Origin of the sequence: Pseudomonas sp. BNK-45 (genome assembly GCF_047456255.1) — a bacterium.
In the GTDB taxonomy this organism is placed as follows: domain Bacteria; phylum Pseudomonadota; class Gammaproteobacteria; order Pseudomonadales; family Pseudomonadaceae; genus Aquipseudomonas.
The window spans coordinates 6,510,033-6,564,611 of sequence record NZ_CP179909.1 but is presented as its reverse complement, the minus strand read 5'-3'; the positions used below and the strand labels follow the sequence as shown (position 1 = coordinate 6,564,611).

At 64.4% G+C, this 54,579-nt stretch carries 55 protein-coding genes and 1 pseudogene (2 of these 56 running past the window's edge); 33 read left to right on the top strand and 23 right to left on the bottom strand.

Annotated elements, in window-relative coordinates; all coding sequences use genetic code 11:
- A protein-coding gene (gene trxB, locus ACMGG8_RS29840; protein ID WP_060837566.1) for a thioredoxin-disulfide reductase crosses the window boundary here: on the top strand, positions 1-540 show its 3' portion. The gene continues 423 nt to the left of window position 1, outside the view; only the last 540 of its 963 coding nucleotides appear in the window; its start codon lies beyond the left edge, outside the window; the stop codon is at positions 538-540.
- Between the two features lie 122 nt (positions 541-662).
- Here the strand turns inward: trxB and ACMGG8_RS29835 are convergent, their stop codons facing one another.
- The 6 genes from ACMGG8_RS29835 to ACMGG8_RS29810 all read right to left on the bottom strand — a co-directional run bounded on the left by ACMGG8_RS29835 (position 663) and on the right by ACMGG8_RS29810 (position 3,797).
- Positions 663-1,001, bottom strand: a complete 339-nt coding sequence (locus ACMGG8_RS29835) for a HopJ type III effector protein (RefSeq protein WP_060842502.1) — start codon at positions 999-1,001, stop codon at positions 663-665.
- Positions 994-1,290, bottom strand: coding sequence for a DUF1244 domain-containing protein (locus tag ACMGG8_RS29830; RefSeq protein ID WP_060837568.1), 297 nt, complete (start codon positions 1,288-1,290; stop codon positions 994-996). The genes ACMGG8_RS29835 and ACMGG8_RS29830 overlap by 8 nt, the downstream gene beginning before the upstream one ends.
- A 94-nt stretch (positions 1,291-1,384) precedes the next feature.
- Positions 1,385-1,756 (bottom strand): dihydroneopterin triphosphate 2'-epimerase, encoded by a 372-nt coding sequence (gene folX, locus ACMGG8_RS29825; protein ID WP_060837569.1) that lies wholly within the window; start codon positions 1,754-1,756, stop codon positions 1,385-1,387.
- 2 nt (positions 1,757-1,758) lie between these two features.
- Positions 1,759-2,319 (bottom strand): GTP cyclohydrolase I FolE, encoded by a 561-nt coding sequence (folE, locus tag ACMGG8_RS29820; protein ID WP_060837570.1) that lies wholly within the window; start codon positions 2,317-2,319, stop codon positions 1,759-1,761.
- Between the two features lie 22 nt (positions 2,320-2,341).
- Positions 2,342-3,052, bottom strand: a complete 711-nt coding sequence (gene folM, locus ACMGG8_RS29815) for a dihydromonapterin reductase (protein WP_060842503.1) — start codon at positions 3,050-3,052, stop codon at positions 2,342-2,344.
- Between the two features lie 175 nt (positions 3,053-3,227).
- Positions 3,228-3,797 carry an antibiotic biosynthesis monooxygenase gene (locus tag ACMGG8_RS29810; RefSeq protein ID WP_414158900.1) on the bottom strand — a complete coding sequence of 190 codons (570 nt, stop codon included), beginning with the start codon at positions 3,795-3,797 and terminating at the stop codon, positions 3,228-3,230.
- A 212-nt stretch (positions 3,798-4,009) separates the two neighbouring features.
- On the opposite strand from ACMGG8_RS29810, the gene ACMGG8_RS29805 reads away from it, so the two are divergent.
- Positions 4,010-4,969 (top strand): MerR family transcriptional regulator, encoded by a 960-nt coding sequence (locus ACMGG8_RS29805; RefSeq protein WP_060837572.1) that lies wholly within the window; start codon positions 4,010-4,012, stop codon positions 4,967-4,969.
- A 22-nt stretch (positions 4,970-4,991) separates the two neighbouring features.
- Here ACMGG8_RS29805 and ACMGG8_RS29800 read toward each other — a convergent pair whose 3' ends face one another.
- Both ACMGG8_RS29800 and ACMGG8_RS29795 read right to left on the bottom strand, forming a co-directional pair.
- Positions 4,992-5,597 carry a hypothetical protein gene (locus ACMGG8_RS29800; protein ID WP_060837573.1) on the bottom strand — a complete coding sequence of 202 codons (606 nt, stop codon included), beginning with the start codon at positions 5,595-5,597 and terminating at the stop codon, positions 4,992-4,994.
- A gap of 69 nt (positions 5,598-5,666) precedes the next feature.
- A complete protein-coding gene (locus tag ACMGG8_RS29795; RefSeq protein WP_060837574.1) occupies positions 5,667-6,125 on the bottom strand; it encodes a PAS domain-containing protein in 459 nt (152 codons plus the stop codon).
- A gap of 155 nt (positions 6,126-6,280) precedes the next feature.
- On the opposite strand from ACMGG8_RS29795, the gene ACMGG8_RS29790 reads away from it, so the two are divergent.
- Positions 6,281-6,736, top strand: coding sequence for a flavodoxin (locus tag ACMGG8_RS29790; protein ID WP_060837575.1), 456 nt, complete (start codon positions 6,281-6,283; stop codon positions 6,734-6,736).
- Here the strand turns inward: ACMGG8_RS29790 and ACMGG8_RS29785 are convergent.
- Positions 6,717-7,613, bottom strand: coding sequence for a LysR family transcriptional regulator (locus tag ACMGG8_RS29785; RefSeq protein ID WP_414158899.1), 897 nt, complete (start codon positions 7,611-7,613; stop codon positions 6,717-6,719). The genes ACMGG8_RS29790 and ACMGG8_RS29785 overlap by 20 nt on opposite strands.
- 97 nt (positions 7,614-7,710) lie before the next feature.
- Between ACMGG8_RS29785 and ACMGG8_RS29780 the strand changes: the two genes are divergently transcribed.
- The 9 genes from ACMGG8_RS29780 to ACMGG8_RS29740 all read left to right on the top strand — a co-directional run bounded on the left by ACMGG8_RS29780 (position 7,711) and on the right by ACMGG8_RS29740 (position 18,569).
- The gene (locus ACMGG8_RS29780; protein WP_060837577.1) at positions 7,711-8,097 is read left to right on the top strand and encodes a CidA/LrgA family protein; all 387 of its coding nucleotides are present in this window, start codon (positions 7,711-7,713) and stop codon (positions 8,095-8,097) included.
- Complete coding sequence (locus tag ACMGG8_RS29775; RefSeq protein ID WP_060837578.1) at positions 8,087-8,773, top strand: LrgB family protein; 687 nt, start codon at positions 8,087-8,089, stop codon at positions 8,771-8,773. Before ACMGG8_RS29780 ends, ACMGG8_RS29775 begins: the two co-directional genes overlap by 11 nt.
- A gap of 146 nt (positions 8,774-8,919) precedes the next feature.
- Positions 8,920-9,702 (top strand): class II aldolase/adducin family protein, encoded by a 783-nt coding sequence (locus tag ACMGG8_RS29770; protein ID WP_414158898.1) that lies wholly within the window; start codon positions 8,920-8,922, stop codon positions 9,700-9,702.
- Positions 9,702-10,604, top strand: a complete 903-nt coding sequence (locus ACMGG8_RS29765) for an alpha/beta fold hydrolase (protein ID WP_060837580.1) — start codon at positions 9,702-9,704, stop codon at positions 10,602-10,604. Before ACMGG8_RS29770 ends, ACMGG8_RS29765 begins: the two co-directional genes overlap by 1 nt.
- A gap of 167 nt (positions 10,605-10,771) precedes the next feature.
- On the top strand, positions 10,772-11,683 hold the full coding sequence (locus tag ACMGG8_RS29760; protein WP_060837581.1) for an SDR family oxidoreductase: 912 nt from the start codon (positions 10,772-10,774) through the stop codon (positions 11,681-11,683).
- A gap of 162 nt (positions 11,684-11,845) precedes the next feature.
- Entirely contained in the window at positions 11,846-12,205 is a 360-nt protein-coding gene (locus tag ACMGG8_RS29755) for a hypothetical protein (protein ID WP_060837582.1), read from the top strand.
- Positions 12,206-12,693: 488 nt separating this feature from the next.
- The gene (locus ACMGG8_RS29750) at positions 12,694-14,493 is read left to right on the top strand and encodes a DUF1302 domain-containing protein (RefSeq protein WP_060837583.1); all 1,800 of its coding nucleotides are present in this window, start codon (positions 12,694-12,696) and stop codon (positions 14,491-14,493) included.
- 24 nt (positions 14,494-14,517) lie between these two features.
- Positions 14,518-15,885 (top strand): DUF1329 domain-containing protein, encoded by a 1,368-nt coding sequence (locus ACMGG8_RS29745; protein ID WP_060837584.1) that lies wholly within the window; start codon positions 14,518-14,520, stop codon positions 15,883-15,885.
- A gap of 149 nt (positions 15,886-16,034) precedes the next feature.
- Complete coding sequence (locus ACMGG8_RS29740; protein WP_414158897.1) at positions 16,035-18,569, top strand: LuxR C-terminal-related transcriptional regulator; 2,535 nt, start codon at positions 16,035-16,037, stop codon at positions 18,567-18,569.
- Between the two features lie 11 nt (positions 18,570-18,580).
- On the opposite strand, the gene ACMGG8_RS29735 is transcribed toward ACMGG8_RS29740, so the two are convergent.
- Positions 18,581-19,381 carry an IclR family transcriptional regulator gene (locus ACMGG8_RS29735; RefSeq protein WP_060837586.1) on the bottom strand — a complete coding sequence of 267 codons (801 nt, stop codon included), beginning with the start codon at positions 19,379-19,381 and terminating at the stop codon, positions 18,581-18,583.
- 167 nt (positions 19,382-19,548) lie between these two features.
- Here ACMGG8_RS29735 and hmgA point away from each other — a divergent pair, with 167 nt between their 5' ends.
- The 4 genes from hmgA (at position 19,549) to ACMGG8_RS29715 (ending at position 24,321) form a co-directional block, all read left to right on the top strand.
- On the top strand, positions 19,549-20,853 hold the full coding sequence (gene hmgA / locus ACMGG8_RS29730) for a homogentisate 1,2-dioxygenase (RefSeq protein ID WP_060837587.1): 1,305 nt from the start codon (positions 19,549-19,551) through the stop codon (positions 20,851-20,853).
- 3 nt (positions 20,854-20,856) lie between these two features.
- Complete coding sequence (gene fahA, locus ACMGG8_RS29725; RefSeq protein WP_060837588.1) at positions 20,857-22,161, top strand: fumarylacetoacetase; 1,305 nt, start codon at positions 20,857-20,859, stop codon at positions 22,159-22,161.
- Positions 22,162-22,172: 11 nt separating this feature from the next.
- The gene (maiA, locus tag ACMGG8_RS29720; protein ID WP_060837589.1) at positions 22,173-22,811 is read left to right on the top strand and encodes a maleylacetoacetate isomerase; all 639 of its coding nucleotides are present in this window, start codon (positions 22,173-22,175) and stop codon (positions 22,809-22,811) included.
- 139 nt (positions 22,812-22,950) lie between these two features.
- A complete protein-coding gene (locus ACMGG8_RS29715) occupies positions 22,951-24,321 on the top strand; it encodes an MFS transporter (protein ID WP_414158896.1) in 1,371 nt (456 codons plus the stop codon).
- A 13-nt stretch (positions 24,322-24,334) separates the two neighbouring features.
- Here the strand turns inward: ACMGG8_RS29715 and ACMGG8_RS29710 are convergent, their stop codons facing one another.
- From ACMGG8_RS29710 to ACMGG8_RS29700, 3 genes are all read right to left on the bottom strand, one after another.
- Entirely contained in the window at positions 24,335-24,802 is a 468-nt protein-coding gene (locus tag ACMGG8_RS29710) for a GNAT family N-acetyltransferase (RefSeq protein ID WP_414158895.1), read from the bottom strand.
- A gap of 56 nt (positions 24,803-24,858) precedes the next feature.
- A complete protein-coding gene (locus tag ACMGG8_RS29705) occupies positions 24,859-25,671 on the bottom strand; it encodes a class I SAM-dependent methyltransferase (protein WP_015634199.1) in 813 nt (270 codons plus the stop codon).
- Positions 25,672-25,744: 73 nt separating this feature from the next.
- On the bottom strand, positions 25,745-26,548 hold the full coding sequence (locus ACMGG8_RS29700; RefSeq protein WP_414158894.1) for a SirB1 family protein: 804 nt from the start codon (positions 26,546-26,548) through the stop codon (positions 25,745-25,747).
- Between the two features lie 182 nt (positions 26,549-26,730).
- Here ACMGG8_RS29700 and ACMGG8_RS29695 point away from each other — a divergent pair, with 182 nt between their 5' ends.
- The 3 genes from ACMGG8_RS29695 (at position 26,731) to ACMGG8_RS29685 (ending at position 28,533) form a co-directional block, all read left to right on the top strand.
- Entirely contained in the window at positions 26,731-27,750 is a 1,020-nt protein-coding gene (locus ACMGG8_RS29695) for a Leu/Phe/Val dehydrogenase (protein ID WP_060837593.1), read from the top strand.
- A gap of 106 nt (positions 27,751-27,856) precedes the next feature.
- The gene (locus ACMGG8_RS29690; RefSeq protein WP_060842513.1) at positions 27,857-28,111 is read left to right on the top strand and encodes a hypothetical protein; all 255 of its coding nucleotides are present in this window, start codon (positions 27,857-27,859) and stop codon (positions 28,109-28,111) included.
- Positions 28,108-28,533, top strand: a complete 426-nt coding sequence (locus ACMGG8_RS29685; RefSeq protein WP_414158893.1) for a hypothetical protein — start codon at positions 28,108-28,110, stop codon at positions 28,531-28,533. Before ACMGG8_RS29690 ends, ACMGG8_RS29685 begins: the two co-directional genes overlap by 4 nt.
- Before the next feature lie 177 nt (positions 28,534-28,710).
- Here the strand turns inward: ACMGG8_RS29685 and ACMGG8_RS29680 are convergent.
- Positions 28,711-28,965, bottom strand: a pseudogene (locus ACMGG8_RS29680) (YebG family protein); the annotation flags it as partial.
- A gap of 266 nt (positions 28,966-29,231) precedes the next feature.
- Here ACMGG8_RS29680 and ACMGG8_RS29675 point away from each other — a divergent pair.
- Entirely contained in the window at positions 29,232-29,732 is a 501-nt protein-coding gene (locus ACMGG8_RS29675; RefSeq protein ID WP_016968029.1) for a phosphate-starvation-inducible protein PsiE, read from the top strand.
- On the opposite strand, the gene ACMGG8_RS29670 is transcribed toward ACMGG8_RS29675, so the two are convergent.
- The 3 genes from ACMGG8_RS29670 to ACMGG8_RS29660 all read right to left on the bottom strand — a co-directional run bounded on the left by ACMGG8_RS29670 (position 29,729) and on the right by ACMGG8_RS29660 (position 33,007).
- A complete protein-coding gene (locus ACMGG8_RS29670) occupies positions 29,729-30,046 on the bottom strand; it encodes a DUF3509 domain-containing protein (protein WP_060837597.1) in 318 nt (105 codons plus the stop codon). The two genes, ACMGG8_RS29675 and ACMGG8_RS29670, sit on opposite strands and share 4 nt — an antisense overlap.
- A 219-nt stretch (positions 30,047-30,265) precedes the next feature.
- Entirely contained in the window at positions 30,266-31,567 is a 1,302-nt protein-coding gene (locus ACMGG8_RS29665) for a serine/threonine transporter (RefSeq protein WP_414158892.1), read from the bottom strand.
- Between the two features lie 63 nt (positions 31,568-31,630).
- Positions 31,631-33,007, bottom strand: coding sequence for an L-serine ammonia-lyase (locus tag ACMGG8_RS29660; RefSeq protein ID WP_108544321.1), 1,377 nt, complete (start codon positions 33,005-33,007; stop codon positions 31,631-31,633).
- Between the two features lie 135 nt (positions 33,008-33,142).
- Here ACMGG8_RS29660 and ACMGG8_RS29655 point away from each other — a divergent pair, with 135 nt between their 5' ends.
- Together ACMGG8_RS29655 and ACMGG8_RS29650 are read left to right on the top strand one after the other, a co-directional pair.
- On the top strand, positions 33,143-34,090 hold the full coding sequence (locus ACMGG8_RS29655; protein WP_060837600.1) for a LysR substrate-binding domain-containing protein: 948 nt from the start codon (positions 33,143-33,145) through the stop codon (positions 34,088-34,090).
- A 213-nt stretch (positions 34,091-34,303) separates the two neighbouring features.
- Positions 34,304-34,711, top strand: a complete 408-nt coding sequence (locus ACMGG8_RS29650; protein WP_060837601.1) for an HPF/RaiA family ribosome-associated protein — start codon at positions 34,304-34,306, stop codon at positions 34,709-34,711.
- A 66-nt stretch (positions 34,712-34,777) separates the two neighbouring features.
- Here the strand turns inward: ACMGG8_RS29650 and fecA are convergent, their stop codons facing one another.
- From fecA to ACMGG8_RS29635, 3 genes are all read right to left on the bottom strand, one after another.
- On the bottom strand, positions 34,778-37,138 hold the full coding sequence (gene fecA, locus ACMGG8_RS29645) for a TonB-dependent Fe(3+) dicitrate receptor FecA (RefSeq protein ID WP_414158891.1): 2,361 nt from the start codon (positions 37,136-37,138) through the stop codon (positions 34,778-34,780).
- 134 nt (positions 37,139-37,272) lie between these two features.
- Positions 37,273-38,238: a FecR domain-containing protein gene (locus tag ACMGG8_RS29640; RefSeq protein ID WP_414158890.1), complete on the bottom strand. Its 966-nt coding sequence runs from the start codon at positions 38,236-38,238 to the stop codon at positions 37,273-37,275.
- Between the two features lie 8 nt (positions 38,239-38,246).
- Positions 38,247-38,735, bottom strand: coding sequence for a sigma-70 family RNA polymerase sigma factor (locus tag ACMGG8_RS29635; protein WP_414158889.1), 489 nt, complete (start codon positions 38,733-38,735; stop codon positions 38,247-38,249).
- A gap of 221 nt (positions 38,736-38,956) precedes the next feature.
- Between ACMGG8_RS29635 and ACMGG8_RS29630 the strand changes: the two genes are divergently transcribed.
- The 11 genes from ACMGG8_RS29630 (at position 38,957) to ACMGG8_RS29580 (ending at position 51,592) form a co-directional block, all read left to right on the top strand.
- Positions 38,957-39,262 carry a DUF3649 domain-containing protein gene (locus ACMGG8_RS29630; RefSeq protein WP_041116026.1) on the top strand — a complete coding sequence of 102 codons (306 nt, stop codon included), beginning with the start codon at positions 38,957-38,959 and terminating at the stop codon, positions 39,260-39,262.
- Positions 39,259-40,833 carry a PepSY-associated TM helix domain-containing protein gene (locus ACMGG8_RS29625; protein ID WP_414158888.1) on the top strand — a complete coding sequence of 525 codons (1,575 nt, stop codon included), beginning with the start codon at positions 39,259-39,261 and terminating at the stop codon, positions 40,831-40,833. Before ACMGG8_RS29630 ends, ACMGG8_RS29625 begins: the two co-directional genes overlap by 4 nt.
- Entirely contained in the window at positions 40,834-41,160 is a 327-nt protein-coding gene (locus ACMGG8_RS29620) for a DUF3325 domain-containing protein (RefSeq protein ID WP_060837606.1), read from the top strand. It abuts the gene before it with no gap.
- An 11-nt stretch (positions 41,161-41,171) separates the two neighbouring features.
- Positions 41,172-41,750: an RNA polymerase sigma factor gene (locus ACMGG8_RS29615; RefSeq protein ID WP_060842519.1), complete on the top strand. Its 579-nt coding sequence runs from the start codon at positions 41,172-41,174 to the stop codon at positions 41,748-41,750.
- On the top strand, positions 41,747-42,736 hold the full coding sequence (locus tag ACMGG8_RS29610) for a FecR family protein (protein ID WP_235758956.1): 990 nt from the start codon (positions 41,747-41,749) through the stop codon (positions 42,734-42,736). Before ACMGG8_RS29615 ends, ACMGG8_RS29610 begins: the two co-directional genes overlap by 4 nt.
- A 168-nt stretch (positions 42,737-42,904) precedes the next feature.
- On the top strand, positions 42,905-43,312 hold the full coding sequence (locus ACMGG8_RS29605) for an ExbD/TolR family protein (RefSeq protein WP_060837609.1): 408 nt from the start codon (positions 42,905-42,907) through the stop codon (positions 43,310-43,312).
- Between the two features lie 4 nt (positions 43,313-43,316).
- A complete protein-coding gene (locus ACMGG8_RS29600; protein ID WP_060842521.1) occupies positions 43,317-44,084 on the top strand; it encodes an energy transducer TonB in 768 nt (255 codons plus the stop codon).
- Positions 44,085-44,127: 43 nt separating this feature from the next.
- On the top strand, positions 44,128-46,368 hold the full coding sequence (locus ACMGG8_RS29595; RefSeq protein WP_060837611.1) for a TonB-dependent receptor family protein: 2,241 nt from the start codon (positions 44,128-44,130) through the stop codon (positions 46,366-46,368).
- 28 nt (positions 46,369-46,396) lie between these two features.
- Positions 46,397-47,041 (top strand): MotA/TolQ/ExbB proton channel family protein, encoded by a 645-nt coding sequence (locus tag ACMGG8_RS29590; RefSeq protein WP_060837612.1) that lies wholly within the window; start codon positions 46,397-46,399, stop codon positions 47,039-47,041.
- A 133-nt stretch (positions 47,042-47,174) separates the two neighbouring features.
- Positions 47,175-48,878, top strand: a complete 1,704-nt coding sequence (locus ACMGG8_RS29585) for a bifunctional metallophosphatase/5'-nucleotidase (protein WP_108544334.1) — start codon at positions 47,175-47,177, stop codon at positions 48,876-48,878.
- Positions 48,879-49,153: 275 nt separating this feature from the next.
- Entirely contained in the window at positions 49,154-51,592 is a 2,439-nt protein-coding gene (locus ACMGG8_RS29580) for a TonB-dependent siderophore receptor (protein WP_414158887.1), read from the top strand.
- Positions 51,593-51,626: 34 nt separating this feature from the next.
- Here ACMGG8_RS29580 and ACMGG8_RS29575 read toward each other — a convergent pair whose 3' ends face one another.
- The 3 genes from ACMGG8_RS29575 to ACMGG8_RS29565 all read right to left on the bottom strand — a co-directional run.
- A complete protein-coding gene (locus tag ACMGG8_RS29575; RefSeq protein ID WP_414158886.1) occupies positions 51,627-52,238 on the bottom strand; it encodes an acid phosphatase in 612 nt (203 codons plus the stop codon).
- A 268-nt stretch (positions 52,239-52,506) separates the two neighbouring features.
- Positions 52,507-53,781 (bottom strand): OprD family porin, encoded by a 1,275-nt coding sequence (locus ACMGG8_RS29570; RefSeq protein WP_414158885.1) that lies wholly within the window; start codon positions 53,779-53,781, stop codon positions 52,507-52,509.
- A gap of 418 nt (positions 53,782-54,199) precedes the next feature.
- Positions 54,200-54,579, bottom strand: partial view of a helix-turn-helix domain-containing protein gene (locus tag ACMGG8_RS29565; protein WP_414158884.1) — the 3' portion only. 514 nt of this gene lie beyond the right edge of the window; only the last 380 of its 894 coding nucleotides appear in the window; the start codon falls outside the window, past its right edge — the gene reads right to left on this strand; the stop codon is at positions 54,200-54,202.

The following is a 54,579-nucleotide window of genomic DNA, read 5'->3' as shown; positions in this document are numbered from 1 at the left end:
TTCTTCTATCGCAACAAGCCGGTGGCCGTGGTCGGCGGTGGCAACACTGCGGTTGAAGAGGCCCTGTACCTGGCCAACATCGCCAGCACCGTGACCCTGATCCACCGTCGCGAAACCTTCCGCGCCGAGAAGATCCTGATCGACAAGCTCAACGCCCGTGTGGCCGAAGGCAAGATCATCCTCAAGCTCAATGCCAACCTCGACGAAGTCCTGGGCGACAACATGGGTGTGACCGGTGCGCGCCTGAAGAACAACGACGGCAGCTTCGACGAACTGAAAGTCGACGGCGTGTTCATCGCCATCGGCCACACCCCGAACACCTCGCTGTTCGAAGGCCAACTGACCCTCAAGGACGGTTACCTGGTGGTGCAGGGCGGCCGTGACGGCAACGCTACCGCGACCAGCGTCGAAGGCATCTTTGCCGCCGGTGACGTGGCCGACCACGTGTACCGTCAGGCCATCACCTCGGCCGGCGCCGGCTGCATGGCAGCACTGGACACCGAGCGTTACCTGGACGGCCTGCAGAACGCGGCACACTGATTTCCAGGCAATAAAAAAACCGGCGCAAGCCGGTTTTTTTATGGGGGTTGCACTGTCGGAGCCGGTTTGTCGGTGGCGAGGCTGTCGCCTTCGCTGGCAAGCCGGCTGCTACAGGCTCCGGATCAGCGGCGGGTCAGCGGCTGGGCGGCGAACTTCACCCCGGCCAGGCCGTGGGCGATCAGGGCGCGGATGTTGCCGTGATCAGTGCCTTCGGGAGTGGCCAGTACCGAGCGGTAGTGTTCGCCAAAGGCCAGCAGGGCCTCGTTGTCGCTCAGGCCTTCCAGCAGGGCCAGGCCCAGGGTCTTGCACGAGCCTTCATTCTGTCCGGCAGCGTTTTCCACGCCGCCGTTGCTGAACGCCTGGGGCTGGTAGTGGTAACCGGCGGCGACAAAGGCCAGGGTGTCGGCAAAAGCATGTTCGCCGCTGTTCAGGCTGGCGCGCAGGGTGTTCAGGTCAGTCATGGGGCTTTCCTTTGGCGAACGCCGCTTGCTGCTCGGCGCTGGCTTCTTTCTGGTAGAGATTTTTCCATTCGGCGTAGGGCATGCCGTACACCACTTCACGGGCCTCATCGAGGCTGACCTCGATCTGGCGTTCATCGGCCTCGGCCTTGTACCACTTGGACAGGCAGTTGCGGCAGAACCCGGCCAGGTTCATCAGGTCGATGTTCTGCACGTCCTTGCGGTTGTCCAGGTGGGCCACCAGGCGGCGAAAGGCCGCGGCTTCCAGTTCCAGGCGTTGTTGAGGGGACATAAGACTCACTGCACGTAGAAGGATGGGAACAGCTGCAAGCTACAAGCTGCCGGCGGCCAGTCAAAGCCCAATCGCCTTGACCGGCCGCTTGGCGCTAGCGACTTGCCGCCAATGTGATCGACACCGATTCGGCAAAGCGCAGGGCGTGGGGCTTGTCGACCTCGACCTCGGCGTAGTGCACCGAGTCGTTGCTCATCACCAGGTCCAGCAGTTCCTGGGTCAGGCGCTCCAGCAGGGCGAAGCGATTGCCTTCGACGTGAGCGATGATCGCCTTGGTGATGGTGCGATAGTTCAGCGCATGATCGATATCGTTGTCACGCACCGCCTCCTGGGCGGGGTACAGGATGGTCAGGTTGATCAGCACATCCTGCTTGTTGAGGATTTCTTCCTCGTTGATTCCGATGTAGGTCCGCAGGAGCAGGTCCTTGACTCGGATACGAGCCATTCCTGGCTGAAGTTGTGGCATTGCTACTTGCTCCGTCCAATCAATTGCAGGAATTCCTGGCGAGTGGTGCTCGAATCGCGGAAGGCGCCGAGCATCACCGAGGTGTGCATGGTGGAATTCTGTTTCTCGACGCCGCGCATCATCATGCACATGTGCTTGGCCTCGATCACCACCGCGACGCCGGCGGCCTGGGTCACGCTCTGCAGCGCGTCGGCGATTTCCCGGGTGAGATTTTCCTGGATCTGCAGGCGCCTGGCGAACATATCGACGATGCGGGCGATCTTCGACAGCCCCAGCACCTTGCCGGTGGGAATATAAGCCACATGGGCCTTGCCGATGAAGGGCAGCAGGTGATGTTCGCACAGCGAATACAGTTCGATGTCGGCGACTATCACCATTTCATCGCTGTCGGAGGCGAACAGCGCGCCGTTGACGATCTCCTCCAGCGACTGGCTGTAGCCGTGACACAGGTACTGCATGGCTTTGGCTGCGCGCTTGGGGGTGTCGAGCAAACCTTCGCGCTCGGGGTCTTCGCCCAGATCCTTGAGGATCTCGCGGTAATGCTGGGGCAGGGAAAGGCTCATGCATGGTCCTCGCGGGGCCGGCTTACTTGATGTGTCGCCCGCCGTTGACGGTCAGGGTGGTGCCGGTGACATAGGGGTTGTCCAGCAGGTAGCGCAGGCTCTGGTAGATCACTTCGCTGCCGGGTTCGATGCCCAGCGCGGATTTGGCCAGGGTCTTGGCGCGGTACGCCGCGTCGTCGTCGGGATTGAACAATAGCAGGGCCGGAGCAATGCCGTTGACCTTGATTGTCGGGGCGTATTTCGCCGCGAAGGACAGGGTCAGGCTGTCCAGCCCGGCTTTGCTGGCGCAGTAGGCAATGTGCTTGCTGCTGCCTTTGCGGGTCACGTCGTCGCTGATGTGGATGATGTCCGCGGGGCTTGAGCGCTGCAGCAACTCCGCGCAGTGCAGGTTGATCAGGTAGGGCGCGAGCATGTGCACGCTGAACATCCGGGTAAAGGCGGCGCTTTCCTCGCCCGGGCTTTCTTCCAGCCACTCCGAGGCGTTGTGGACGATGGCCCGCAGGCGGTCGGTTTGGGTTTTCAGCTCGCTGATCAAGGCCAGGATTCCGGCCTCGCTGGACAGGTCGGCGAACAGCAGGGTCGCGCCTTTTTCACGCAGGGTTTCAAGGCCTGGGCGCAGGCTGCGGTAAGTGACGATCACCGGCTGTCCGTCTTCGAGCAAGCGCAGGGCGCAATGCAGGCCGACACGCTGGCTGGCGCCAGTGATCAGGATCGGGGCGGGGGAGGCGTTCATGGAGGGCTCGCGTCGCGGGTAGTGGGAAAACTATACCAGCGAGGGGCGGACCTGTGCCTGCAGGCAACAGGCTGGTCGGCGAAAGCGACCTTGCGCGGCTCTTCGCTGGCAAGCCAGCTCCTGCGCTCGGCGCGAATGCTGCGCCAGGTGCTGCAGGAGCCGGCTTGCCGGCAAATCACGGATTTTGCGTCGAGGGGGCGCTCGGCAATACGCGCGCCGGTGTGCTGTTGAGCCAGTTGGCCAGCAGGCGGGTGGACAGCGGAATGAAGAAATAGACCATCAGCGGGGTCAGCGCCAGGGTGCTGACAAACACCCGGGGCAGCAGGCTCAGATCACTGAGCAAGGGGCCGAGGACGAAGTTGAACAGCAGCGATACCGGGAAGAATGCCAGCCAGATGGCCACGGCCTGCTTCCAGCGTGGCGGCCGTTGTCCGGCGGCGCCGAACCAGCCGTCGATGCCACTGACCCGGTGCTCCGAAGGGTAGGCAAACAGATCGCTGCCCCGGGCCAGCCAGGCGGTACGCGAGGCGGAGTGCTCCCAGGTGTGCAGGGTATGTTCGTCGGCAAAGCGGAAGATGATCTGGAATTCGTCATCGTCGGGCGGTGGTGCAAGGACACCGGAACCCAGGTAGCCGGGAAAGTCGGTGGCCAGTTGTTCGCCTTCGCGCAGCCAGGCGATCAGGTCCTGGTAACGGCCGTCGGCAACGCGCCGGGCAACCATCAGGGTGACGGGTGAGGTAGACATTATGTATCTCCGTAAAACCAATGCGCTGCCTGGATAAGGCAGGCGCTTGACGTGGCACCGGGGTAGTGGGCCGCGCCTGAAACAAGCAAGGATTATTCCCGATTGCTGGCGCGGGACCAACGACGCCGGTCGGTTTTTCTCGGGCTTGAAGCATTTGCGTCGGGGAAGAGTAGAATGAGCGCCACTTTGTTTACCGGTGTGTTCTCCCCCAGATGCCCGTCATGACTGAACTTGCCCCTGTCACGCCCGCCCCCGACCCTGTCGCTCAGGACGAGTTGTTTCCGATTCGTGAGGTGGCGCGCCTGACCGGCATCAACCCGGTGACCCTGCGGGCCTGGGAGCGACGCTACGGTCTGATTCAACCCACGCGCACCGAAAGTGGGCATCGCCTGTATTCCATGCACGATGTTGAGGCGGTGCGGGAGATTCTGGGCTGGATCGAGCGTGGCGTGGCGGTGAGCAAGGTCGGCAAAATCCTGGCCAAGAACCGCGCTGTCCAGGCGCAGGGCAAGGCGCCGCTGGACGATGCCCTGCAAGGCGAGTACGGCCAGTGGCGCGATCAGTTGAAGCTGGCGGTGAGCGCCTTCGATGAGGAACTGCTGGAGCGTCTGTACGGGCAGATTTTTTCCAGTTACGCCCTGCCAGTGGTGTTCCAGGACATCTTCCTGCCGTTCTGGAAGCAGCTACTGCAGGTTCGGGACGGTTTCGGCCAGACCAGCGAGTGGTTGTTTCTGGACGGTTTCCTGCGCGCGCGGATCACTCAGCGTCTGTTGTTGCAGCGGGCCGGGCAGAGCCGGCACTTGTTGCTGACCGCGCTCAACGAACAGTGTCGCGAGCTGGAGCTGTTGGTGGCGGCGCTGATGCTCGGGCATGACCAGCTCGGTGTGCGTCTGCTGGGGCCGGGGGCGCCCCTGGAGGAACTGACCCTGGTCTGCGAGAAGCTCCAGCCCGTGGCCCTGGTGGTGTTTTCCAATCATGCGCCCACGGCGGAACTGCCCAAGCGTCTCCAGCGTCTGGCGCTGACCCTGGATTGTCCGCTGATGCTGGCCGGAGATGCGGCGGACCTGGCGCAGGAGCGTCTCAGCGGTTCGCCGGTGGCCTGCCTGGGGAATGAAGGACGCCTGATGCAGAAACGCCTGCGGCAGTTCCTCAGCGGGCGCCTGGATACCTGAGCCCGCCGTTGGCCCGCCCGCCTCAGGCGTGCAGGGCCGGATGGCTGTGGCGATGCTGCTGGAGGATGAACTGGCGCAGGCGCTCGGTTTCTTCCACATCGCGCTGATCCAGGCGATAGGCATAGAAACCGGCTTCGGTCTGGCGCTCGAAGCGCCCATGCAGGGCAATCCGCTCATACCCCGAGGGGCTGAACCACTGGGCGAACTGCTTGGGCGGCCGGGTCCGGTTGCGGATCTCCAGCAACACGCCCTTGAACGACACTTCCCGCACCCACAGGCGTCCCGGCTGGCCCTTGGCGTTTTCCAGGGCCACCGGTTCTTCCAGCGCCAGGCGCCAGGGCCGGACCATCGGGCCGTCCTCGAAGATGCTCGGCACACCCAGGCGTAGATGCAGGGCATGGAACTCGTCTTCCACCAATTGCAGGGGAAAGGTCATCTGCTGATTGTCGAAGTGCGCCTGGATGGTGACCTTTTCGTTGGCGGCCAGGCGGGTCAGCAAGTCACGGATCTGCGAGCCGCCATTGACCAGCAGGCTGGATGTGCTGTCGCGCACATTGAGCTGTGGGTTGTGCTGCATGGTCCGGATGAAATCCAGTTCATCCTGAGTGAGAAGGGCGTCACGCTGCATGATGTTGCTCGAAGGGTGGAGTACAGATCGGCGGGGAATATCCCTACAGACCACGAAAGATGGATTTTATTAGTGTCCGTCGGTCGCCTTGAACGCGGCCAGTTCGGCCTGTGCCGCGGCCAACTGTTGTTCCAGCTGGAGCAGCCGTTGCTGAGCCTTGATCTGTGCGCTGACATCCTTCTGCACACCGATGAAATAGGTCAGCTGGTCGCTGTCGTTGAACACCGGAGTGATCGACAGCTCGTTCCAGAAGTGGCTGCCGTCCTTGCGGTAGTTGCGCAGCACCTCGCGGCACGGCTGGCCCTTGCCCAGGGCCTGGCGAATCCGCTCCAGTCCCGGCTGGTCACGGTCTCCGGACTGCAGGAAACGACAGTCCTGATACAGCACCTCATCGGCGCTGTAGCCCGTCAATCGCTCGAAGGCCGGGTTCACGTAAATCACGATGTTGTCTTCGCCTTCCTGTTCCGCGACCACAATCCCGTCGTTGGAGGCGTCGATCATCCGTTGCAGAAGATGCGCGTTGATCATCCCGAAGTTCCGCTATCGATCAGTTGGTGCTGGATTCTAAGACATGCTGGCACGCTGTCCACTGGGGCTCTCCAGAGGCGCGGGATGCCAGGAAGGGGATTTTACTCCGTAGCTGGTAATATCCCAGTCTTTTAGTCAGCTTCAGGAACAGATTGATGAAAGTCGCCATCCTTTCCGGCTCGGTCTACGGCACGGCTGAAGAAGTCGCCCGGCACGCCGCCAAGCTCCTCAACGCTGCGGGCCTGGAGGCCTGGCACAACCCACGGGCCAGTCTGGCCGAGCTCCAGGCCTTCGCGCCGCAGGCGTTGCTGGCGGTGACCTCGACCACCGGCATGGGGGAACTGCCGGACAACCTGCTGCCGCTGTATTCGAGCCTTCGCGATCAGTTGCCCGCCGCCTGTCGCGGGCTGCCGGGGGCGGTGATCGGCCTCGGCGATTCCAGCTATGGCGATACCTTTTGCGGTGGCGGTGAGCAGATGCGCGAATTGTTCGCCGAACTGGGCGTGCGCGAAGTGCTGCCGATGCTGCGCCTGGACGCCAGCGAGAGCGTGACCCCGGAAACCGACGCCGAGCCCTGGCTGGCCGAGCTGATCAGCGCCCTGCGGGGCTGACCGGCTGTTCCCGCAGCAGCGCGAGCCAGGCTTGCGCTGCCTTGGACAGATAAGCGCCTTGGCGCCAGATGAAGGCGATATCCCAACGCAGGTAGTCCGGCGCCTTGAGTGTCAGGCGCACCACCCCCGGCCGCACCAGGCCGCGGGCCACCACACTGGGCAGCAACACCACGCCCTGGCCGGCGGCCACCAGCGCCGCGAGAAAATCCGCCTGACCACTGCGCCCGCCCTCCTTGGGGGTGAAGCCCACCTGCTGGCAGGCCTGGAGCAACCGGTCGTTGAGCACAAAGCTGCGCTGATAGAGGAGGAAGGGGGTATCCGCCAGTTCTTCCAGGCGCACCTGGGCGTTCATCGCCAGGGGATGATCGGCGGGCAGCAAGGCATCCAGCGGCTCATCGCAAAAGGGCTGGTAGGCAAACGCCGGGTCCTTGGGGGTCAGGCTGCCGCCCAGGTCCAGCTCGCCATTGCGCACCGCCTGCTCGACATTCAGGCTGCCGCCTTCGAGCAGTGACACCTGAATGTTCGGATAGCGCCGGCGGTATTCGGCAAAGCGGCTGGCGAACAGCGCGTCGCTGCCCAGCAACGGCAGGCCCAGGCGCAGTTCGCCCCGGGCCAGCTGGCTCAGGTCGTCCAGCTCGCTGAGCAGCTCGTGGCGCAGGCGCAGCATGCCCTCGGCCCGTTGCAGCACCACCTGGCCGGCGGCGGTGAGGTGAATGTGCGAGCCCTGGCGCTCCAGCAGGGGCGTGCCCAGGCTCTGTTCCAGCTGAGCGATCTGTTTGCTGACGGCCGACTGGCTGATGTGCAGGGTCTTGGCGGCCTGGGTGAACCCGCCCTGGCGCATCACTTCGACGAAGCTGCGCAGTTGTTTGAAATCCATGGTGGTGATTCCAGATTGGAATGGTTTCGAGTCTAACAATTCGCTTCGGTGATGCGGGGGCTTTTCATAAAATAGCCCCCTGAGAGGACCTGACCCCATGAACATTTCCACCTGTAAACGCCTGAGCCGCCTGATTTACGAGCTGGCGGTGCTGCTGGCCATCTATTTTCTCGGTTGCCAACTGGCCACCTGGCTGCCCTGGCCAATTCCCGGCGGAGTCATCGGCCTGGGGCTGTTGCTGCTGGCCTTCGCCCTGGGCTGGGTCAAGCCGGCGGCGCTGCAACTGGGGGCCGGCCTGCTGATGGCGGAAATGCTGCTGTTTTTCATTCCGGCGCTGATGAGCCTGCTGGATTACGGCAGCCTGCTGCGCGAGGACGGCTGGCGGATCCTCCTGGTGATCGGCATCAGCACCTTGCTGGTGATGCTGGTGACTGCACTGACCGTGGAATGGGTGTGCCGCTGGAGAATGCGCCATGAAGCTTGAGCTGATGCCGATGTTCTGGCTGGCCCTGACCCTGGGGGCCTATCTGTTCAGCCGCTGGATCTATCGGCGCACCGGGCGCTACCTGCTATCGCCGCTGATCCTGGTGCCGGCCCTGTTGCTGGCGATTGCCGTGCCGCTGCACACCGCCTACGCCGAATACGCTGCCAATACCCACTGGCTGATGCTGGTGCTGGGGCCGGTCACCGTGGCCTTCGCGATTCCCATCTGGCAGCAGCGGCAACTGCTGATGCGCCACTGGTCGGCCCTGTTGCTGGGCATGCTGGCGGGCAGCGCCGCGTCCATCGGCAGTTCCTTCGGCCTGGCGAAGATGTTGGCCCTGGACAGCTCGGTGACTCTGTCCCTGGTGCCACGTTCCATTACCACGCCGTTCGCCATGCCCCTGGCCCATGACCTGGGCGGCGTGCCCGAACTGACGGCGGTGTTCGTGATGTTCACCGGGGTGTTCGGCGCCATGCTTGGCGGTGTGCTGCTGCGCTGGCTGCCCTTGCGCAGCGCCCTGGCCCGGGGCGCCCTGTTTGGGGTGGGGGCCCACGGTGCCGGAGTCAGCCGTGCCCATGAAGTCGGCGGCGAAGAGGGCTCCGTGGCCGGGCTGGTGATGGTGCTGACCGGGCTGTTGAACCTGTTCGCCGCCCCTTTGCTGGCGTCGGTGCTTTGACGTGAAAGCCCCGGGCCAGAGCCTTTTTTCCGGCTGACCCGCTCGGTCATCAAGCTGGCTGGCAATGCAACTCCGCCAGCGCTGCGGGCTGTCTAGACTCTGAGGGTCCTCTTCCTCCAATAAGAACTGTCACCGAGGTCCTTGCCGTGAGCTCAGCCCCCGTTCAATCGACAGCGAGTGTGAAAAACCAGGTCAGTGCCATCGAGTGGCAAACCCGCCTGGACCTGGCCGCCTGTTATCGCCTGGTGGCGATGCATGGCTGGGACGACCTGATCTTCACCCACATCTCCGCCAAGGTGCCGGGCACCGAAGACTTTCTGATCAATCCGTTCGGCATGATGTTCCACGAGATCACCGCTTCCAGCCTGGTGAAGGTCGATCAGGCCGGCAACAAGCTGATGGACAGCCCCTACGAGATCAACCCGGCCGGCTACACCATTCACAGCGCGGTGCATGCGGTGCGCCACGATGCGCTCTGTGTGCTGCACACCCATACCGCCGCCGGGGTCGCAGTGTCGGCGCAGAAGCAGGGCGTGCTGCCCATCAGCCAGCAGTCGCTGTTTGTCCTGTCGAGCCTGGGCCATCACCCCTATGAAGGAGTGGCCCTGAACCCCGAGGAAAAGGTGCGGCTGCAGGCTGACCTGGGCGACAACAACTTTCTGCTGCTGCACAACCATGGCTTGCTGACCTGCGGCGCCAGCATCGCCGATACCTTTCTGATGATGTTCATCTTCCAGCGTGCCTGTGAGATTCAGGTGCTGGCGCAGAGTGGCGGCGCCGAGCTGATCGCCATTTCCCCGGCGATCCTGAGCGGGGCCAAGGCGATGATCGCCGGGGTCACCCGCAGTGCCCAGGGCATGGGCGGGGTGCTGGCCTGGCCGGCCCTGCTGCGCAAACTCGATCAACTCGACCCGGGTTATAAAGTCTGATGCCTATTGCCGAGATTCCTCTATGTGTCTGGCGCAAGCGCGGCAAGGACTTCGAGTTCCGCGGCCGGCGCATTCGCTACTGGGTGGCGGGGCATGGCGAGCCGCTGCTGTTGATCCATGGCTTTCCCACGGCCAGCTGGGACTGGCATTACCTGTGGCAGCCCCTGGCGCGGCGTTATCAGGTGATCGCCTGCGACATGCTCGGCTTCGGCGACTCGGACAAGCCCCTGGAGCATGAGTACAGCCTGCTGGAACAGGCGGACTTGCAGCAGGCGCTGCTGGCTCATTTGCATGTCCGCCAGCCGCTGCACCTGCTGGCCCATGACTATGGCGACAGCGTCGCCCAGGAGCTGCTGGCCCGGCACTATGAACAGCGCATCGCAATTGCCAGCTGCGTGTTTCTCAATGGCGGCCTGTTTCCGGAAACCCATCGCCCGGTGCTGACCCAGAAGCTCCTGCTCAGCCCGCTGGGCTGGATGCTTGGGCGGGCCTTCAGCCGCCACGGCCTGGCGAACAGCTTCCGGCAGATCTTCGGCCCCCAGACCCGTCCCAGCGAGTCGGTCCTGGACGACTTCTGGAGCCTGGTGCACAGCAACAACGGGCCGCGCATCCTGCACAAGCTGATCGCCTACATCCCCGAGCGGCGGCTGCAGCGCGAGCGTTGGGTCAGTGCCATGCAACGCGGCGAAGTGCCGCTGCGGGTGATCGACGGCGCCCAGGACCCGATTTCCGGCGCACACATGGTGGAGCGCTATCGCCAGCTGATCCCCGAGCCGGACACCGTGCTGCTGCCGGGCATCGGCCATTACCCGCAGATCGAGGCGCCGCTGCCGGTGCTCAAGCATTACCTGGGCTTTCGCGACAGGCTGTCGTCGCCATCGCGTCAGGCCGTGGGCTCCTGAGCGCCAGGGCCACACCGTGGCCCCTTGCCGGAGCCCGTTGTTGAGCGCTCGGGGCAATTATCCCGCTGTCTTATTGCGCACCATTCAGGTCCGGACGTTTTTATTGTGACCGCCGCCCGGCTGCCTGACACTCGGCCCATTGTCCATTGGCCCTGCTGGAGTTCGGTATGAGTGAATCTGTGCGCTTGCAAGACAAAGTAGTGATCATCACCGGAGCCGGCGGCGGCCTGGGCCGGGCCCATGCCTTGCTGTTCGCCAGGCACGGGGCCAAGGTGCTGGTCAACGACCTGGGGGGCTCGGCCCAGGGCGAAGGCGCCAGCGCCTCCGCGGCCGACAAGGTGGTGGCACAGATCCGTGAGGCCGGGGGCATTGCCGAGGCCAACCACGACTCGGTCACCGATGGCGAAAAGATCGTGCAGAACGCTCTGGACGTTTTCGGCCGGGTCGATGTGGTGGTCAACAACGCCGGCATCCTGCGGGACAAGACCTTCCACAAGATGGACGACAGCGATTGGGACCTGGTGTACCGGGTGCATGTCGAAGGGGCATACAAGGTCACCCGTGCCGCCTGGCCGCACCTGCGGGACCAGGCCTACGGGCGGGTGATCTTCACCGCCTCCACATCGGGCATCTACGGCAACTTCGGCCAGTCCAACTACGGCATGGCCAAGCTCGGCCTGTACGGCCTGACCCGGACCCTGGCCATCGAAGGGCGCAAGAACAACATCCTGGTCAACGCCATTGCCCCGACCGGTGGCACGCGGATGACCGAGGGGCTGATCCCGCCGCAAGTGTTCGAACAGCTCAAGCCCGAACTGGTGAGCCCGCTGGTGGTGTACCTGGGCAGCGAGCAATGCCAGGAAACCTCCGGCCTGTTCGAAGTGGGCGGCGGCTGGATCGGCAAGGTGCGTTGGGAGCGCAGCCTGGGCGTCGGTTTCGATCCGCGCCAGGGCTTTTCGCCCGACGATGTGGCAGCGCACTGGCAGCAGATCTGCGATTTCGAAGGGGCGGCCCATCCCAAGGACAACATCGAGGCGCTGAAGGAGATGATGCAGAATCTGCAAAAGTACGCCCTCTGACGCTGCGCGGACCAGCGTTGTCCGGCGCTGATCGGCGGGCACTCTTCCCCGGCTTGAAAACAGCCGTTCAATGACCCGCCGGAGCCTGGGCCCCGGCGGTTTTACTCCTGTGGCGTTCGTCTCTATGCTCGACGGTTGGCGAACGCACAAGGAGCGCTTGAGATGTATGAATCAAAGGATCAGCCGGTACTGTCGCGACTGCTGTTTATCCGGCGTCTATGTGTTCATGGCCTGGTGGTCCTGGCCCTGATCAGCTTTTCGGTGCTGCTGGGGATCAGCGGCCTGCTGTACTTCGAGCAGGACATTTCCTTTCACGACGCCTTGTATGACGCGGCCATGATCCTCGGCGGCATCGGGCCCATCAACATGCCGCAAACCCCTGGCGGCAAACTGTTTTTTGCCACCTACGGGCTTTATACCAACCTGGTGTTCGCCGCCACGCTGGGCTTGATCCTGTCTCCGGTGGCGCATCGTCTGTTGCACAAGTTTCACTACGACGAAGGGGATGACGACAGGTTGTAAGTTCAACGTGGCGGTTGTCTTGCGCGCATAAAAAAGGCCGCTGCAAGAGCAGCGGCCAAAGTAAGACGTTAGATCAAGGAGCTACAAAATCAACGTCAGTGAACCCGGTGTCGCGACCTGAACCCAACCCCTTCAAGCCGCCTGGAAACTGATTCGGGGAACCCGGTTGCCGGGTGCTTCCCGTGGCAGTGGCGTGGTGCTGTTTGCCGTGACTGCGGGGCAAGAATAAGCCCTGGCCCGCCGTGGAAAAATAGCGATTCAGGACAAGGACTGTTACAGCCTGAGCAACAGTTCCAAGTGAGCGCCCGCCAATCGGATCGACGCCCCTGATGGGGGCGTATCCAGCCCATGGATAGACCGCTGGAGCGCCCCAGAGGCAAGGGCATTCATCCTTTCGAGCGACAACGCGAATACCTCCTTGGTGCGCTTATCGGCCGTGGCACCCCGGCAGTAGGGTGACTTCTCCTGTCATTCACCGGGGAAGACGCATGACAAAAACAACAATGCGCGCCATCTTCACACCGCAGGCGTTGGCCGCCGCGGTGGCACTGGGCTGTTGCAGCCAGGTGCAAGCGGTTTCGTTCAACATCGGGGAAATCGAAGGGCAGTTCGACTCGTCGCTATCGGTCGGCGCCAGCTGGGGCATGCGCGATGCCGACCGGGCGTTCGTCGGCACGGTCAACGGCGGGACCGCGCAGTCTTCCACCGGCGACGATGGCCGCCTGAACTTCAAGAAGGGCGAGACCTTCTCGAAGATCTTCAAGGGCCTGCATGACCTGGAGCTCAAGTACGGCGACACCGGCGTCTTCGTGCGCGGCAAGTACTGGTACGACTTCGAGCTCAAGGACGAGGATCGCGAGTTCAAGCCCATCAGCGATCACAACCGCAAGGAAGGCGCCAAGTCCGCAGGCGGGCAGATCCTCGACGCCTTCGTCTACCACAACTACTCCATCGCCGACCTGCCGGGCACCGTGCGCGCCGGCAAGCAGGTGGTCAGCTGGGGCGAGAGCACCTTCATCGGCAACTCCATCAACAGCATCAACCCGGTGGACGTCTCGGCCTTTCGCCGCCCGGGGGCCGAGATCAAGGAAGGCCTGGTGCCGGTGAACATGCTGTTCGCCTCCCAGGGCCTGACCAACCAGTTGACCGTGGAAGGTTTCTATCAGCTGGAGTGGGACCAGACCGTGGTGGACAACTGCGGCACCTTCTTCGGCAACGATGTGGTGGCCGATGGCTGCACCACCGGCTACACCGTCGGCAGCCCGGCGATCGCGCCCCTGCAACCGGTTGCCGCGGCGTTCGGCCAGGGCTTTCAGGTGTCCCGTGAAGGGGTGATCCTGCCCCGTGGCGGCGACCGCGATGCCCGGGATTCCGGGCAGTGGGGCGCCGCTCTGCGCTGGCTCGGCGATGACACCGAGTACGGCCTGTATTTCATGAACTACCATGCGCGCAGCCCGGTGGTGAGCACCACCACGGCCAACATCAGTCCGGCCACCCTGGGGGCTATTGGTGCCGCAGGAGCTGCGGCCGCGCCCACGGTTCCCGGCGCGGGAGCCAGCCTGGTGCAAAGCGTGATGCTCGGCCGTGGCCAGTACTACCTGGAATACCCCGAAGACATCCGCCTGTATGGCGCCAGCTTCTCCACCACGCTGCCCACCGGCACCGCCTGGACCGGCGAGATCAGCTACCGCCCCAACGCCCCGGTGCAGGTCAACACCAACGACCTGACCCTGGCCCTGCTCAACCCGATTGCCGGCGGCGCGGCGTCGCCGATCAAGACCGCCCTGGGCGCCGACAACACCGGCTACCGGCGCAAGGAAATCACCCAGATCCAGAGCTCCATGACCCAGTTCTTCGACCAGGTGCTGGGGGCCGACCGCCTGACCCTGGTGGGCGAGGCCGCGGTCGTACACGTCGGCGGCCTGGAAGACAAGAGCAAGCTGCGCTACGGCCGTGACTCGGCCTACGGCCAGTACGGCTATGGCGGCGATACCGGCGGTTTCGTCACCGCCACCTCCTGGGGCTATCGGGCCCGGGCGATCCTCGACTACAGCAACGTCATCGCCGGGATCAACTTCAAGCCCAACCTGTCCTGGTCCCATGACGTCAACGGCTACGGTCCCAACGGCCTGTTCAACCAGGGCGCCAAGGCCCTGAGCGTCGGAGTCGATGCCGACTACCGCAATACCTACACCGCCAGCCTCAGCTACACCGACTTTTTTGGCGGGCGCTACAACACCCTCACCGACCGGGACTTCCTCGCCTTGAGCTTTGGCGTGAACTTCTGAACCGGCACAAGAAGGAGCACTTGAATGCGCAACATGATTCTGCAATGCAGCGCCCTGGCACTGAGCCTGTGGGCGGCCAACCTGATGGCCGCGGTGAGCCCGCAAGAAGCCGCCCAGCTGGGCACCAGCCTGACGCCCCTGGGGGCGCAAAAGGCCGGCAATGCCGATGGCTCGATCCCGGCCTGGACCGGCGGCCTCCCGAAGAACGCCGGGGCGGTGGACAGCAAGGGCTTTCTCGCCGACCCGTTCGCCAATGAAAAGCCGCTGTTCATCATCACCGCGGCCACGGCGGACCAGTACAAGGACAAGCTGTCCGACGGTCAGTTGGCGATGTTCAAGCGCTACCCGGACAGCTACCGGATTCCGGTCTACCCGACCCATCGCAGCGTCGGCCTGCCGCCGGAGATCTACGAGTCGGCCAAGCGCAGCGCGCTGAACGTGACCACCACCAACGATGGCAACGGTCTGGCCAACTTCACCGGCAACCGCTACTACGCCTTCCCGATTCCGAAGAACGGCATCGAGGTGCTGTGGAACCACCTGACCCGCTATCACGGCGGCAACCAGAAACGCATCATCACCCAGGCCACCCCGCAGACCAACGGCAGCTACACCTCGATCCGCTTTGAGGAGGAAGTGGCGGCGCCGCAACTGATTCCCGACCTGGACCCGGCCAAGGGCGCCAACGTGCAGAACTTCTTCAAGCAGTCGGTGACCGCCCCGGCGCGGCTGGCGGGCAACGTGCTGCTGGTCCATGAAACCCTGGACCAGGTCAAGGAGCCCCGCTCGGCGTGGATCTACAACGCCGGGCAGCGTCGGGTGCGCCGCGCCCCGCAAGTGGCCTACGACGGTCCGGGCACTGCCGCCGACGGCCTGCGCACCTCGGACAACTTCGACATGTTCTCCGGCGCTCCCGACCGCTACGACTGGAAGCTGGTGGGCAAGAAGGAGATGTACATCCCCTACAACAGCTACAAGCTGGACTCGCCGAGCCTCAAGTACGACGACATCATCAAGGCCGGACACATCAACCAGGACCTGACCCGCTACGAGCTGCACCGGGTCTGGGAGGTGGTGGGCACGGTCAAGCCGAACCAGCGGCACATCTACGCCACCCGGCACATGTACATCGACGAGGACAGCTGGCAGGTGGCCCTGGTGGATCACTACGACGGCCGTGGCCAGCTGTGGCGGGTCGCCGAAGGTCACGCGCAGTACTACTACGACCATCAGGTCCCGGCCTACACCCTGGAAGCCCTGTATGACCTCAACGCCGGTCGCTACCTGGCCCTGGGCATGAAGAACGAGGAAAAGCACAGCCTGGAATTCGGCTTTGCCGCCAAGGCGGCCGACTACACCCCGGCCGCCTTGCGCGCCAGCGGGGTGCGCTAGGCCGCAGGTGACGCAGGTGCTCGAAAGGCGACCGCCCGGTCGCCTTTTTTATGGCAGGGGATCAGCCCGCTGAATACTTCTTCAACAGGCCGGGAGGTCGGGGCTAGGGTGGGGGCACGCTGGCAAAAACTATAAAAAGGCTCGCCGCAATGACTGCCATGACTCGTTGTCCAGAGCGTCCCGGGTTCATGCCCCGTTTGTCTTCCCATCATTCACCACGCCGCCACTTGAGTGAGCCCCTGCTGCTCTCCAGCGCGCGGGTCAAATTGTTGTGCGCCCCTGCCGGCAGCGGCAAGACCGCACTGCTCAGCGAATGCCTGCAGCAGGCCCCCGAGGGCTGCCGGGTCATCTGGTTGCCCCTGGGCGGCACCCGGCAGACGCCCGAGGACCTGTGTCGCGCCCTGGCCCAGGCGTTGGGCCTGGCCGCTGCCGAACCGGCTGCGCTGCTGGCTCATCTGGCCCAGCTGCCGGGCCCGGCCTGGCTGTGTCTCGATGACTATTGCCGGCTGCCGGCGGCCGATCTGGACCTGCTGCTGGACCGCTTGCTGAGCGTCGACAACCCCGCGCTCACCTGGTGGATCGGCAGTCGCCGCCGGCCTCAATGCAACTGGCCACGACTGTTGCTGGATGACCAGCTGCATGAACTGGACGGCAGCGCCCTGGCGTTCAGCCAGGACGATATCGAGCGCTTGTTGCAGCGCCTGCCGCAGCCGTTGTGCGCCCAGACCGCCAGCCGCGTCCTGCAACGCAGCGGCGGCTGGTGCGCGGGGGTGCGTATCGCCTTGCTCGACGGCAGCGAGTGGGTCAGCCAACCCTGCAAGCCCGGGCGTCCCAACACCTTGCTCGAATACCTGGAGCACGAGCTGTTCAGCGTGCTGTCGGCGGAACTGGCGGAAGTCTGGCAAGTGCTGGCCCATATGCCGCGGTTCAATGCCGAGCTGTGCGAGCACCTGTTCGGCGCCGGAGAAGGGGCCCGGTACCTGCGGACCCTGCAGGACCTGGGCTGCTTTATCGAACCCTGGGAAGGCGGTGCCGACTGGCTGCAGGTGTTTGCGCCCCTGGCCCGGCTGATGCGCGATGAGGCCTGGCCCGCGGGACGCTCCTGGCATCGTCGGGCCTGCCAGTGGTTTACCGCCCAGGAGGATTGGCAGTCGGCCTTTGAGCAGGCGCTGCTGGCCCAGGAGTATGAAGTGGCGGTCAGCCTGCTGGAGCACTTCAACGTCGAGTTCCTGTTCCAGCGCCACAATGGCTTGCTGCTGTTGCAACTGCACGAACGCCAGGGCGCCGAGCTGTTGCTGGGCAGTCCGCAGTTACTGGGGCTGCTGGTGGCGGCCATGCTGTTTGCCGGACGCTTCGAGCAGGCCGGGCAGTGCATGGCCCAGATGGCCCGTTTCACGCCGCAGGCGTCGGCCGCCGACCAGCGCCAGCTGCTGGCCCGCTGGCAGGCGCAGCAGGGCTGGCTGTTGCATCTGGGCGGGCGCATGGAGGCCGCGCGGCAGCACTTTCGCGAAGCCCTGAACGAGTTGGACGACAGCGCCTGGACCATCCGCTTGCTGTGTCTGTCCGGCCTGACCCAGCAAGCGTTGCTGTGCGGCGAGCTGGATGTGGCCCAGTCCCTCAATCGGCAAGCCCTGTGCCTGGCCCGGGCCCAGGATGCGCAGTTGTTCGAGGGCCTGCTGGAACTCGACCATGCCCAACTGCTGGAACAGCGCGGCGCGCCGCATCGGGCGCAAAGCCTGCTGGAGCAGGTGCTCGAGCGATTGTCCGGGCAAGTGCTGCGGGCCACGCCCCTGCTGGGGCGCCTGGCCTTGCGCCAGGGACAGGATCAGCAAGCGGCCGGGTATTTTCGCCGGGGCCTTGAGGATTGTCTGGTCAGTCATGACAAGCGCGCCTTGTATGGCTTTCTCGGCGAGGCGCAGTTGGCGGCCAACCAGGGCGACTACGCCCAGGCCTTCGTCCGCCTGCGAGACGCCGAGCGACTGATGCAGCAACGGCAGATCCCGGACAGCGTCTACCGTGGCGTGCTGTTGCAGGTCAGCAGCCAGCTCTGGCTGCAGCAGGGGCGGGCGGATCTGGCTCACGAAGCCCTGAGCCGGGTACTGCGGCATTATCGCGGGCCCCAGGCACTGCAGGCGCCGCCGGCCAGTCTGGAACTGATCCCGAGTATCGAATGCCTGCTGGTGCTGGCCGAGGTGCATCTGGGGCGGGCCCAGGCACCGGTGGCCAGCTTGCAGGGGCTGCTGGCCCGGGCCCGGCGCCACGGCATGCTGGGGCTGGAGGTCCAGGTGCAGTTGGTGCTGGCCGAGGTGGCCTTCAGGCTCGACGATCAGGCTCTGGCGGCCCAGGCCCTGCAGGCCGGACAGGAACTGGCGGCGCGCTGCAATCTGCCCCACGCCCTGCACGAGTTGCGCCTGCGGCAACCCGGCTTGCTGGCGCCAGCCGACAGCCCGCCAGCCATGGCGGCCCAGGCGCCGCCAGAGCATCACGAGAGCCTGCTCAGCCTGCGGGAGCTGCAGGTGCTGCAATTGATCGCCCAGGGCTGCTCCAACCAGCAGATTGCCGAGCAGTTGTTCATCTCTCTGCACACGGTGAAGACCCACGGCCGCAGGATCCACAGCAAGCTGGGGGTGGAGCGGCGCACCCAGGCCGTGGCCAAGGCCCAGGCCCTGGGGCTGATGAGCTGAGGGGGGGGCGGTTACTCGGGCTGCGGCTGATAACCCATGCGCCAGCTCACGGCGGCGCTGGCCGCCAGCAGGCGCTGGGCCGCCGGCCCATGTTCATCGGCGTGAAACAGCGAAGTCGGTCCCACCACGGTCAGCACGGCGGCGATCTTGCCGGTGGCATCGAACACCGGGGCCGACAGCGCATCGACCCCGGGCATCAGCAGGCCGTGGACATGGTGCAGGCCGCGCTGGCGAATCTGCTGCGCCAGTGCATCGTGAACCTGGGGATCGGCCAGTGCATGGGGCTCGCTGCCGGCCAGTTCCTGCTGACGCAGGTCGAGGGTTTCCCGTTGTGGCAGGTAGGCGTTGAACACCAGGCCGGTGGATGAACTGAGCAGCGGCAGCACCGAACCCAGTTGAGTGACCACGGTCACCGCCCGTACCGCCGGTTCGATGTGCACCACGGTCGCGCCCTGGTTGCCCCACACCGCGAGGAAGCAGGTTTCGTTCAACTCATCCCGCAGTTCTGCCAGGGGCAGGGCACCGACCTTCAGCACATCCATGCTGCCCAGGGCCGCGAGGCCGACCCGCAGGGCTTCGCGACCCAGGCCGTAATGATTGGTGGCGGTGTTCTGCTCGGCAAAACCGCTGGCGATCAACGCCTGCAGATAACGGTGCACCTTGCTCGCCGGCATCTGCACATGTTCGGCCAGACGCGAAAGAGAAGTGGCCGGTGACAGTTCGGCCAGGGCCTTGAGGATGTCGGTGCCGACTTCGGCCGAGCGGACTTTCTGTTTACCGGTGCTGTCGCTGGTGCTGCGCGGCTTTTCCATGGAGGTGTCGGGGTCCCGTGACAAGTGGCGGTCTTTATAGCTTGACGCTCATAGGCAATCAAATTACGTTATGCGTAATTGGATTACGATAAAAATAACCCAGGCGTGCCGATAACTCTTGTGAAGGAGTAGTGGGCCCCTGCCTATTCCAACTTCCAGGAGGCTCCATGAACCTCGATTCTTCGGCGTCGGCCCTCAGCTACCAATCGGGCTTCGGCAATGAATTCGCCAGCGAAGCCCTGCCGGGCGCACTGCCCGTCGGCCAGAACTCCCCGCAAAAAGCCCCTTACGGCCTGTACGCCGAACTGTTTTCCGGCACCGCCTTCACCATGACTCGCAGCGAAGCCCGGCGCACCTGGATGTACCGCATCCAGCCTTCGGCCAAGCACCCGGCTTTCGCCAAGCTGGCGCGGCAACTGGCAGGCGGCCCGTTGGGTGAAGTCACCCCCAACCGCCTGCGCTGGAGCCCCTTGCAGATACCTGGCGAGCCCACCGACTTCATCGACGGCCTGGTGGCCATGGTGGCCAACTCGGCGGCGCAGCATCCGGCCGGTATCAGCGTCTATCACTACCGCGCCAACCGCTCGATGGAGCGGGTGTTCTTCAACGCCGATGGCGAGTTGCTGCTGGTGCCGGAACTGGGCCGCCTGCGCATCGTCACCGAGTTGGGCGTGCTGCAGCTGGAGCCGCTGGAGATTGCCGTGCTGCCCCGCGGCCTGAAATTCCGCGTCGAGCTGCTGGACCCGCAAGCCCGTGGCTATGTCGCCGAGAACCACGGTGCGCCATTGCGCCTGCCGGACCTCGGGCCCATTGGCAGCAACGGCCTGGCCAACCCTCGCGACTTCCTGGCGCCGGTGGCCCATTACGAAGACCTGCGCCAGCCCACCACGCTCATCCAGAAGTACCTCGGCGAACTCTGGGGCTGCGAGCTCGACCACTCGCCGCTGAACGTCGTCGCCTGGCACGGCAACAACGTGCCGTACAAATACGACCTGCGCCGTTTCAACACCATCGGCACGGTCAGCTTCGACCACCCGGACCCGTCGATCTTCACCGTCTTGACCTCGCCCACCAGCGTGCCGGGCCTGGCCAACCTGGATTTCGTGATCTTCCCGCCACGCTGGATGGTGGCCGAGAACACCTTCCGTCCACCGTGGTTCCACCGCAACCTGATGAACGAGTTCATGGGCCTGATCCAGGGCGCCTACGATGCCAAGGCCGAAGGCTTCCTGCCCGGCGGGGCGTCGCTGCACAGCTGCATGAGCGCCCACGGCCCGGACGGCGAAACCTGCACCAAGGCGATCAACGTCGAGCTGCAGCCGGCCAAGATCGACAACACCATGGCCTTCATGTTCGAAACCAGCCAGGTGCTGCGCCCGAGCCAGTTCGCCCTGGAATGCCCGGAGCTGCAGAACGACTACGATGCTTGCTGGGCCTCGCTGCCCGTCACCTTCAACCCGAATCGGAGATAACCCATGACCTTGCCCACCATCACCCGTAGCTGGGTCGAGTCCGCCAACGGTCACCCCGACTTCCCGTTGCAGAACCTGCCCCTGGGCGTCTTCAGCACCCAGGGTTCGGCGCCCCGCAGCGGGGTCGCCATCGGCGAACAGATTTTCGACCTGGAAGCGGCGCTGGACGCCGGCCTGTTCGAAGGCCAGGCCAAGGCCGCGGTGCAAGCCGCCCGTGGTGGTCAGTTGAACGCGTTCTTCGAGCTCGGCCGCCCGGCCCGGGTCGCCCTGCGTGAGCGCCTGCTGGAGTTGCTGGGCGAAGGCAGCAGCCTGCGCGGCAAGATCGAGGCCCTGGGCGCGAAACTGCTGCCCCTGGCGGCCGATTGCCAGATGCACTTGCCGGCCAAGATCAATGACTACACCGACTTCTATGTGGGCATCGAGCACGCGCAGAACGTCGGCAAGCTGTTCCGCCCCGACAACCCCCTGCTGCCCAACTACAAGTACGTGCCCATCGGTTATCACGGCCGGGCCTCGACCATCCGGGTTTCCGGTGCCGACGTGCGCCGGCCCAAGGGCCAGACCCTGCCGGCCGGGCAGAGCGAGCCGACCTTCGGCCCCTGCGCGCGGCTGGACTACGAGCTGGAGCTGGGGATCTGGATCGGCCAGGGCAACGAGATGGGCGAGCCGATCGCGATTGGCGACGCCGCCGAGCACATCGCCGGCTTCTGCCTGCTCAACGACTGGTCGGCGCGGGATATCCAGGCCTGGGAATACCAGCCGCTGGGCCCGTTCCTGTCGAAGAGCTTCATCACCAGCATTTCGCCCTGGGTGGTGACTGCCGAAGCCCTGGAGCCGTTTCGCCAGGCCCAGGCGCAGCGTCCGGAAGGCGATCCGCAACCGCTGCCGTACCTGCTGGACCCGCGCGACCAGGCCGCTGGCGGCTTCGACATCGAACTGGAAGTGCTGCTGATCACCCAGGCCATGCGCGAGCAGGGCCTGCCGGCTCATCGCCTGACCCTGAGCAACACCCAGTACATGTACTGGACCGTGGCGCAGATGGTCGCGCACCACAGCGTCAACGGTTGCCAGTTGCAGGCGGGCGACCTGTTTGGTTCGGGCACCTTGTCCGGTCCGCAGAGCGGCCAGTTCGGCAGCCTGCTGGAGATCACCGAGGGCGGCAAGAAACCCATCGAGCTGGCCTCCGGCGAGGTGCGCAAGTTCCTCGAAGACGGCGATGAAATCATCCTGCGCGGGCGTTGCCGCCGCGAAGGCTTCGCCTCCATCGGCTTCGGCGAATGCCGTGGCACGGTCCAACCGGCGCGTTAAGGGAGAGCCCCATGCAGCTCTATACCTACTACCGTTCCACCGCGTCCTATCGGGTGCGGATTGCCCTGGCCCTCAAGGGCCTGGATTTCCAGGCCATCCCGGTCAACCTGCTGGTGCCCAAGGGCGGCGCCAACCGCCAGCCGGAATACCTGGAGATCAACCCCCAGGGGCGGGTACCGGCGCTGCGCACCGATGACGGCGACCTGCTGATCCAGTCCCTGGCGATCATCGAGTACCTGGAGGAACGTTATCCACAGGTGCCGCTGCTGTCCGAGGACCTGGCCAGCCGTGCCCGGGAACGGGCGGTGGCGGCAATCATCGGCTGCGACGTCCATCCGCTGCACAACTCCAGCACCCTCAATCTGTTGCGCGAGTGGGGGCATGAGGAAGAACAGTTGCTGGTGTGGATCGACCACTGGATCAGCCAGGGCCTGGCGGCCTTGGAACAGCTGATCGGCGATCAGGGGTTCTGTTTCGGCGCCGAGCCGGGGCTGGCCGATGTGTTCCTGATTCCCCAGCTGTACGCGGCCGAGCGTTTCAAGGTGTCCCTGGAAAACTACCCGCGGATTCTCCGGGTCGCGGCCCTGGCGGCCGAACACCCGGCGTTCCAGGCCGCGCACCCGGCCAACCAGCCGGACACCCCGGCCTGAGCCTGCGCGCGGCCCCTGCATCCGGGGCCGCGCGGCATCCGCATCACCCGGGCCCCGCAAGGGGGCCCGAGCGGTCACCACCGGTGACCTGTGCAACACCGCTGCCCATCACCATAAAAAACCGAACAGGTACCTTGCGATGCAAAATCAGATTGCCAGCTTTCGCGCGGCGCTCGACGCCCGCCCGGTGTCCCGCTACCAGTGGTTGCTCCTGTTGCTTCTCGCCTTGCTGTTGGTCACCGATGGCTACGATGCCCAGGTCCTGGGTTATGTGGTGCCGGCCCTGGCTCAGGACTGGGGCCTGGAAAAGGCTGCCTTCGGCCCGGTGTTCAGCGCCAACCTGTTGGGCTTGACCCTGGGCTCCCTGGCAGTGACGCCCCTGGCGGACCGTTTTGGCGTGCGGCGCATCCTGCTTTGCTGTGTGCTGATCTACGCCAGCCTGACGGTGCTGATGGTGTTCGCCCATTCTCTGCAGAGCCTGATGGTGGCGCGCTTTATCTGCGGCATCGGCATGGGTGGGGCGATGCCCAGCGCCATGGCGCTGATGTCGGAATACTCGCCGCCGCGCCTGCGCACCCTGATGGTCACCCTGGCGGCCTGTGGTTTCTCCTTTGGCGGTGCTGCCGGTGGTTTTGTGGCCGCCGGCTTTATCGATCGCTTTGGTTGGGAGGCGGTGTTCCTTGCCGGTGGCATCACCCCGCTGCTGTTGTTTCCTTTCCTGCTCTGGCGCTTGCCCGAATCGCTGCCGCGGCTGCTGCGCGATGCACCGCCTTATGCGCGGCTGCGCAAGCTCACCGCACAGATGCTTCCGGGTTGGCAGCCGCCGGCTGCCGAGCTGGGCCGCGACGAAGCGCAGGCGGACAGCAAGCTCACGGTGCTGGAACTGTTTCGCCACGGTTATGCGCGGCCGACCCTGCTGATCTGGTCGACCTTTTTCGTCAGCCTGATCCTGCTGTATTTCATGATCAGCTGGCTGCCGACGCTGCTGCTGGAGAGTGGCCTGGCGCTGCAGCAGGCCAACCTGGTGACCTCGATGTTCCTCTTTGCCGGCACCCTCGGCGCGATCTGCATGGCCTGGTTCGCCGACCGCCTGAAACGCAAGGTGCGCCTGCTGGCCGCGGTGCTCAGCGCCGCCGCACTGTGCACCGTGCTACTGGGGTTGAACCACGACAACCCGCGCTACCTGGTGCTGTTCGTGTTTGCCGCGGGCTTCTGCATCATCGGTGGCCAGTTGACCCTGAATGCCTTCGCCAGCAACTTCTACCCGGCCCAGGTGCGTGCCACCGGCACCGGCTGGGCTTTGGGCGTGGGGCGTTTCGGTTCGATCCTCGGTCCGCTGTTCGGCAGCATGCTGCTGGCGATGCATATTCCGGTGCAGCAGATTTTCTTCTTCTGCGCGATTCCGGCCCTGCTTGCGGCGTTGTTGATCATCCAGGTGCGTTCGCCTCTGGCGTCGGCCTCGGGTGAGGCGGGGCCGGCCGTGCAACGGCAGGCCCCGCTCAAGTCCTGAGGGGCAGGGTGGTTCAGCGTGCCAGGTGCTTGATCATCGGCACGCAGGCCAGGGTCAGGCCCCGGGGCGACTGGTACTGGGCAATGCGCTCGCCGACAAAGCCGCAGCGGCGATAGAAGTCGGCGGCGTTCAGGGTCGAATCCAGGATCAGGTGGGGCAACTCGGCCTCCAGCGCCCGTTCTTCGAGGTACTCCATCATCTTGCGGCCGATGCCGCGTCCCATGTAGGCCGGGTCGACGAACACCGCGTCGACCTGCCCGGTCTCCAGGTCGAGCATGCCGCTGGCGGTCACCTGATTGTCGATGACCGCGACATGGCCGGTGTTTTCCACCACTTCGATGAAGTAGTCGCTCAGTTCGCCAGCCGTCCAGACCTGGAGGTCCGCTTCGGGGTAATGGCCGGCGCACTGCTGGTTGATGGCCAGGTTGCGAATGTCGAAGACCCGTTGTGCGTCGGCGCCGTGGGCTTTTCTGATGAGCATGCTGTGTCCGTTCCCTGGAGTTAGCCGCCCATCCTGCCAGAGCCCGGGCGCTGCTGTCATGCGGCCCTGGCCTGTATCAGCAACAGCCCCCAGCCGGTGGGCAGGGTGCCGTCTGCGCATTGCAAGTGCCGGGTGGCGTCGTGCAGCTCCTGCTTCATCCTGGCGCGGTTGGCAGGGCTCAGGCGATCCAGGTCGTAGGTGTCGCCGAGGGCAACCCAGAGTTCCTCGAAGGTTGGCGTCCAGGGCAGGTCCAGGTCTTCGAAGTGCAGCGCGGTGAAGTGCCGGCCCAGCAGTTGCCGCCAGCCATCCTCCGACTGCGCCCGTGGGTCCACCAGGGGCAGGTGCGCCAGGTGGTCGCGTCGGGCGGCGGCGCGGAACACCTGCAGGTAGTGCTGGCCCAGTTCCCCGAGGAGAAATTCCCGGCCGACCACCGCTGACAGTTGGCCGCCCGGGACCAGCACTCGATGAGCCTCCTGCAGCACCTGCTCGATATCGCTCATGAGCATCAGCGCCAGGTGGGAAAGCACCGCGTCGACGCTGGCGCTGGCGAGGGAAAGGGCTTGCGCCCGCTCCTCCAGCAGCAGGCCCCGGCCCGCCAGGCGCACATGGGCCGCCTGTAATTCGGTGGCGCTCATGTCGACCCCGAGCAACCGTGCCGTGGGGTGGTGCCTGGCCAGCAGGTCGAGCAGGAAACCGTCGCCGCAACCCAGGTCCAGCACCCGCGCCTCGGGTGGCAGGGCCTTGAGGGTGGTTGCCAGTATGTCGTAGGAGGAACCACGCCCTGCCAGGCTCAGCCCGGCGAAGGCCGGTGGCGTGGTGCCGGGGTGGCGCTGGTGGAAATCCTGGAGGAAGCGTTCGGCGCTGTTCATGCTTTTTCATCCTTGCAGCAGGCGGGTGGGCGGCGGGCATTGTTGCACGGCAGGCGCGGAACCGCGGGGGGATTCAGTGCACGATGGTGTTGGGCGGCAGGTGCCCCAGGCGTTCGGTCAGGCGCAGGCGCTGGATCGGGTCGTCGCTGAGCAGCAGGGCGTGCTCCAGGTCGAAGCGCTCGGCATTCGGGCATTCCAGGCGCTGGTAGAGGCTGGCCCGGGCCAGGTAGTCGGCGGCGGTGCCATTGCCCAGCTCCAGTACGCGCTCGGCATTGATCAGGGCCCCCAGGTGGTCGTCGTAGGACAGGTGCAACTGGCGCAGGTTGCGCGACAGGCGCTGGAACATCTGCGTGGGCTCGGCGCTGACCAGGTGTTCGGCACTGAGCTTGATGTGGGCACCGTATTGGCGTTGCAGCAGTTCCCGGCAGTCGGCGGGGTACAAGCGGCGTCCGCCGCAGGGATCGAGCAAATGATCGGCGCCGGGCACCCGCAGCAGGAAGTGCCCGGGGAAGTTCACGCCCACCAGGGGAATCTGCAAGCGTTGCGCCAGCTCCAGGGCGATCAGCGCCAGGGCCAGGGGTTGTCCGCGACGCGTTTCCAGGACCTTGTCCATCAGCGCTGCCTGGGGCCGCAGGGGCAGGTGTTCGTCCTGCTGGAAGCCCAGGTCGTTCATCCGGCGCAACAGCGGCTGGCCCAGTTCGTTTGCCGGCAGAGGGGGCAGGCTGTGGCCGATCTGCTGTTGGATCTCCTTGAAGGCTTCCAGCTGGCGTTCGGGGACCAGTTGCGGGGCGTGTTCGGCGGCAATCCACAGGGCCGCTTCCAGCAGAGCGGGCGGCGAGCGGTGCAGGCAGGCGAAAAAGGCTTGGCGCGGGTTCATCTCAACCTCCGACGGATGCCTCGTTTTAGCCTCGTGGCGCCGCTTCGTCCAGTGCTGACACAGGTGGTTGCAGGTTATTTCCCAATGCCTGCAAACACTCTCGGCTTATTCCTGCGCGGCGCAGCAAATTCCAGGCGCAAGCCTATACTGGCGACTACCAGAAGTGATTCGGGAGCCTGTCGATGTTTGCTCTCATGCACAGCACCCGCCTTGAATCGCTGCACCTCAGCGTCGACCCCAGCACCGGGTTGAAGGCAGTGATCGCCATCCACAACAACCGCCTGGGGCCCGCCCTGGGCGGTTGCCGTTATCTGGCCTATCCCGACGCCACCAGTGCTGTGGAAGATGCTGCGCGCCTGGCCCGGGGCATGAGTTACAAGGCCGCCCTGGCCGGATTGCCGCAAGGTGGCGGTACCGCGGTGATCATCCGCCCGGCCCATGTGGAAAATCGCGCCGCGCTGTTCGAGGCCTTTGGCCGCTGCGTCGAGCAACTGGACGGCCGCTACATCACCGCCATCGACAGCGGCACCTCGGTGGCCGACATGGACTGCATCGCCCAGCAGACTCGCTATGTCACCAGCACCAGCGCTGCCGGCGATCCTTCGCCCCACGCTGCCATGGGGGTGTTCGCCGGCATCCGCAGCACGGCCATGGCGCGCCTGGGCAGCGACAACCTGGAAGGCCTGCGGGTGGCGATCCAGGGCCTGGGCAACGTCGGCTTCGCCCTGGCCGAACAACTGCATGCGGTCGGGGCCGAACTGCTGGTCAGCGACATCGATGCCGGCAAGGTGCAACTGGCCATGGAGCAACTGGGCGCCCATCCGATTGCCAACGATGCGCTGCTCAGCACCCCCTGCGACATCCTTGCGCCGTGCGGCCTGGGGGCCGTGCTCAACAGTCATAGCGTGGCGCAATTGCGCTGCGCGGCGGTGGCGGGGTCGGCCAACAACCAACTGACCAACCTGGAGGTGGCCGACCAGCTTGAACGTCGCGGCATCCTTTATGCGCCGGATTACGTGATCAATGCCGGTGGGCTGATTTATGTCTCGCTCAAGCACCGGGGCGAGGAGCTGTCGACCATCACCGCCCACCTCTCGAAGATCAGTTCACGGCTGACCGAAGTCTTCGCCCACGCCCAGGCGGAAAAACGTTCCCCGGCGCGGGTGGCCGATGAGCTGGCGGAGCGGGTGCTGTATCGCTAGGCCCAGGCCTTCATCCTTGCCCACGCCCTCTGTAGTATCTGGCCCCGAAAACGCGGCGCTGAACCCGCCCCCTGACAGGCCCAATGGACAAGGAATGTATTCGACGATGCGTGAAGCACTGGATAGTGGGCTGGATGAGCAGCTGTCTTGCCTGTTGCGGGTGGGGGCGGATATGGAGTCGGTGCGCAATATTCTTGTGTTGTACCGGGACAGGGGCTTTTCGGCGGCGGCGGTGTACAACTACCTGGCATTACTCAGGCTTGATGCATCCGATGCGGTCGAGGACCGAATCCTGGAAGCCATGGATATCGCGTCCGGCCATTGCTCGGCAGGTTGCAGGGTATGGGGCGTTGGGCAATGACCGTGGCAGATGCGGACAAAACGTTTGCCGAGTGTTCAGTCAGGGATCTGCAGCGATACGCTGCGACCTGCCTGGAGGCGTACTGCCAGGGGAAGGGCATTCGCCATTGCGCTGTCGATGCGCTGATCCGGTACCTCAAGGATTATCCGGACAGGGGTTCTGTACTGGCCTGGGAGAGGGCCGGGGCCTTGCTGGCGTTGAATGGTCGCGGGGATGACTGGCCACAGGACCTTGTCGCTCTGATACCGCCCTCGGAGACCGAGGCGTTCTCCAGCCTGGTCGACAGCGCGGTGGAGGTTGGCCTTGTCGACCTGTTTGGCGAATCGACGGATTTGCCGGTGACCTTTGTGCGCAAGATCATTTCCATACTGCGTGGCCACTCTCTCGATCTGCCCGAGTTGCCGGGACCAAGGGCCATTTGAGCGGCCGTTGTGCAAGCCGCTTTCGGTTATCCGCAGGCATGAAAAAAGCCCTGGGTCATGGACACAGGGCTGATTCAATTCGCGTGAAACCTACTTTGCCGCCTTGGCCGCTTTCGCCGGTTTGGCTGGCGCCTCGGCTTCGGCAGGTTGCTGCGCCTCGACCGCTTCCACCACGGGTGCGGGGGCGCTGAGCAACTCGGACAACGCATCCGGCTGGCTCTTGAATGCCTTGGCGAACACATCGCGATTTTTCGCCATGTAGATCCCGGCTTCTTCCACCTGCTGCTCGCTCAACGACGGCACGGCTTTTTGCAACACTTGCGCCAGCAATTCAGCCAGTTCGAGCATTTTGTCATGACGGTCAGCTTCGGCTTTATCCATGAACAAGCGCTCCAGATCTCGGCTGCTGCGGTATACCACTTCGACGGCCATTCACCACCTCACATGCCTTCACGATAATGGGTCTGTATAAATACTGTATCTATATACAGGTCGAGAGAATAGGCGAATCCTTTTCCCTTGGATAGTGGCTTTTTAATGTAGACGGATTTTTTTTCCCGGGCCGATTGTTACCGGGCCGTGCCTCGTTGCGGGTGGCCACCATCTCATTGACGGCTCCTGGCCTTTTTTCTGCATGCAGAACAATCGTCACGTCCAATCCGCATCATCCGGTCGAACCGACCTAAGGAAGTACCATCGTGAAAATCAATTGGGCCGAGAACCTGCGGCAGAACGTCCATCAGTTGGCCGAATCCCTGGGCAACCTGTTCGTCGAGACATTCCATTACCTGGCGCTGTTCGCCATCGGTGCGGTGACCGCCTGGGCCGCGGTGATGGAATTCTTGCAGATGATCGAGGCAGGGCACATCAAGATCGATGACATCCTGCTGTTGTTCATCTACCTGGAGTTGGGGGCGATGGTCGGTATCTACTTCAAGACCAACCACATGCCGGTGCGCTTCCTGATCTACGTGGCGATCACCGCGCTGACCCGGCTGCTGATCTCCAACGTTTCCCACCACAACCCGCCGGACCTGGGGATCATCTACCTGTGCGGCGGCATCCTGTTGCTGGCCTTCGCCATTCTGGTGGTGCGCTACGCCTCGTCGCAATTTCCCTCGGTGAAGATCGAGCATCCGCAGCGCAAGCTCGGCGCCGGCTCCGGCGAGCACCCGGAAGTGGAGAAGGGCGAGCTTTAAATCCTCAGGGCCTGGGGCGCGGGCTTGTGGCCGGCGGGCGGCAACTGCGCCAGGTTGTCGCCGTTGGTCATGGCTTCGAGGATGGCCACGGCGCTGTGGCCCTGTTCGATGGCGATGCCGAACTGGATGCTCTGCACCAGGCGCTTGATGCGTTGCGGGTCATTGCGCTGGGCCGCGCTGATGATGCGTTTGGCCACCACCCGACCGGCCTGGGACAGGGTCAGCATGATGCTGCCGTCCAGGCCCTGGATGCTCAGGTTGACCTGATAGTCCGGGGTGAAGGTGTCGGTAATCAGTTGGAAGGGGTTGTCCATGATGCCTCACCGCTTGATTGGGTCGTGCAGTCATTGACCGGCAGGGCGCGCAATAGGTTCGCGATTCCAGACCACTGGCCGGTCGTTCGCCGAGGGTTGTCTACGTCCGTGTGGCTCAAGGACGAACAAAGCAAGGGGCATGCCGGGAACCGCGGGAGGCAATGATTGCAGGGATAAAAAAGCGGACCGCAAGGTCCGCTTTTTTTATTCCGGTCCGTTTCAGGGCAGGAACGAGTAAATGATCGCAGACAGTGCGATCAGGCCGATCAACACCACGAACAGGTTCGACAGCTGGCCCGAGTACTGGCGCAGTGAAGGCACCCGCTGGATCGCGTACATCGGCATCAAAAACAGCAGGCAGGCAATCACCGGGCCGCCCAGGGTTTCGATCATGCCGAGGATGCTTGGGTTGAAGGTGGCCACGGCCCAGCAGGTGAGGACCATGAACAGCGCGGTGATCTTTTCCAGCTTGCCGGCCGACAGGACACGGCCGCGGCTGCGCAGGCTTTTCACGATCAGCCCCTGGAAGCCCTCGCTGGCGCCGATGTAGTGGCCCAGGAACGACTTGGTAATGGCCACCAGGGCGATCAGCGGCGCGGCGTAGGCAATCACCGGAGTCTGGAAGTGGTTGGCCAGGTAGGACAGGATCGAGATGTTCTGTTCCTTGGCCGCCACCAGGTCCACCGGCGACAGGGCCAGCACACAGCTGAAGCAGAAGAACATCACCGTCAGCACCATCATGCCGTGGGCAGTGGCCAGGATGCCGCTGCTCTTGCGCTCGGCCAGGGCACCGTACTGGCGCTTCTGATCCACCGCGAAGGCCGAGATGATCGGCGAGTGGTTGAAGGAAAACACCATCACCGGAATCGCCAGCCACAGGGTCTTGAAGAACAGCGGCAGGGCCATGCCTTCGCTGGCCGAGGCGAAGAAGGCGCCGTTCCAGTTGGGGATCAGGCTCAGGGCCAGGAGCAGCAAGGCGGCGACGAACGGATAGACCAGCAGGCTCATGGCCCGCACGATCACGCCCTGGCCGCAACGCACGATGGCCATCAGGCCGAGGATCAGCAGCAGCGACAGCAGCGCCCGGGGCGGTGGCGTCATGTGCAGCTGGTGCTCCATGAAACTGCCCAGGGTGTTGGTCAGGGCCACGCTGTACACCAGCAGGATCGGGAAGATGGCAAAGAAGTACAGCAGGGTGATCAGCTTGCCGGCGCCGATCCCGAAATGTTCCTCGACCACTTCGGTGATGTCCCCGGAGCGTCCGGAGAGGACGAAGCGGGTCAGGCCGCGGTGGGCGAAGAAGGTCATGGGAAAGGCCAGCAGCGCCAGCACGATCAGCGGCCAGAAGCCCCCGACCCCGGCGTTGATCGGCAGGAACAGGGTGCCGGCGCCGATGGCGGTGCCATACAGGCCGAGCATCCAGGTGGTGTCGTGCTTGCTCCAGCCCTGGTGGGCTGTCGCGGTGTCGCGGGGTGTGGCTACAGCAGGGTGTTCGGCAGCAGGTGTCGGTACATCGGTCATCGGTATCGCCTCGTTATTATTTTTGCTCGGGCTCACGTTTTACGGACGGTCAGGCAAGGCTCCTCAGCATTCCACCCAGCTCACCGCCAGGCCGCCCCGTGAAGTTTCTTTGTATTTGTCGTGCATATCGGCGCCGGTATCGCGCATGGTGCGGATCACCCGGTCCAGGGAAATGAAATGCTGGCCGTTGCCGCGCAGGGCCATCTGGGTGGCGTTGATCGCCTTCACCGCGGCAATCGCGTTGCGCTCGATGCACGGCACTTGCACCAGGCCGCCCACCGGGTCGCAGGTCAGGCCGAGGTTGTGTTCCAGGCCGATCTCGGCAGCGTTCTCCAGTTGCTCGGGCGTGGCGCCAAGAACTTCCGCCAGGCCGGCGGCGGCCATGGCGCAGGCCGAGCCCACTTCACCCTGGCAACCGACTTCGGCGCCGGAGATGGAAGCGTTCTTCTTGCACAGGATGCCCACGGCCGCGGCGCCGAGGAAAAAGCTCACGACGTCGTCGTCACAGGCCTGGGGATTGAACTTCATGTAGTAGTGCAGCACCGCCGGAATGATCCCCGCCGCACCATTGGTGGGGGCGGTGACCATGCGGCCGCCGGCGGCGTTTTCCTCGTTCACCGCCAGGGCGTAGAGGTTGACCCACTCCATGGCCGAGAGGGTCGAGGTGATGACGTTCGGCTTGCCGATTTCCAGCAGGCTGCGGTGCAGCTTGGCGGCGCGCCGCGGGACGTCGAGGCCGCCGGGCAGGGTGCCTTCGTGGCGCAGGCCCTGTTCGACGCACTCGCGCATCACCGACCAGATATGCAGCAGGCCGCTGCGGATTTCCGCATCGCTGCGCCAGGCCCGTTCGTTGGCCAGCATCAGTTCGCCGACCCGCAGCTTGTGGGTCTTGCACAGGGCCAGCAGTTCGGCGGCGCTGTTGAAGTCGTAAGGCAATTCGACGCTGGCAGCGGCGTCGGCACCGGTCTCGACCTGGGCGGCCTCGATGATGAAGCCACCGCCCACCGAGTAGTAGGTCTGCTCCAGCAGCATGCCCTGCTCGCCGGAGGCGCTCAGGGACATGGCGTTGGGATGGTAGGGCAGGCTTTCGTCCAGCAGCAGCAAGTCCTGCTGCCAGTCAAAGGCGATGGGCGTGCGTCCGCCCAGCAGCAGCTGGCCGCTTTCGCGCAGTTGCGCTATGCAAGGGTTGATGCTGCTGGGGTCGATGCTGTCTGGCCATTGGCCCATCAGGCCCATGACGCTGGCGCGGTCGGTGGCATGGCCGACGCCGGTGGCCGACAGCGAGCCGTAGAGGCGGATTTGCACCCGCTGCACCTGCTGCTCCAGGCCCTGGTCGAACAGTGCCTGGGCGAAGGTGGCGGCGGCGCGCATCGGGCCTACGGTGTGGGAACTGGAGGGGCCGATACCGACTTTGAAAAGATCGAAAACACTGATAGCCATGCTAAAGCCTTACAAGCAATGGACGGTGGATCGCTGCCATTTTTTGTAGGCCAAGCGCAATGTCGGCGATACTGCCCGGGTCGGTCGCGGCTGACCAACGAAAATTCCTAAGAGATCCTTTAGCAGGACTAAACGATGAGTCGTCAGTTTCATGCCCAGACCTATGTCTGGCTGCATGTGTTTTCCTGTGCCGCGCGGCACCTGTCCTTCACTCGCTGTGCCGAAGAACTGCACATCACCCCCGGCGCGGTGAGCCAGCAGATTCGCCAGTTGGAAGAGCGCCTGGGGCTGCGCCTGTTTCATCGCCGGCCCCGGGGCGTCGAGCTGAGTGCCGAGGGCCAGCGGCTGGCGCTGACGGTGAGCGAGGCCTACGGCAGCATCGATGCGGAACTGCGGCGCCTGGACGCGGGAATGATCAGCGGCACCTTGCGCCTGCGTTCGATCCCGTCGTTCCTTGGCAAGTGGCTGACCCCGCGTCTGCCGCGGCTGCAGCAGCGTTATCCGGAGATCCAGCTGCGCCTGGTGGCCGAAGACAGCAGCGTGGCCCTGCACGAAGGCGACTTCGATCTGGCCATCGACCTGAACGACGGCAGCTACCCCGGTTTGCAATCCACCGCGCTGCTGGATGAGCAGATCTTTCCTGTGTGTGCCCCGAGCCTCTTGCGTGGCCGACCGCCGCTGCACGGCCCGGCAGACCTGGCGCATTTTCCGCTGTTGCACGACATCACCGCCTGGCGCGGCAGCTACGAATACGCCGAATGGGAGTTCTACCTCAATGCCATTGGTTTCGAGGGCGCGGACGTACGCCGTGGCCATACCTTCAACCGCAATCACCTGACCATCGAGGCGGCGATTGCCGGCATGGGCGTGGCGATTGCCCGACGCACCCTGCTCAACGACGAGCTGGAGCGCGGCACCCTGATCGTGCCTTTCGGCCTGGCGGTGCCCAACCACAAGCGCTATGTGCTGCTCTATGCGCCGGGCGCGCTGAGTCATCCGGGCGTACGCGCGGTGCATGACTGGCTGGTGGAGGAGGCGGAGATTTTTCGCGGTCTGCACCCTCTGGGAGAGGGGCAATTGTGAGGGGGCAAGCGCGGTAGCCGAGTGGAGCTAACTCCCGACAGTAACAGTGCTTTTGCAGTTTGTCCGGGTTTATTTGCGTATGAATATTTATCTTTTTTTAGGGGTTGAAATGTTCGTCGCCGTGCCTAATTGTGTAACCAAGAGGTCACGAAACGCAGGTCCAAACGCCCTGCCTTGACCCTCTTACGAGCAAGCTGAAATAAGGGAAGAACTATGCAAATCCAAGTCCATAGCGATAACCATATTCAAAGCAGCCTTCGGATGGAGGAGTGGGTGCGCAGCACCGTTGAAAGCACGCTCGAACGCTACGAAGAAGATTTGACCCGGGTCGTGGTCCACCTGCGGGACGAGAACGGCGGCAAGTCGGGTCCGGACGATATGCGCTGCCAGCTGGAAGCCCGTCCGAAAGGTCACCAACCGATTTCCGTGACCCACAAGGCCGACACCCTGGAACAGGCCATCGATGGTGCCACCATCAAGCTGGAAAGCGCCCTGGAGCACATGTTCGGCAAACTGCGCGGCAAACGTGCGGCGGCCGTACCCAGCAGCGATGGCAGCGAGGCCGATGCCCTGCTTGAAGAAGAATTCCTGGAAAACCAACAGGCCGCGCTCAATAGCTGACGGCTGAGCTTCACTCCCAACGACGGGCCTGCATTGCAGGCCCGTTTTGTTTTGTGGCGAAACAAATCAGAACGCGACCGAAGTCTGCACGTAGAGAGTGCGCGGTTCACCCACGTACTTGCCCTTGTTGTTGTCGTCGAAGGAACGGGTGAAGTACTGGTGGTTGAAGATGTTCTTCACCCCCACCGCCACATTCAGGTCCGACAGCTGCGGGCCGAAGTCGTAGCCGGCCCGGGTGCTGAACAGCATGTAGCCGGGGATGCGCCCGTTGCTGCCGTCGGCACTTTCGCGTGACGTGTTGGCGTTGTCGGCGAACTGGCTGCTCTGGTAGCTGCTGTCGAGGTTGAGCTTCCACGGACCTTCGGTGTAGCTCACCCCCAGGGTGCCCTTGTGCTTGGACGAGAAGGGCACGCGGTTGCCCTGGTTCGGGCCGTCCTCACGGATGGTGGCGTCGACGTAGGCATAGGTGGCGTAGACATTGAAACCGGCCAGCGCCGGATCGAGGCCGTCCAGGGCGTAGTTGATGCTGCTCTCGATGCCCTGGTGCCGGGTTTCGCCCCGGGCGATCACCGTGTCGTTGGTCTGGTTGCTGTCGTACTGGTTGTCGAAGTTGATCAGGAACGCCCCGATCTCCGCCCGCAGGGTGCCATCGTCATAGCGGGTGCCCAGTTCCCAGGTGCGGGCCTTTTCCGGCTTGACCTCGCCGCTGGCCACGCGGTTGGGCATCTGGCTGTACTGCACGCTGCCGAAGGAGCCTTCGGTGTTGGCGTAGAGGTTCCAGCTCTCGTTGAGGTGATACAGCACATTCAGCGCCGGCAGGGCGGTGTTGTAGTCGCCCTGGTATTTGACGTGGGTGAGGTTGTTGCTCTGTTGGGACTCGATCATCTCGTAGCGGATCCCCGGGGTCAGGGTCCACTTGCCGATATCGATCCGGTCGTCGACGAAGAACGCATGGGCCTCGGTGCCGCCGCGGGTATCCCGGTCGTTGCGGCTGTTGCTGCTGGGCAGTGCCTGGTTGGCGGTCACCGGCGTGCGGTAGCGCAGTTCATGCCCGGCTTCGTTGATGTAGCGATAGCCGACGCCCACTTCATGGCTGCTGTCTCCCAGGTCGAAGCCCTGGGCGAAGCGGGTTTCCAGGCCTCGCACCCAGTATTCCCGGGGCGACAGGGAGAGGAAGCTGCCCTGGTCCAGGTAGCCGCTGCGCAGGGTCTTGGTGAAGAAGCTGTTGACGCTGAACTCCCGGCGATCTTCCTGATAGCGATAGCCGAGGTTGAACATCGTGCGCCGGCCCCAGAACTTGTCGTAGGGGCGGGTCGACTGATACGGGTCGGCCTTGTAGTCCGCCACGTTCAGACCGCCGGGCATGTCCGCTTCACCCTCGTAGTACTGGGCCATGGCATTGAAGCTGTTGGCCTCGTCGAGCTGGTACTTGCCCTTGAGGATCAGGTCGTCGATCTGTGTGTCGCTGTGTTCGCGCCAGTCGCCGCCGCGGGTGCCGGAATACAGCAGGGCGCCCCCCAGGCCGTTGTCGGCGGTGCCGCCGGCCAGCAGGTTGCTGCTGGTCTTGAAACCGTCATGGCTGGAGGAGGGGCTGGTCTCGGTCTGAAAACCACCCTTGACCGTCGGTGTGTCGGGAATCGCCCGGGTTACGAAGTTGACGATGCCGCCGACGTTCTGCGGGCCGTAGCGCACCGCGCCGCCACCGCGCACCACGTCCACGGCATCCATGTTGCCCATGCTGATGGGGGCAAACGACAGCTGCGGCTGACCATAGGGGGCGAACGGCACCGGGATGCCGTCCATCAGCACCGTGGAGCGCGAGGCCAGTCGCGGATTGAGGCCGCGGATGCCAAAGTTCAGGGCCATGTCGTGGCTGCCGGTGCCGTTGTTGTCCGGTGCGTTGACCCCGGGAATCCGATTGAGCACGTCCCGGGCCTGGGTCGCGCCCTGGCGCTCGAACTCGTCCCGGCGGATCACGTCCCGGGCGCCGGGGTGCTCGAAGACATCGCCCTGCCGGGCATCGCCGAGCCAGTCGCCGACCACGCTGGAGGCCTCCAGTTGCACCGACGCCGGGGCTGTCTCGGGGCTGGCCGGTTGCAGGCTGAAGGCATTCTGGCCCTCGGCCCGGGCTTGCAGGCCGGTGCCTTGCAGCAGGGCTTTGAGGCCCTGTTCCGGGCTGTAGTTACCTTCCAGGCCACGACTTTGCACGCCACGGGTGACCTCTGAGCCGAAGGAGATCAGTACCCCGGCTGCACGACCGAACTGGTTCAGCGCGCTTTCCAGGCTGGTCGGGGCAATGTGGTAGGGCTTGGTCTCGGTGGTGGCGGCCAGGACCTGGGGCAGGCTGGCAAGACTCAGGCTGGCGCCCAGCAACAGGTGACGCAGGGTACGGGCCAGGGGCGTGAGGCGGGTGGGGTGCTCGGTCATGAACGGCGATCCTGAGAAGGGGGAATCAAGGTGGCTTTCCCTCTCTGTCACCCGAGCCGGGCAAAACGGCTCAACGGCCATGAAAAAAATCTTCCTGAGCGAAAGAACCAGCGACGGATGGCGGTTGCCGACAATCAGGCCCGAGCCTCAACCGTGACCCAATAGCGGGTAAAACGCCGCACCCTGACCGGCAGGCTGATGGCCAGCAGGTCGAGAATCCGCTCGCTGTCATCCAGCGGATAACTGCCTGAGATCAGCAGGTCCGCCACCTGGGCATCGCAGTTCAACTGGCCACGACGGTAGCGCCCCAACTCGTCGAGGAAATCCGCCAGGCGCATATGGGCCGCCACCAGCATGCCTTCGCTCCAGGCACCGCTGCCGGCATCCAGGGCCCGGGGCGGCTGCCAGCTGCTGTGGGTGAAATTCAGTTGCTGTCCGGCCGCTACCTGAGGCGGCATTGCGCTGTAGTGCGCCGGCGTCACGCTGACCGTTCCGGAAAACACCGCCAGCTGACTGTGCTCCTTGAACTGGCGCAGGTTGATTCGTGCGGCAGCGGGGCGGACCTGCCCCTGGGCGGTCTGTACCAGCAGCGGTCGGGCGTCCTGGCCGGCGCTGAGCATGATCTCGCCCTCCAGCAGGCGGATCAGTCGTTGTTGTCCATCGAAGCGCACATCCACCGCGCTGCGGGTGTTGAGCTGCAACTGGCTGCCATCGCTCAGTTGCAAGCTGCGCCGCTGGCCCACGGCGCTGCGGTAGTCCGCTAACAGCGGCGGCAGCGGGTTGTGTTCCCGCAGGCCCCAGGCGGCGGCCGAGCCGGCACCGAGCATCAGCAACAGCTTCATCGCTTGGCGCCGGCTGGCGGATTTCGGTGCATTCAAGGCCGCCTGGGCCAGGGGCGAGGACACGCCGCGCAAGCGCTGATTGACCCGTTGGATATGCGCCCAGGCTCGCTGGTGTTCGCTATGGGCGTCGTGCCATTGCTGCCAGGCCGCTTGCTGGCGCGGGCTCAAGGGGCCGCCTTGCATTTCGATCAGCCAGTGCACGGCCTGTTCAGCCACGGCGTTGCTGAAGTCGGGCTGGCCATTGAGGTGTGGATTCATCGAGGCGCTCACAGGGCGAAGTAACAACGCATGGCGGCTTTGTTCAGGTGACGTTTGACCGTGGCAATGGAAATGTTCAACTCCCGGGCAATTTCGCCGTAGCTCAGGCCGTCGAGCTGACAGAGCAGAAAGGCCCGCTTGACCGGACGTGGCAGGCCGTCGAGCAGGGCATCCAGTTCCATCAGGGTCTGCAGGATGATGGCCCGGTCCTCCTCGGAGGGGGCCAGTTGCTCCGGCATGTGCGCCAGGGCTTCCTGGTAGGCCCGCTCCAGGTCCTGGCGGCGGTAGTGGTTGTACAGCACGCGTTTGGCGATGGTGGTGAGGAACGCCCGGGGCTCGACCAGGGCCGGCGTTTCCCGGGCGCTGAGCACCCGGATAAAGGTGTCCTGGGCCAGGTCGGCGGCGCTGTGGGGGCAGCCGAGCCGACGCCGCAACCAGTTGTTCAGCCAGCTGTGATGGGCCTGGTAGAGGCCTTCGACGGTAGCGCAATGGGACAAGCGGGACGCTCCTGCACCCGCAGGGCGCACAAGAGAACAAGAATTGTTCGCATTGTAGTGTCGCTACCTGGCATTCGGCAATCCGCCCGCATCGCCGGCAGCCAGTGGCTGTGCCTGGGCTTTTTTGCATATGAGAATATTTATCATTATTATCGTGCGCCTGTTGGCTCCGGGTGCTTGCGTGGCATCCCGGGCTTCTCCCTTCGTTTCCAGGTCCAAACATGAAAAGCAAGGCCGGCGGGCTCCCCGCTTCCTATCGTCTGGCGGTTGCCTCGCGGGTCTGCGCCGCAGTCCTGGGGGGCTACCTGTTGGCGGCGCTGTCCAGTGTCTGCCTGACCCTGCTGCTGCCTGGCCCCAGGGTCGATGCCGTGCTCAGCGGGATGCTCCTGTCCTTCGTGTTCTACCTGCTGGCGGTGCTCTGGTGCTTCGCCTGTCGCAGTGCCTGGCAGGCCTGGGCCGGGGTATTGCTGCCGAGCCTGGTGCTGGCGCTGGTGAGCGGCAGTCTCTACTGGGCGGCCTGGTCATGAAGGAGGGGTTGCGGCAATCCATGGCCTGGCTGCACACCTGGAGCGGGCTGTTGCTGGGCTGGTTGCTGTTCGCGATTTTCTTCACCGGCACCCTGTCCTACTTCAAGGCGGAAATCACCCACTGGATGCAGCCCGAGGCGCCGGCCCGCGCCCTGAACGCCGACGTCAGTCTGGAGCTGGCCCAGCGCTACCTGGAACAGCACGGCCAGGGCGCCCAGCGCTGGTTCATCGACCTGCCGGACCCGCGCCAGCCGCTGCTGGCGGTGGCCTGGCAGGCGCCGAGCGCCCCCGGCGAGCGCGGCGTGTTCACGGAAAAGCTCCTGGACCCCGGCACCGGCAGCGAACTGCACGTGCGCGATACCCGTGGCGGCGAGTTTTTCTACCGCTTCCACTTCCAGTTGCAGATGCCCTATCCCTGGGGCCGCTGGCTCTCGACCCTGGCGGCCATGGTGATGTTCGTGGCGCTGATCAGCGGCATCATCACCCACAAGAAAATCTTCAAGGACTTCTTCACCTTCCGCCCGCGCAAGGGCCAGCGCACCTGGCTCGACGGGCACAACGCGCTGGGCGTGCTGGTGCTGCCGTTCCACTTGATGATCACCTACAGCAGCCTGGTGATCTTCATGTCCATGGTCATGCCGGCGAGCATCCAGGTGGCCTACAAGGGTGACAGCAACGCCTACTTCAAGGACCTGCGGCCGGCCAGCAACAACACCCCGGCGGCCGGTCGGGCAGCGCCCCTGACCGCCCTCGACCCGCTGCTCGAACAGGCCCTGGACCATTGGCCGGGGGGCCGGGTGCAGCGGCTGGTGATCAATCACCCGGGGGATGCCAACGCTTCGGTGCACGTCATGCGCCACAGCGCCGACCGGGTGGTGCGCGATGGGGGCAGCACCCTGTCGTTCAACGGGGTCAGTGGCCAGCTGTTGCAGGCCAGCCCGGAACAATCCCTGCCCAAGGCCATCAGCGGCAGTTTCTATGGTTTGCACATGGGGCTGTTCGCCGGTCCGCTGTTGCGTTGGCTGTACTTCGCCTGTGGCCTGGCAAGCACCGCGATGATCGGCACCGGCCTGGTGCTCTGGCTCGGCAAGCGCCAGCTCAAGCACGCCAGGAGCCCGGCGCTGCCCTTCGAGCTGCGTCTGGTGCAGGTGCTGAACCTGGCCAGCATGGCCGGGCTGGTGCTGGCGGTGGCCGGGTTCTTCTGGGCCAACCGGCTGTTGCCGGTGACCCTGGCCGAACGTGCCGATTGGGAGGTCAACGGCTTCTTCATGCTGTGGGGCCTGAGCTTGCTGCATGCCGTGCTGCGGCCGGAGCGTCGTGCCTGGGTCGAGCAACTGAGCCTGGCGGCCTTGCTGTTCACCGGCATTCCTTTGCTGGACGTCCTGACCAGCCCGAGCCGGGCCGACGGCCTCATGGTCCGCGGCGACTGGATGCTGGCGGGCTTCGACCTGGCCTGTCTGGGCAGCGGCCTGTTCCTGGCCTGGGCGGCGCGCAAGATGCATCGCGGCCAGCCGGCGGCGGCCCGTGCCCCACGACAACGGCCACCGGCCCCTGACACCGAGGTGAACTGAATGCTGCTGGCGCTGCTGCTGTGCTTTGCCGGATTCACCGGTCTGTGCCTGTCCCTGGACCGGCACCACGCTGAGGTGCTCGGGCGCAAGCCCACGACCCGGCGCCGACACGGCCTGCGCCTGGGCGGCTGGCTGTTGCTGGGCCTGTCGCTGGCGGCGGCGGTGCTCGAAACCGGCTGGAGCCTGGGCCTGGTGCAGTGGTGCGCGGTGCTGATGGCCAGCGCCCTGCTGTTGGTGTTGCTGCTGCCCTATCGCCCGCGCCTGGTGCTGTCGATGGCGGGGGCCAGCCTGTTGGCCAGCCCGCTCGCCGCCCTGGCCGGATTCTGAAGGAGCGGCCCATGATGAGCACCCTGCCACCGGAACCCTCCGATCTGGATCACCCCGATCTGCGGGGCAGTCGCGCGCATTTTCTCCAGGTGTTCCTGTCCCAGCGCGCGCAGATGGAAGCCCTGGTCAGCCGCCGGGTCGGTTGCCGGGCCACCGCCGCGGATCTGGTGCAGGACCTGTTCCTGCGCTTCTGGCGCCGGCCGCTGGTGCAGGTCGAAGAACTCAGCACCTACCTGCTGCGCTGCGCCGGCAACATCGCCATCGATCACCTGCGCAGCGAGGGCGCGCGGGTGCGGGTCAGCGAAGGCTGGCTGCCGGAGCAACAGGACAACCAGGGCTGCGAACCCCAGGCCGCCCTGGAAGCCGGCAACGATCTGCGCCATGTCGAGGCCGCCCTGCGCAGCCTGCCGCAACGCACCCGGCAGATCTTCCTGCTCAACCGCATCCATGGGCGCAAGTACGCCGAGATCGCCAAGGTCATGGGCCTGTCCCAAAGCGCCGTGGAAAAACACATGATGCGCGCCCTCGAAGCCTGCAAGGCCAGCCTGCGGGACCCCTCGACCCCGCGCACGCCAAGGAATGCACCGTGAACCACCGCTCCCGCGTTATCCCGACGCCCGCCCAGGAACAGGCGGCCCTGGCCTGGCTGAGCCTGCTCCACGATCAGCCCAGCAGCGGTGATCAGGCGACGTTCAGCCAGTGGCTGCAGGCCGACCCCGCGCACATCGAGGCCTATGCCCAGGCCCAGGTGCTGTGGGAATTGAGCGAACAGCCGGCGCGCACCCTGGCCGATGAAGACGCCCTGGCCCTGCAAGGCCTGCTGCGTTCCATGGATGGCGCCCGGGCCCGGAGCCGACGACGCTGGTCGGCGGGCCTGGCCATGGCCGCCAGCCTGGTGCTGGCGGTGGCCCTGGGCGCCGGTTGGCAGCCCGGGCGCTGGGTCGATGACCTGGGGGCCGACTACGTTTCCGCGCCGGGCCAGGTGCGCACCGTGACCCTGGCCGACCAGAGCCAGGTGACCCTGGATGCCGACAGCGCCATTGCCGTGGATTTCAGCGGCGGCGAGCGGCATGTGCAACTGCGCCGCGGCGCCGGGTTCTTCAGTGTCAGCCACACCGGCGCGCCCTTCGTGGTGGCGGCCGGGGAGGGCGAGACGCGGGTCCTGGGCACCCAGTTCGAAGTGCGCCTGCAACCGCAAGGGGCCCAGGTCACGGTGCTGTCCGGGCGGGTCGGGGTCACGGCGGCCCAGGGCGCGGCGCAGCAGGTACTCGGCGCCGGCCAGCAAGTGGCCTACGGGCATGCTGCGGCGACCCCGTTGCACGGTGTCGACAGCGAGGCGCAACTGGCCTGGCGCCAGGGCTGGCTGAACTACTACCACGCGCCCCTGGGTGAGGTGGTGGCCGACCTGCGGCGCTATTTCCCCGGACGCATCGTGCTGCTCAACGACGAGTTGGCGGCGCGCCGGGTCAGCGGCAGTTTCTCCAGCAAGGACCCGCAAGCGGTCCTCGATTCCCTGCAGGCCGTCTTGGGCTTCGAGCAGCACCAGCTCTTTGGCCGACTCCTGGTCCTGCGCTGAAAGGCCCGTCCCAGAGCTCCCGAACATTCATCGAGATCACACCGTTCTGTCACCAAAACGTTACATGGGGCGCGGATCATCTGCGCATTCCTGAGCACATGGTCAGGATCGGCGAGGGTTGTGATTCAGCTCTCACAAGGGAGGGAAGGCTGAAGCGGGAGCAAGACGATGCGCAGCTGGGATGTCGCTAAAAAGAAGAAGGCCCACATCGAAATCATTCCGATGATCGATGTGATGATGTTTCTCCTGGTGTTCTTCGTACTCATCAGTCTCAACGTGATTCCCGCCGTGGGAATCAAGACGCAGTTGCCGGTGGCCAGCACCGCGCAACAGTTGAAGCCACAAAACAAGGCGGTGATTACCCTGGGTCTGCAGGAACGTCTGCAACTGGACGGACAGGACCTGGATGAAGGGGCACTGTTGGCCCAACTCAAAGTGCTGAATAACGGCAGTGAAAAGTTGGTGATCATTATCAATAGCGATCAGGGCGTGGAAGTTAAGCGCCTGGTGTCGGTGATGGACTTGCTCAAGGGCAATGGCTTCTCTTCCGTCTCCATCGCTACACGCAAGTCCTGACGCCATGTTCGCCTTATATAAAACACGCAAGTGGCTGGCGTGCCTGCTGCCGGCTGGCCTGTTGTTGCTGGTGATCTATACCAGCCAGTTGCAACAGTTGCAGATCAAGCCGGTGTACGACGAAAGCACGGTGGAAATTGCCCTGGTCGATGCCGCCGAACTGCTGGCCGCTGCCGAGCCACCGCCGCCGCCCGAGCCGCTGCCGGTCGAGCCCGAGCCGCCGCAGGTGGTGCCCGAGGAAGAGCCGCTGGTGATCGAGCCGCCCAAGCCCAAGCCGGTGGTCAAGCCCAAACCGCCGGCGCCCAAGCCTCTGGTGGCCAAGCCGCAGCCGCCCAAGCCGGCCCCGGCCGCCGTGGCCCAGAGCACTCCGGTGGCGCCGCAGCCCGCGGTGGCCGCCGCCCCCAAGCCGGTGGCGCCACCGGCCGCCGTACCTGCTCCGGCCCCCGCACCCGCGGCGCCCAGCAGTGCCATCAAGGAAAGCCTGTACACCGCCGCTTTGCGCAAGGAACTGGAAAAGCACAAGCAATACCCCAGCGGCCGCGAGGCCTCGTTGCAACGTCCCCAGGGCGATGTGGTGATCTGGCTGGAAGTCGATCGGGCCGGCAACGTGCTCGACAGTGGCATCGAAAACAAGGCGCCGAACATGTTGCTCAATCGCGCCGCGCAAACCAGTTTGCGCCGCGTGGAGAAAGTTTCACCGTTTCCCTCGGACGCGTTCTCCGGCAAGAACAAGCAACGTTTTACCGCGACCTTTAGTTACAACGTGGAATAAACCCATCACCTATTAACGAAAGTTGTAAGCAAGGGATTGACCCGTGAAGATCAATAAACTTTATGCCCTGCTTCTGGCATCGGGCCTGGGCAGTTTTGCGCCATTGGTTCTGGCCGAAGATACAGTTGACGTCGGTGCGGTGAACGTTGCCGGTAAACAGACCCTGGGCAACGGCCACATGATCAAGGAAGAAAGCGCCAAGGGGCGCTCCACCGTGACCAAGGAAGCCATGGACCAGATGGCCCCCACCGCCAACGCCGTGGACAAGCTCAAGTACACCCCGGGCATCAACGTCTCCAGCACCGACGCCACGGGCCTGAGCGGCACCAACTTCACCATGCGCGGGATGAACTCCGACCAGGTGGGGCTGTCCGCCGACGGTTTCCCGATCAACGACTCGGGGGACTACAGCATCTACCCGAACCTCATGGGCGACCCGGAGAACTTCAGCGAAGTCTTCGTCACCCAGGGTTCGTCCGAGGCCGACGGCCCGCACATCGGCTCCAGCGGCGGCAACATCGGCCTGGTGACCGTGCGCCCGACCAAGGATTTTGGCGTGTTCGCCAAGCAGTCCATCGGTTCGAACAATGTGCGCAAGAGCTTCGCCCGGCTCAATACCGGTGACCTGGGCGGCTTCAAGACCTGGGTTTCGGCGTCCCACACCGAGGGCGACAAGTGGCGCGGCAAGGGCACCCTGCGGGCCGACAAGGTCGAGTGGAACACCCTGTTCGAAGACGGCAACGGCAACTCCACCAACGCCATCGTCAAGTACAACCTGCAGGAAAACTACAACTACAACAGCCTGAGCAAGGCCCAGTTCCAGAACCAGGGCCGGCGCCTGGACTACTCGGAAAGCACCGTGTTCAAGAACGGCAGCGTGTCCCAGTCCTACAAGCTCAACCGCAACCCCTTCGAGAGCGTGACCGCTTCGCTGACCCAGCGCTTTCAGCTGCGTGACGACCTGAGCCTGACCTTCAACCCCTACTACGTGTGGTCCAACGGCGGCAGCTTCAGCGGCCAGACCGCCACCAGCTTGTCCGCCAGCTCGAACAAGGCCGGCAACTACGACCTGGCCGGCTTGCCTGCCGGCACCTACTACCGGCCGTCGTGGACCGAAACCTGGCGCCCCGGGATGACCACCAAGCTCAAGTGGGATCTCAACGAAGAGCACAGCCTGGACGTCGGCTACTGGTACGAGCGCGCCCGCCAGCGCCAGACCCAGCCCTTCATCGGCATCAAGGGCAACGGTGCTCCGGAGAATGTCTGGGGCGACTACAACGGTTCCGACCAACTGGTGGACCGCAACGGCGTCACGGTCCAGGGCCGTCACCAGTACACCGTGACCCCGGCACAGAAGCTCTGGGTGCAGGACACCTGGCAGGCGACCCCGGACCTGACCCTGACCGGAGCCCTGGCTTACCAGTACGTGGAACGCGACGGCAACAACCTCGGCAGCCTCACCGACAAGCCGGAAAAACGCGACGCCAAGTACCACCAGTTCCTGCCCAGCTTCAACGCCAAGTACCAGGTGGACCCGAACAACCAGGCGTTCTACAACGTCACCCGCAACATGCGCACACCGCCCAACTACGTGCTCTACAACAAGGGCGACTCCATCAGCCTGAAACCCGAGCTGAGCTGGAACCAGGAACTGGGCTGGCGCTACAGCGAAGAGAACATGGCCCTGAGCGCGACCCTGTTCTACATCAGCTTCAAGGACCGGCAGATCTCCACCACCGACCTCAACGGCGACTACGTCGTGGCCAACGTCGGCGAAGTGAAGAACCGCGGCCTGGAGCTGGAGTGGAGCGGCAAGCTGCCCCACGACTTCAACTACTACGCCTCGTACACCTACACCAAGTCCGAGCAGATGGACGACCTGACCAACAAGAACGTGCTGCTGCCGACCTCCGGCAAGCAACTGGCCAACGTGCCGGAAAACATGTTCAACCTGAGCCTGGGCTACGACGACTCGCGCTACTACGGCAACGTCGTCGGCAAGTACGTCGGTGCCTTCTACGGCGACCTGACCAACGACGAGAAGATCGCCGGCCGCACCGTGGTCGACCTCAACGCCGGTATCCACCTGCCGGTGGACAAGAAGGTGCTGAAGTCCGCGACCCTGCGCTTCTCCATGCTCAACGTGTTCGACAAGGAATACCTGGCCTCGACCCGTACCGTGTCGTTCAACACCCAGCGCACCAACGGCCTGGCGCCGAGCACCGCCTACTACAACGTCGGTGAGGAACGCACCGCGATGGTCTCCCTGGAAGCCGGGTTCTGATGCCCTTCGGGGCCAAGAGGAAATGACGATGGACATGAATCTGCTGCACGACATCACCTTCTACACCATGTACGGCGCTGCCGCGATTGCCGCCTTTATCGCCGTGGAGCGGGGCATCTACTTCAGTTTCAGCCTGCGCCAGGCGAAGAAACTGGAGAGCGTGCTCAACCCGAAGATGCACAGCGTCGACGACCTGCCCGCCGAGCTGCGCCAGCGCAACAGCTTGCCCCTGGAGATGGTCGCCGAGCTGTTTGCCCACAAGCAGGGGCTGGCCAGCCACAAGGACCTGGAAGACCTCAGCGAGTCGATCTACATCGCCACCCGCAGCAAGCTGATGCATGGCCTGTGGCTGCTGGAAACCGTGGTCACCGCCGCGCCCCTGCTGGGCCTTCTGGGCACCATCCTGGGGATCATCGACACCTTCAAGGCCCTGGCCGAGACCGGCGTCAGCGACCCGGGCGAAGTGTCCAAGGGCATCGGCACCGCGCTGTACGCCACCGCCTTGGGGATCGCCATTGCCCTGGGCAGCATGATCTTCCACAACCACTTCCAGGACCGGGTCGAGCGCATCACCGACCACCTGAAGATCCTGCTGCTGCGCGCCGGCATGGGCACCGCGCTGAAGGCGCCGCCCGCACCGCAAGCGCTCCACGGCAGCCTGCAACCGGCCTGATGGCCTAGCCTGTCGCCGCTGGCGCAGGCTGTGATCGACGACCGGGCCGGTGCTGTTGTCCAGCCCCCCGGATCGCCTCCTCACAGCTTTGGCCAGCGGCTTTTTTTTCGTCGACTTTCCAAGGATTTTTTCCATGTCCCGTCTTCGTCCCATGCCCCGGCTGCTGGGTGCACTGACCCTGGCCCTGGTGACCCTGGCCGGTTGCAGCTCGCTGACCCGCGAGCCGCAACCGGTGGCGGTGAACATCGTCGCCATCAACGATTTGCACGGCTACCTGCAGGCCAACCCCTTCAGCTACAAGGACCCCCAGGCCCCGGGCGGGGTGCGCAAGCTTGCGGCCGGCGGCATCGCCACCCTGGGCGGCATGCTCACCCAGTTGCGCCAGCAGGATCCGCAGCTGCTGTTCATCGGTGCCGGCGACCTGGTGGGCGGCAGCCCGCCGCTGTCGGCCATGTGGGCCGACGAGCCGACCCTGGAGGCCCTGCGCCAGATGGGCATGAAGCTCAGCGCCATCGGCAACCACGAACTGGACAACGGCAAGGCCGAGTTCCTGCGCCAGCTCAACGGTGGCTGCCAGTCGTCGCGGCCGGACAAGGCCTGCCAGTTCCGCCCGAACTACCCGGGCAGCGGCTTCCCCTACCTGGCGGCCAACCTGCTGGACAGCGACACTGGCCAGCCGCTGTTGCCGGCCTATCGCATCGAGGAGGTGCGCGGGGTCAAGGTGGCCTTTGTCGGCGCGGTACTGCGGGACGTGGCCTCTGTGGTCAGCGCCAAGGGCATGCGCGGCCTGCAGGTGAGCGATGAAGCCGACGCCATCAACCGGCTGATTCCCGAACTCAACGCCAAGGGGGTCAACGCCATCGTCGCCGTGGTGCACCAGGGCGGCTCGACCCCGGAGCCGTTCGACAAGCCGGACTGCTCGCAACTGGGCGGCGATATCGTCGAAGTGGCCAAGCGCCTGGACCCGGCGGTGGACGTGCTGATCAGCGCCCACTCGCACCAGGGCTACCTGTGCCAGGTCGGGCCGCTGCTGGTGACCCAGGGCCATTCATACGGCCACCTGCTGACCCACCTGACCCTGCAAGTGACCCCGGGCCAGCACCGGGTGGCGAGCATCCAGGCGGTCAACCTGCTGGCCGATCCGGCCCGTTATCCACAGGACCCGGCCCTGGCGCAGTTGCAACAACAGGTCGAAGCGCGCAGCAACCAGGTGCTGCTCAAACCGGTGGGCGCGATCGCCGCCTCGCCGATTGCCCGGCGCGCCGATGCCGCCGGAGAAATGCCCATCGGCGACCTGATCGCCGACGCGCATCTGGCCGGCGGCCGGGCCAACGGTGCACAGATCGCCTTCATGAACACCGGCGGCATTCGCAGCGACCTGGCCCTGGAGCCCGGGCAAACCCGGGTGAACTACGGGCAACTGGCGACCCTGCAACCGTTCAACAACAACCTGATCGCCTTCGACCTCACGGGCCGGCAGATCGAGCAGGTGCTCAACCAGCAATGGAAGGGCGCGGAGGATGCCAACATCCTGCAAGTGTCCGAGGGCTTCAGTTACCGCTGGGACGCCAAGCGCCCGCCGGACAGCCGCGTAGTGCCCGGCAGCCTGCGCCTCAATGGCCAGCCGCTGCAGGCCGAGGCGAACTACCGGGTGGTGATGAACGGCTTCCTGGCCGATGGCGGCGACCGCTTCAGCCTGTTCAAGAGCGGGGGCAACCGCAGCGACCTCGGGCTCAGCGACCTGGACGCGATGCTGCAGTACCTCAAGGCCATGGACCAGCAGGGCCGGCCTGTGGGCTCCAGCACCAGCGCCGGGCGTATCCAGCGCCTCAACTGACGCTTGTAGCCGCTGCCGAGCCTGCGAGGCTGCGAAAAGGTCCGCAGGACCTTGCTTGGCGATCTTTACACCGCCGCGACCGCTTCGTCGGAATACCGCCCAGCCCGTTCGCCGCCTGCGCCAGCGGCTACAGGGGATGCATCGGGCGGGGGGCGTTTTCGCCGTCGTGAAAATATTTTCAAAAAACAGGTGAGGTCTTGGCGTTCGAGCTACGTGTAGTGCTTGAAAGTGCGACTAATTCGCATTCACGGCTTTTTTACACGCGAGTCTCAAGCATGAAGTCCAGGGCACATTCGGCGGCAAACGCTTCGGTCAAACGGTGGTTCGGCGCCTCGGCGCTGGTGGTGTCGGGGTTGGCCATGCTGCCCCTGGGCGTGGCGCTGGCGAGCGAGTCCGGCGTTGCACAACACAGCGCGCTGTTCAACTTTTCCATCGCGGCCAAGCCGCTGCCCCAGGCCCTCAGCGACTTCACCCGGATCACCGGGATCAGTGTGATCTACACCGACCAAGCGCCTTATGCGCTGACGGCACCGGCCCTTAGCGGCCAGTTCAGCGCCGATCAGGCCTTGCAGCGCCTGCTGGGCAACTCCGGCTTCGGCTACCGCCGCAGCGATGCCCACACCCTGGTCCTGGAACCCTTGCCGAGCGGCGCCGGGCTGAACCTGGAGGCGACCCAGGTCACCACCCAGGGGCCAGACGACAGCACCAGCTACCAGCCGCCGGCCAGCACCTCGGTGGCCCGTTCCCAGGCGCTGAACCAGGAGATCCCGCAGATCATCAACGTGGTTCCAGCCCAGGTACTGCGGGACCAGACCCCGCGCAACCTGGATGACGCCCTGGCCAATGTCAGCGGCATCACCCAGACCAACACCCTGGGCGGCACCCAGGACGCGGTGCTGCTGCGCGGCTTCGGCGACAACCGCAACGGCTCGATCATGCGCGACAGCATGCCGGTGGTGCAGGGCCGGGCGCTCAATGCCACGGCGGAACGGGTGGAAGTGCTCAAGGGGCCCTCGTCGCTGCTGTATGGCATCCAGGACCCGGGCGGCGTGGTCAACGTGGTCAGCAAGAAGCCCGAGCTGCAGCAATCCACGGCCCTGACCGTGCGCGGCTCGACCTATGGCTCGGGCAAGAACGGCAGCGGCGGCAGCCTCGACACCACCGGGCCGCTCGGCGATTCCGGGCTGGCCTACCGCTTGATCGTCGACCATGAAGACGAGGACTACTGGCGCAATTTCGGCACCCATCGCGAATCCCTGGTGGCGCCGTCCCTGGCCTGGTACGGCGAGAGTACCCGGGTGCTGCTGGCCTACGAGCACCGCGAGTTCCTCACCCCGTTCGATCGCGGCACCGCCATCGATCCCAAGACCAACCACCCGCTGGACATCCCGGCCACCCGACGCCTGGACGAGCCGTTCAACAACATGGAAGGGCGCTCGGACCTGTATCGCCTTGAAGTCGATCATGAGCTCAGCGACGACTGGAAAGCCCACTTCGGCTACAGCTGGAACCGCGAGACCTACGACGCCAGCCAGGTGCGCCTGACCGCGGTCAACCCCAACGGCACCCTGACCCGGAGCATGGACGGCACCCAGAACGCCCTGACCACCGATCGCTACGCCACCGTCAGCCTGGAAGGCAAGGTGCAGCTGGGCGGCATGCAGCACGACCTGGTGTTCGGCCTGGACGACGAGTACCGCAAGATCTACCGCGCCGACCTGATCCGGCAGAAAAGCCGCACCACCTTCAACTACCTGAACCCGGTCTACGGTCGGGAAGTGGCCGGCACCACGGTCAGCGCCCCGGACAGCGACCAGACCGACCTGCTGCGCAGCGACTCGCTGTTCTTCCAGGACGCCATCCACCTCACCGACCAGTGGATCCTGGTGGGCGGCGGACGCTTCCAGGAATACGACCAGTACGCCGGCAAGGGCCGGCCGTTCCACGCCAACACCGACAGCAACGGACAGAAGTTCGTGCCCCGTGCCGGGCTGGTGTATCGCTACACCGATCAGTTGTCGTTCTACGGCAGCTACACCGAGTCGTTCAAACCCAACTCCAGCATCGCCCAGTTGGCCGGCGGCACCGCGGTGCTGGACGGTTCCATCGCCCCGGAAGAGGCCAAGTCCTGGGAGCTGGGAGCCAAGCTCGACATCCCCGGGCGCATCACCGCCAGCGCGGCGCTGTTCGATATCACCAAGCGCAATGTGCTGGTGTCCACGGCCACCGCCACCGAGACCGTCACCAGCGTGGCCGGTGAAGTGCACTCCCAGGGCCTGGAGCTGGACCTGACCGGGCAGCTCACTGATCAGTGGAGCCTGATCGGCAGCTATGCCTACACCGACACCGAAGTGACCAAGGACACCCAGTACAAGGGCAAGCAGTTGCAGAACGTGGCCAAGAACAGCGGCTCGCTGTCGGCGGTCTACGACTTCGGCAGCCTGATCGGCGGCGACCGCCTGCGGGTCGGCGCGGGGGCCCGTTATGTCGGCCAGCGCGCCGGGGACGCGCCCAACAGCTTCGACCTGCCGGGCTACACCGTGGCCGATGCCTTCGCCACCTACGACACCCGGGTTGAAGGGCAGAAGGTCAAGTTCCAGCTCAACGTGAAGAACCTGTTCGACAAGACCTACTACACCTCGTCGGCCAGCAAGTACTTCGTGTCCATGGGGGATGCCCGTCAGGTGTCGCTGTCCAGCACCCTGGAGTTCTGATGAGCACCCTGATCCCGGACCTGGCCGTGGCGCCTTAGTCGGCGCCCAGTGCCAGGGCTTGCGCTTGTGCCGCGCAGTCGCCGCTGGCGGTCAGGCCCTTGGCGCGGACGGCCAGCAGCTCTTGCCGGGCGACGGCGAAGTCGGCCTGGAAGGTCGGATCGGTGTGCAAGCGTGCCACGGTGGTCGCGCCGATCTCGCGCCCTTCACGCACGTCGCTGTACCAATGCACGTTGCACACCATGCGGCTCTCCGAATAGGCCCGGCCACGGGCCCAGAGCGCGTCGCCGTACTCGGGGGCCAGTTCGCTCAACAGCAGCGCCCAGGCCCAGCCAATGGCGCTGTGGCCCGACGGGTAGGAACCATCTTCGGCGAGCTTGGCCTCATCTTCCGGGGTGCAGCTGGGCTGCTGGTTGTAGACGAAGGGCCGTGTGCGCTGGTAGCGCTTCTTGGCGCTATAGGTGGCCAGCCCGGCATCGGTCAGGGTCCGGCGCAAGACTCTGTACAGCGCAGGTGTCTGCTGTTCGCTGATGGGCGCATTCAGCGCACAGGAAAACGTCTCTGCGGCGGCGGGGAACTTCAGGTTGGCATCGCTGATGGCCAGCGCCCAGCGTTTGCTGCCACGCAAGACCTGGCTTTTTTCAGCCATGCTCTGGTCCAGCGCGAAGGCTTGTGAGCCCACTGCGGGAGGTGGCGGTAACAGCGCAAGACTATTGGGCAGATCCTGCTGTTTCAGATATCCGATCAAGTAACCGGGTCGGAACTCCGGGACATTGTCCGTTTGGCTGTGTTGTTGGGCCACGGCTGGGTGGATCAGGCTTGAAAGCAATACACCGGCCAAACATTTCGATAGTAGGCGTTGCATGTGGATATCACCTCTAGAAGTTTGATTCGCTACATGGGGTCTGCTAGTTGGGTTACTTGAAGTTCCAGGCGTAATTGAACATCAGCCGTGTATCATCGGTGTCACGAATGAAGTTCTTGGCATAGTTGGAGCGATAGTTCGCGGTGCGCAGGCGCACACTCAAGTTTTTCAGCGGGCCTTGTTGTACGACGTAACGCAGTTCGTTATCCAACTCCCATGATTTGCCAATGGTTTGGCTGCCGGTGATCTGGGCATGGCTGCCGGATATATAGCGGCTGTTGAAACTCAGGCCCGGCAAGCCCAGGCTGGCGAAGTCGTAGCCATAACGCAGTGCCCAGGAGCGTTCCTTGGCATTGGCGAAGTCACCCAGTACCGACAAGTTGATCAAGTTGGCATCGGCGCCCAGGATGTTGGCATAACCGGTGTCTCCCAACATTCGCTGATAAGCCAGGCCAAGGCTGTGGCCTTCATAGGCATAGCCGATGAGTCCCTGCAGGGCGCGGTTGTCGATCTTGCCGCCTTTGGCATCGCCGTAGTCGTTCATCAGGCTCAAGCGCAGATCGCTGCTGAATGTTCCTGCTCCCCAGGGGCTCTTGTTGACCAGGGTGAAGACCCGCTGGCGGTAGATGTCCTGCAGTTGGGCGACATGCACACGCGCCAGCCATTGCTTGTTGAACCGATAGTCGACGCCCGCCATGTCGAAGTGTTCCGCCGTGGCCCCCTGACCCTGAAAGCGCCGGTTCAAGGGGCTTAAGGTCAGTGGCGTGTACTGCGTGGCGTTGCGCTGCATGACCCGGCTCAGGCGCCCGGCGGTCAATTCCAGGTCTTCGATTTCATTCGAGGTCAGCAGCCCGCCTTCGAAAACTTGCGGAAACAGACGGCCGTCGTTGGGTTTCAAGGTTGGCAGTACCGGTGGCACCAGCGCGCCGAACTTGAACAGGGTCTTGCCGGTCTTGAGCTTCCCGGCCAGGGCCAGTTTCCAATAGTCATCCTCTGCCCGGCCATCGCGCGCCACCTTCAGCAGCCCGGTGCCGGTTCGGCCAGGCGAGGAGTCGAGCTTGATGCCGAGCATGCCGATGGCGTCGGCACCGACACCGATGGGACCTTCGGTCAACCCCGAGTCGAGGCGCAAGAGCAAACCTTGCGCCCATTCTTCACGGCTCGGGGCCGTGCCTTCGCGATAGTCCCGATTGAAGTAATAGTTACGCAGTTCCAGGCGAGCGCTGCTGTCGCCCAGCAGTTCGGCGTTGACCGGAATGGCCAGCATCGAGGCACACATCAGGGTCGAGCGCTTGACCCATTGTCGTGACCAGTTTCTTGAAAGCATTGCATCGTCCTCTGTTCTTGTTGTTTTTGGAGTCAGGCGATTGACGAATGACGTGTTGAGTTGTTGCCGGTTGGTTTGAGTTGATCGACGTTGTGAGTGGTGTGTTGTGGGTATGGGGATGTTGAATTTTTGCGTAATGCCCGGGATTCAAAGTCGGAAGACTAAGTTGGGGCTGGGGTTAAACAAGAATCATCAGCTCTGTGAATGAAGTGGTAACTGAAACTTTAAAATTATTACCTGTTTATGTTTTTGGTTGTCATATAAGTATTTATTGAAAGTGCTCTTTTATGGAGGGGTGTGTAGGAGTTGTTTAATTGGGTTGTAAGAGTTGTCTTGTTTAAGTAAGGAACTTTGGTCACTTACGAATTCGGACGTGTCGGCGTGGGTTTTGCCGCAAGAAGGGGTCTGCGGAGGTGGCTTATCGGTAGTCCGAACATTGGCGCTGGAACGCCTGCCGGTAGTCACCGGGCGTGCCGCCCAGGGCCTGGCGAAAGCGGTTGGTGAAGTGGCTGGCACTGGAGAAGCCGCAGGCCAGGGCGACTTCCCCCAGGGGCAGGGCGCTGTGGCGCAGCAGATAGCGGGCCCGGACCAGGCGCCGGGCCAGCACATATTGATGGGGCGGCAGGCCGAAGCTGGCGCGGAACATGCGGGCGAAGTGGTATTCCGACAGCGCACACAACCCCGCCAGTTGGCCCAGGCTCAGCGGCGCGTCCAGCTGGCTGTCGATGTAGTCCACCAGCAGGCGGCGCTGGTGCGCGGCCAGGCCGCCCTTGAGCCGGACACCCTGGCGCGGGCCCA

Excerpts from the sequence above, each read along its gene's own strand:
- ACMGG8_RS29835 (WP_060842502.1), bottom strand. The coding sequence starts at position 1,001 with ATGACTGACCTGAACACCCTGCGCGCCAGCCTGAACAGCGGCGAACAT.
- ACMGG8_RS29830 (WP_060837568.1), bottom strand. The coding sequence starts at position 1,290 with ATGTCCCCTCAACAACGCCTGGAACTGGAAGCCGCGGCCTTTCGCCGC.
- folX (WP_060837569.1), bottom strand. The coding sequence starts at position 1,756 with ATGCCACAACTTCAGCCAGGAATGGCTCGTATCCGAGTCAAGGACCTG.
- folE (WP_060837570.1), bottom strand. The coding sequence starts at position 2,319 with ATGAGCCTTTCCCTGCCCCAGCATTACCGCGAGATCCTCAAGGATCTG.
- folM (WP_060842503.1), bottom strand. The coding sequence starts at position 3,052 with ATGAACGCCTCCCCCGCCCCGATCCTGATCACTGGCGCCAGCCAGCGT.
- ACMGG8_RS29810 (WP_414158900.1), bottom strand. The coding sequence starts at position 3,797 with ATGTCTACCTCACCCGTCACCCTGATGGTTGCCCGGCGCGTTGCCGAC.
- ACMGG8_RS29805 (WP_060837572.1), top strand. The coding sequence starts at position 4,010 with ATGCCCGTCATGACTGAACTTGCCCCTGTCACGCCCGCCCCCGACCCT.
- ACMGG8_RS29800 (WP_060837573.1), bottom strand. The coding sequence starts at position 5,597 with ATGCAGCGTGACGCCCTTCTCACTCAGGATGAACTGGATTTCATCCGG.
- ACMGG8_RS29795 (WP_060837574.1), bottom strand. The coding sequence starts at position 6,125 with ATGATCAACGCGCATCTTCTGCAACGGATGATCGACGCCTCCAACGAC.
- ACMGG8_RS29790 (WP_060837575.1), top strand. The coding sequence starts at position 6,281 with ATGAAAGTCGCCATCCTTTCCGGCTCGGTCTACGGCACGGCTGAAGAA.
- ACMGG8_RS29785 (WP_414158899.1), bottom strand. The coding sequence starts at position 7,613 with ATGGATTTCAAACAACTGCGCAGCTTCGTCGAAGTGATGCGCCAGGGC.
- ACMGG8_RS29780 (WP_060837577.1), top strand. The coding sequence starts at position 7,711 with ATGAACATTTCCACCTGTAAACGCCTGAGCCGCCTGATTTACGAGCTG.
- ACMGG8_RS29775 (WP_060837578.1), top strand. The coding sequence starts at position 8,087 with ATGAAGCTTGAGCTGATGCCGATGTTCTGGCTGGCCCTGACCCTGGGG.
- ACMGG8_RS29765 (WP_060837580.1), top strand. The coding sequence starts at position 9,702 with ATGCCTATTGCCGAGATTCCTCTATGTGTCTGGCGCAAGCGCGGCAAG.
- ACMGG8_RS29760 (WP_060837581.1), top strand. The coding sequence starts at position 10,772 with ATGAGTGAATCTGTGCGCTTGCAAGACAAAGTAGTGATCATCACCGGA.
- ACMGG8_RS29755 (WP_060837582.1), top strand. The coding sequence starts at position 11,846 with ATGTATGAATCAAAGGATCAGCCGGTACTGTCGCGACTGCTGTTTATC.
- ACMGG8_RS29750 (WP_060837583.1), top strand. The coding sequence starts at position 12,694 with ATGACAAAAACAACAATGCGCGCCATCTTCACACCGCAGGCGTTGGCC.
- ACMGG8_RS29745 (WP_060837584.1), top strand. The coding sequence starts at position 14,518 with ATGCGCAACATGATTCTGCAATGCAGCGCCCTGGCACTGAGCCTGTGG.
- ACMGG8_RS29740 (WP_414158897.1), top strand. The coding sequence starts at position 16,035 with ATGACTGCCATGACTCGTTGTCCAGAGCGTCCCGGGTTCATGCCCCGT.
- ACMGG8_RS29735 (WP_060837586.1), bottom strand. The coding sequence starts at position 19,381 with ATGGAAAAGCCGCGCAGCACCAGCGACAGCACCGGTAAACAGAAAGTC.
- hmgA (WP_060837587.1), top strand. The coding sequence starts at position 19,549 with ATGAACCTCGATTCTTCGGCGTCGGCCCTCAGCTACCAATCGGGCTTC.
- fahA (WP_060837588.1), top strand. The coding sequence starts at position 20,857 with ATGACCTTGCCCACCATCACCCGTAGCTGGGTCGAGTCCGCCAACGGT.
- maiA (WP_060837589.1), top strand. The coding sequence starts at position 22,173 with ATGCAGCTCTATACCTACTACCGTTCCACCGCGTCCTATCGGGTGCGG.
- ACMGG8_RS29715 (WP_414158896.1), top strand. The coding sequence starts at position 22,951 with ATGCAAAATCAGATTGCCAGCTTTCGCGCGGCGCTCGACGCCCGCCCG.
- ACMGG8_RS29710 (WP_414158895.1), bottom strand. The coding sequence starts at position 24,802 with ATGCTCATCAGAAAAGCCCACGGCGCCGACGCACAACGGGTCTTCGAC.
- ACMGG8_RS29705 (WP_015634199.1), bottom strand. The coding sequence starts at position 25,671 with ATGAACAGCGCCGAACGCTTCCTCCAGGATTTCCACCAGCGCCACCCC.
- ACMGG8_RS29700 (WP_414158894.1), bottom strand. The coding sequence starts at position 26,548 with ATGAACCCGCGCCAAGCCTTTTTCGCCTGCCTGCACCGCTCGCCGCCC.
- ACMGG8_RS29695 (WP_060837593.1), top strand. The coding sequence starts at position 26,731 with ATGTTTGCTCTCATGCACAGCACCCGCCTTGAATCGCTGCACCTCAGC.
- ACMGG8_RS29690 (WP_060842513.1), top strand. The coding sequence starts at position 27,857 with ATGCGTGAAGCACTGGATAGTGGGCTGGATGAGCAGCTGTCTTGCCTG.
- ACMGG8_RS29685 (WP_414158893.1), top strand. The coding sequence starts at position 28,108 with ATGACCGTGGCAGATGCGGACAAAACGTTTGCCGAGTGTTCAGTCAGG.
- ACMGG8_RS29670 (WP_060837597.1), bottom strand. The coding sequence starts at position 30,046 with ATGGACAACCCCTTCCAACTGATTACCGACACCTTCACCCCGGACTAT.
- ACMGG8_RS29665 (WP_414158892.1), bottom strand. The coding sequence starts at position 31,567 with ATGACCGATGTACCGACACCTGCTGCCGAACACCCTGCTGTAGCCACA.
- ACMGG8_RS29660 (WP_108544321.1), bottom strand. The coding sequence starts at position 33,007 with ATGGCTATCAGTGTTTTCGATCTTTTCAAAGTCGGTATCGGCCCCTCC.
- ACMGG8_RS29655 (WP_060837600.1), top strand. The coding sequence starts at position 33,143 with ATGAGTCGTCAGTTTCATGCCCAGACCTATGTCTGGCTGCATGTGTTT.
- ACMGG8_RS29650 (WP_060837601.1), top strand. The coding sequence starts at position 34,304 with ATGCAAATCCAAGTCCATAGCGATAACCATATTCAAAGCAGCCTTCGG.
- fecA (WP_414158891.1), bottom strand. The coding sequence starts at position 37,138 with ATGACCGAGCACCCCACCCGCCTCACGCCCCTGGCCCGTACCCTGCGT.
- ACMGG8_RS29640 (WP_414158890.1), bottom strand. The coding sequence starts at position 38,238 with ATGAATCCACACCTCAATGGCCAGCCCGACTTCAGCAACGCCGTGGCT.
- ACMGG8_RS29630 (WP_041116026.1), top strand. The coding sequence starts at position 38,957 with ATGAAAAGCAAGGCCGGCGGGCTCCCCGCTTCCTATCGTCTGGCGGTT.
- ACMGG8_RS29625 (WP_414158888.1), top strand. The coding sequence starts at position 39,259 with ATGAAGGAGGGGTTGCGGCAATCCATGGCCTGGCTGCACACCTGGAGC.
- ACMGG8_RS29620 (WP_060837606.1), top strand. The coding sequence starts at position 40,834 with ATGCTGCTGGCGCTGCTGCTGTGCTTTGCCGGATTCACCGGTCTGTGC.
- ACMGG8_RS29615 (WP_060842519.1), top strand. The coding sequence starts at position 41,172 with ATGATGAGCACCCTGCCACCGGAACCCTCCGATCTGGATCACCCCGAT.
- ACMGG8_RS29605 (WP_060837609.1), top strand. The coding sequence starts at position 42,905 with ATGCGCAGCTGGGATGTCGCTAAAAAGAAGAAGGCCCACATCGAAATC.
- ACMGG8_RS29600 (WP_060842521.1), top strand. The coding sequence starts at position 43,317 with ATGTTCGCCTTATATAAAACACGCAAGTGGCTGGCGTGCCTGCTGCCG.
- ACMGG8_RS29590 (WP_060837612.1), top strand. The coding sequence starts at position 46,397 with ATGGACATGAATCTGCTGCACGACATCACCTTCTACACCATGTACGGC.
- ACMGG8_RS29585 (WP_108544334.1), top strand. The coding sequence starts at position 47,175 with ATGTCCCGTCTTCGTCCCATGCCCCGGCTGCTGGGTGCACTGACCCTG.
- ACMGG8_RS29580 (WP_414158887.1), top strand. The coding sequence starts at position 49,154 with ATGAAGTCCAGGGCACATTCGGCGGCAAACGCTTCGGTCAAACGGTGG.
- ACMGG8_RS29575 (WP_414158886.1), bottom strand. The coding sequence starts at position 52,238 with ATGGCTGAAAAAAGCCAGGTCTTGCGTGGCAGCAAACGCTGGGCGCTG.
- ACMGG8_RS29570 (WP_414158885.1), bottom strand. The coding sequence starts at position 53,781 with ATGCTTTCAAGAAACTGGTCACGACAATGGGTCAAGCGCTCGACCCTG.